At 63.1% G+C, this 50,232-nt stretch carries 76 protein-coding genes and 1 tRNA gene (2 of these 77 running past the window's edge); 24 read left to right on the forward strand and 53 right to left on the reverse strand.

The features are described 5' to 3' along the window. Nucleotides 1-1,116: the 5' portion of a cryptochrome/photolyase family protein gene (locus GGR47_RS11330; protein ID WP_147034709.1), read on the reverse strand. The gene continues 249 nt to the left of window position 1, outside the view; only the first 1,116 of its 1,365 coding nucleotides appear in the window; the start codon lies at nt 1,114-1,116; its stop codon lies beyond the left edge, outside the window. 82 nt (nt 1,117-1,198) lie between these two features. Here GGR47_RS11330 and GGR47_RS11335 point away from each other — a divergent pair, with 82 nt between their 5' ends. Then, a complete protein-coding gene (locus GGR47_RS11335; RefSeq protein ID WP_147034710.1) occupies nt 1,199-1,627 on the forward strand; it encodes a hypothetical protein in 429 nt (142 codons plus the stop codon). On the opposite strand, the gene GGR47_RS11340 is transcribed toward GGR47_RS11335, so the two are convergent. After that, nucleotides 1,611-2,489, reverse strand: a complete 879-nt coding sequence (locus GGR47_RS11340) for a diacylglycerol/lipid kinase family protein (RefSeq protein ID WP_147034711.1) — start codon at nt 2,487-2,489, stop codon at nt 1,611-1,613. The two genes, GGR47_RS11335 and GGR47_RS11340, sit on opposite strands and share 17 nt — an antisense overlap. A gap of 90 nt (nt 2,490-2,579) precedes the next feature. Here GGR47_RS11340 and hemB point away from each other — a divergent pair, with 90 nt between their 5' ends. Genes hemB through GGR47_RS11355 form a run of 3 tightly spaced genes read left to right on the forward strand, consistent with a single transcriptional unit; the run spans nt 2,580 to nt 6,315 of the window. Then, nucleotides 2,580-3,572: a porphobilinogen synthase gene (gene hemB, locus GGR47_RS11345; protein ID WP_147034712.1), complete on the forward strand. Its 993-nt coding sequence runs from the start codon at nt 2,580-2,582 to the stop codon at nt 3,570-3,572. After that, a complete protein-coding gene (locus tag GGR47_RS11350; protein ID WP_147034713.1) occupies nt 3,569-4,105 on the forward strand; it encodes a GNAT family N-acetyltransferase in 537 nt (178 codons plus the stop codon). Before hemB ends, GGR47_RS11350 begins: the two co-directional genes overlap by 4 nt. Next, nucleotides 4,102-6,315 carry a fused MFS/spermidine synthase gene (locus GGR47_RS11355; protein WP_147034714.1) on the forward strand — a complete coding sequence of 738 codons (2,214 nt, stop codon included), beginning with the start codon at nt 4,102-4,104 and terminating at the stop codon, nt 6,313-6,315. Before GGR47_RS11350 ends, GGR47_RS11355 begins: the two co-directional genes overlap by 4 nt. Here the strand turns inward: GGR47_RS11355 and GGR47_RS11360 are convergent. Further along, nucleotides 6,312-6,809 (reverse strand): hypothetical protein, encoded by a 498-nt coding sequence (locus tag GGR47_RS11360; RefSeq protein WP_147034715.1) that lies wholly within the window; start codon nt 6,807-6,809, stop codon nt 6,312-6,314. The two genes, GGR47_RS11355 and GGR47_RS11360, sit on opposite strands and share 4 nt — an antisense overlap. Nucleotides 6,810-6,893: 84 nt before the next feature. Between GGR47_RS11360 and GGR47_RS11365 the strand changes: the two genes are divergently transcribed. Further along, a tRNA-Arg gene (locus GGR47_RS11365) sits at nt 6,894-6,970 on the forward strand. A gap of 79 nt (nt 6,971-7,049) precedes the next feature. Then, nucleotides 7,050-8,042 (forward strand): bile acid:sodium symporter family protein, encoded by a 993-nt coding sequence (locus tag GGR47_RS11370; RefSeq protein WP_063689484.1) that lies wholly within the window; start codon nt 7,050-7,052, stop codon nt 8,040-8,042. Here the strand turns inward: GGR47_RS11370 and GGR47_RS11375 are convergent. The 4 genes from GGR47_RS11375 to GGR47_RS11390 form a co-directional block, all read right to left on the reverse strand. Continuing rightward, a complete protein-coding gene (locus GGR47_RS11375; RefSeq protein ID WP_147034716.1) occupies nt 8,034-8,783 on the reverse strand; it encodes a 3'(2'),5'-bisphosphate nucleotidase CysQ in 750 nt (249 codons plus the stop codon). The two genes, GGR47_RS11370 and GGR47_RS11375, sit on opposite strands and share 9 nt — an antisense overlap. Continuing rightward, nucleotides 8,780-10,693 (reverse strand): sulfate adenylyltransferase subunit CysN, encoded by a 1,914-nt coding sequence (cysN, locus tag GGR47_RS11380; protein WP_147034717.1) that lies wholly within the window; start codon nt 10,691-10,693, stop codon nt 8,780-8,782. Before cysN ends, GGR47_RS11375 begins: the two co-directional genes overlap by 4 nt. 357 nt (nt 10,694-11,050) lie before the next feature. Then, nucleotides 11,051-11,995 carry a sulfate adenylyltransferase subunit CysD gene (gene cysD, locus GGR47_RS11385; protein ID WP_276509299.1) on the reverse strand — a complete coding sequence of 315 codons (945 nt, stop codon included), beginning with the start codon at nt 11,993-11,995 and terminating at the stop codon, nt 11,051-11,053. A gap of 13 nt (nt 11,996-12,008) precedes the next feature. Then, entirely contained in the window at nt 12,009-12,242 is a 234-nt protein-coding gene (locus tag GGR47_RS11390; RefSeq protein WP_063689472.1) for a hypothetical protein, read from the reverse strand. A gap of 229 nt (nt 12,243-12,471) precedes the next feature. Between GGR47_RS11390 and GGR47_RS11395 the strand changes: the two genes are divergently transcribed. The 4 genes from GGR47_RS11395 (at nt 12,472) to GGR47_RS11410 (ending at nt 14,650) form a co-directional block, all read left to right on the forward strand. Then, nucleotides 12,472-13,050 carry a hypothetical protein gene (locus tag GGR47_RS11395; protein WP_147035186.1) on the forward strand — a complete coding sequence of 193 codons (579 nt, stop codon included), beginning with the start codon at nt 12,472-12,474 and terminating at the stop codon, nt 13,048-13,050. Between the two features lie 20 nt (nt 13,051-13,070). Continuing rightward, a complete protein-coding gene (locus GGR47_RS11400; RefSeq protein WP_208663143.1) occupies nt 13,071-13,550 on the forward strand; it encodes a DNA N-6-adenine-methyltransferase in 480 nt (159 codons plus the stop codon). A gap of 519 nt (nt 13,551-14,069) precedes the next feature. Further along, the gene (locus GGR47_RS11405) at nt 14,070-14,312 is read left to right on the forward strand and encodes a hypothetical protein (protein ID WP_147035190.1); all 243 of its coding nucleotides are present in this window, start codon (nt 14,070-14,072) and stop codon (nt 14,310-14,312) included. Next, complete coding sequence (locus GGR47_RS11410; RefSeq protein WP_147035192.1) at nt 14,309-14,650, forward strand: hypothetical protein; 342 nt, start codon at nt 14,309-14,311, stop codon at nt 14,648-14,650. Before GGR47_RS11405 ends, GGR47_RS11410 begins: the two co-directional genes overlap by 4 nt. A gap of 485 nt (nt 14,651-15,135) precedes the next feature. Here GGR47_RS11410 and GGR47_RS11415 read toward each other — a convergent pair whose 3' ends face one another. From GGR47_RS11415 to GGR47_RS19380, 14 genes are all read right to left on the reverse strand, one after another. Next, a complete protein-coding gene (locus GGR47_RS11415) occupies nt 15,136-15,498 on the reverse strand; it encodes a hypothetical protein (protein WP_147035194.1) in 363 nt (120 codons plus the stop codon). After that, nucleotides 15,495-15,719 carry a hypothetical protein gene (locus GGR47_RS11420; protein ID WP_147035196.1) on the reverse strand — a complete coding sequence of 75 codons (225 nt, stop codon included), beginning with the start codon at nt 15,717-15,719 and terminating at the stop codon, nt 15,495-15,497. The genes GGR47_RS11415 and GGR47_RS11420 overlap by 4 nt, the downstream gene beginning before the upstream one ends. Continuing rightward, nucleotides 15,716-16,336 carry a lysozyme family protein gene (locus GGR47_RS11425; protein ID WP_147035198.1) on the reverse strand — a complete coding sequence of 207 codons (621 nt, stop codon included), beginning with the start codon at nt 16,334-16,336 and terminating at the stop codon, nt 15,716-15,718. Before GGR47_RS11425 ends, GGR47_RS11420 begins: the two co-directional genes overlap by 4 nt. Further along, nucleotides 16,333-16,644, reverse strand: coding sequence for a hypothetical protein (locus GGR47_RS11430; protein ID WP_147035200.1), 312 nt, complete (start codon nt 16,642-16,644; stop codon nt 16,333-16,335). Before GGR47_RS11430 ends, GGR47_RS11425 begins: the two co-directional genes overlap by 4 nt. Next, nucleotides 16,631-17,065 (reverse strand): hypothetical protein, encoded by a 435-nt coding sequence (locus GGR47_RS11435; protein ID WP_147035202.1) that lies wholly within the window; start codon nt 17,063-17,065, stop codon nt 16,631-16,633. The genes GGR47_RS11430 and GGR47_RS11435 overlap by 14 nt, the downstream gene beginning before the upstream one ends. Continuing rightward, entirely contained in the window at nt 17,062-17,241 is a 180-nt protein-coding gene (locus tag GGR47_RS11440) for a hypothetical protein (RefSeq protein WP_147035203.1), read from the reverse strand. The genes GGR47_RS11435 and GGR47_RS11440 overlap by 4 nt, the downstream gene beginning before the upstream one ends. Then, complete coding sequence (locus GGR47_RS11445; RefSeq protein WP_167509692.1) at nt 17,238-17,378, reverse strand: hypothetical protein; 141 nt, start codon at nt 17,376-17,378, stop codon at nt 17,238-17,240. Before GGR47_RS11445 ends, GGR47_RS11440 begins: the two co-directional genes overlap by 4 nt. Continuing rightward, entirely contained in the window at nt 17,378-19,666 is a 2,289-nt protein-coding gene (locus tag GGR47_RS11450) for a hypothetical protein (RefSeq protein WP_147035205.1), read from the reverse strand. The genes GGR47_RS11445 and GGR47_RS11450 overlap by 1 nt, the downstream gene beginning before the upstream one ends. A 2-nt stretch (nt 19,667-19,668) precedes the next feature. Beyond that, a complete protein-coding gene (locus GGR47_RS11455) occupies nt 19,669-20,106 on the reverse strand; it encodes a hypothetical protein (protein ID WP_167509693.1) in 438 nt (145 codons plus the stop codon). Continuing rightward, nucleotides 20,103-20,474 (reverse strand): hypothetical protein, encoded by a 372-nt coding sequence (locus tag GGR47_RS11460; RefSeq protein WP_147035209.1) that lies wholly within the window; start codon nt 20,472-20,474, stop codon nt 20,103-20,105. Before GGR47_RS11460 ends, GGR47_RS11455 begins: the two co-directional genes overlap by 4 nt. Before the next feature lie 139 nt (nt 20,475-20,613). After that, nucleotides 20,614-21,471, reverse strand: a complete 858-nt coding sequence (locus tag GGR47_RS11465) for an ORF6N domain-containing protein (protein ID WP_147035211.1) — start codon at nt 21,469-21,471, stop codon at nt 20,614-20,616. Between the two features lie 289 nt (nt 21,472-21,760). Next, nucleotides 21,761-22,117 carry a hypothetical protein gene (locus tag GGR47_RS11470; RefSeq protein WP_147035213.1) on the reverse strand — a complete coding sequence of 119 codons (357 nt, stop codon included), beginning with the start codon at nt 22,115-22,117 and terminating at the stop codon, nt 21,761-21,763. Nucleotides 22,118-22,184: 67 nt separating this feature from the next. Continuing rightward, nucleotides 22,185-22,883, reverse strand: a complete 699-nt coding sequence (locus tag GGR47_RS11475) for a phage regulatory protein/antirepressor Ant (protein ID WP_208663144.1) — start codon at nt 22,881-22,883, stop codon at nt 22,185-22,187. A 35-nt stretch (nt 22,884-22,918) separates the two neighbouring features. Beyond that, nucleotides 22,919-23,131, reverse strand: coding sequence for an Arc family DNA-binding protein (locus GGR47_RS19380; protein WP_147035215.1), 213 nt, complete (start codon nt 23,129-23,131; stop codon nt 22,919-22,921). Between the two features lie 111 nt (nt 23,132-23,242). Here GGR47_RS19380 and GGR47_RS11485 point away from each other — a divergent pair, with 111 nt between their 5' ends. From GGR47_RS11485 to GGR47_RS11495, 3 genes are read left to right on the forward strand one after another with little or no spacing between them, the layout of a single operon-like run. After that, nucleotides 23,243-23,509 (forward strand): Arc family DNA-binding protein, encoded by a 267-nt coding sequence (locus GGR47_RS11485; protein WP_276509300.1) that lies wholly within the window; start codon nt 23,243-23,245, stop codon nt 23,507-23,509. A gap of 31 nt (nt 23,510-23,540) precedes the next feature. Continuing rightward, a complete protein-coding gene (locus GGR47_RS11490) occupies nt 23,541-23,867 on the forward strand; it encodes a hypothetical protein (RefSeq protein WP_147035219.1) in 327 nt (108 codons plus the stop codon). Continuing rightward, nucleotides 23,854-24,177, forward strand: a complete 324-nt coding sequence (locus GGR47_RS11495) for a hypothetical protein (protein ID WP_147035221.1) — start codon at nt 23,854-23,856, stop codon at nt 24,175-24,177. The genes GGR47_RS11490 and GGR47_RS11495 overlap by 14 nt, the downstream gene beginning before the upstream one ends. Here the strand turns inward: GGR47_RS11495 and GGR47_RS11500 are convergent. From GGR47_RS11500 to GGR47_RS19385, 32 genes are all read right to left on the reverse strand, one after another. Next, complete coding sequence (locus tag GGR47_RS11500) at nt 24,171-26,645, reverse strand: hypothetical protein (RefSeq protein ID WP_147035223.1); 2,475 nt, start codon at nt 26,643-26,645, stop codon at nt 24,171-24,173. The two genes, GGR47_RS11495 and GGR47_RS11500, sit on opposite strands and share 7 nt — an antisense overlap. Further along, complete coding sequence (locus GGR47_RS11505; protein WP_167509695.1) at nt 26,645-27,082, reverse strand: lytic transglycosylase domain-containing protein; 438 nt, start codon at nt 27,080-27,082, stop codon at nt 26,645-26,647. Before GGR47_RS11505 ends, GGR47_RS11500 begins: the two co-directional genes overlap by 1 nt. Next, on the reverse strand, nt 26,985-27,572 hold the full coding sequence (locus GGR47_RS11510) for a hypothetical protein (RefSeq protein WP_167509696.1): 588 nt from the start codon (nt 27,570-27,572) through the stop codon (nt 26,985-26,987). The genes GGR47_RS11505 and GGR47_RS11510 overlap by 98 nt, the downstream gene beginning before the upstream one ends. Further along, on the reverse strand, nt 27,572-28,231 hold the full coding sequence (locus GGR47_RS11515) for a hypothetical protein (RefSeq protein WP_147035227.1): 660 nt from the start codon (nt 28,229-28,231) through the stop codon (nt 27,572-27,574). The genes GGR47_RS11510 and GGR47_RS11515 overlap by 1 nt, the downstream gene beginning before the upstream one ends. Beyond that, the gene (locus tag GGR47_RS11520; RefSeq protein ID WP_147035229.1) at nt 28,228-28,947 is read right to left on the reverse strand and encodes an HNH endonuclease; all 720 of its coding nucleotides are present in this window, start codon (nt 28,945-28,947) and stop codon (nt 28,228-28,230) included. Before GGR47_RS11520 ends, GGR47_RS11515 begins: the two co-directional genes overlap by 4 nt. A gap of 554 nt (nt 28,948-29,501) precedes the next feature. Beyond that, nucleotides 29,502-30,845, reverse strand: coding sequence for a hypothetical protein (locus GGR47_RS11525; protein WP_246343018.1), 1,344 nt, complete (start codon nt 30,843-30,845; stop codon nt 29,502-29,504). A gap of 68 nt (nt 30,846-30,913) precedes the next feature. Continuing rightward, nucleotides 30,914-31,573 (reverse strand): phage adaptor protein, encoded by a 660-nt coding sequence (locus GGR47_RS11530; protein ID WP_147035232.1) that lies wholly within the window; start codon nt 31,571-31,573, stop codon nt 30,914-30,916. A 37-nt stretch (nt 31,574-31,610) separates the two neighbouring features. Beyond that, complete coding sequence (locus GGR47_RS11535; RefSeq protein ID WP_167509697.1) at nt 31,611-31,757, reverse strand: hypothetical protein; 147 nt, start codon at nt 31,755-31,757, stop codon at nt 31,611-31,613. Between the two features lie 48 nt (nt 31,758-31,805). Then, nucleotides 31,806-32,114, reverse strand: coding sequence for a hypothetical protein (locus GGR47_RS11540; RefSeq protein WP_147035234.1), 309 nt, complete (start codon nt 32,112-32,114; stop codon nt 31,806-31,808). Next, nucleotides 32,114-32,554 carry a Bbp16 family capsid cement protein gene (locus tag GGR47_RS11545; RefSeq protein WP_147035235.1) on the reverse strand — a complete coding sequence of 147 codons (441 nt, stop codon included), beginning with the start codon at nt 32,552-32,554 and terminating at the stop codon, nt 32,114-32,116. The genes GGR47_RS11540 and GGR47_RS11545 overlap by 1 nt, the downstream gene beginning before the upstream one ends. Nucleotides 32,555-32,567: 13 nt before the next feature. Then, the gene (locus GGR47_RS11550) at nt 32,568-33,602 is read right to left on the reverse strand and encodes a major capsid protein (RefSeq protein ID WP_147035237.1); all 1,035 of its coding nucleotides are present in this window, start codon (nt 33,600-33,602) and stop codon (nt 32,568-32,570) included. Between the two features lie 37 nt (nt 33,603-33,639). Then, complete coding sequence (locus GGR47_RS11555) at nt 33,640-34,593, reverse strand: hypothetical protein (RefSeq protein ID WP_147035238.1); 954 nt, start codon at nt 34,591-34,593, stop codon at nt 33,640-33,642. Between the two features lie 168 nt (nt 34,594-34,761). After that, nucleotides 34,762-35,076, reverse strand: a complete 315-nt coding sequence (locus GGR47_RS11565) for a hypothetical protein (protein ID WP_147035240.1) — start codon at nt 35,074-35,076, stop codon at nt 34,762-34,764. Further along, on the reverse strand, nt 35,073-37,280 hold the full coding sequence (locus GGR47_RS11570) for a portal protein (RefSeq protein WP_147035241.1): 2,208 nt from the start codon (nt 37,278-37,280) through the stop codon (nt 35,073-35,075). The genes GGR47_RS11565 and GGR47_RS11570 overlap by 4 nt, the downstream gene beginning before the upstream one ends. Then, nucleotides 37,280-38,605 carry a hypothetical protein gene (locus GGR47_RS11575; RefSeq protein ID WP_147035243.1) on the reverse strand — a complete coding sequence of 442 codons (1,326 nt, stop codon included), beginning with the start codon at nt 38,603-38,605 and terminating at the stop codon, nt 37,280-37,282. The genes GGR47_RS11570 and GGR47_RS11575 overlap by 1 nt, the downstream gene beginning before the upstream one ends. After that, complete coding sequence (locus GGR47_RS11580; protein ID WP_147035245.1) at nt 38,598-38,900, reverse strand: hypothetical protein; 303 nt, start codon at nt 38,898-38,900, stop codon at nt 38,598-38,600. Before GGR47_RS11580 ends, GGR47_RS11575 begins: the two co-directional genes overlap by 8 nt. A gap of 598 nt (nt 38,901-39,498) precedes the next feature. Continuing rightward, the gene (locus GGR47_RS11585; RefSeq protein ID WP_147035246.1) at nt 39,499-39,729 is read right to left on the reverse strand and encodes a hypothetical protein; all 231 of its coding nucleotides are present in this window, start codon (nt 39,727-39,729) and stop codon (nt 39,499-39,501) included. Continuing rightward, entirely contained in the window at nt 39,729-39,980 is a 252-nt protein-coding gene (locus GGR47_RS11590; RefSeq protein WP_147035248.1) for a hypothetical protein, read from the reverse strand. The genes GGR47_RS11585 and GGR47_RS11590 overlap by 1 nt, the downstream gene beginning before the upstream one ends. Nucleotides 39,981-39,982: 2 nt before the next feature. Beyond that, a complete protein-coding gene (locus GGR47_RS11595; RefSeq protein ID WP_167509698.1) occupies nt 39,983-40,132 on the reverse strand; it encodes a hypothetical protein in 150 nt (49 codons plus the stop codon). Nucleotides 40,133-40,391: 259 nt separating this feature from the next. Beyond that, nucleotides 40,392-41,651, reverse strand: coding sequence for a virulence-associated E family protein (locus GGR47_RS11600; RefSeq protein ID WP_147035250.1), 1,260 nt, complete (start codon nt 41,649-41,651; stop codon nt 40,392-40,394). Continuing rightward, nucleotides 41,632-42,000: a hypothetical protein gene (locus GGR47_RS11605; RefSeq protein ID WP_147035251.1), complete on the reverse strand. Its 369-nt coding sequence runs from the start codon at nt 41,998-42,000 to the stop codon at nt 41,632-41,634. Before GGR47_RS11605 ends, GGR47_RS11600 begins: the two co-directional genes overlap by 20 nt. Further along, nucleotides 41,993-43,393: a DEAD/DEAH box helicase gene (locus GGR47_RS11610; RefSeq protein ID WP_147035253.1), complete on the reverse strand. Its 1,401-nt coding sequence runs from the start codon at nt 43,391-43,393 to the stop codon at nt 41,993-41,995. Before GGR47_RS11610 ends, GGR47_RS11605 begins: the two co-directional genes overlap by 8 nt. Then, entirely contained in the window at nt 43,390-43,728 is a 339-nt protein-coding gene (locus GGR47_RS11615) for a hypothetical protein (protein WP_147035255.1), read from the reverse strand. The genes GGR47_RS11610 and GGR47_RS11615 overlap by 4 nt, the downstream gene beginning before the upstream one ends. Further along, nucleotides 43,725-43,892: a hypothetical protein gene (locus GGR47_RS11620; RefSeq protein ID WP_167509699.1), complete on the reverse strand. Its 168-nt coding sequence runs from the start codon at nt 43,890-43,892 to the stop codon at nt 43,725-43,727. Before GGR47_RS11620 ends, GGR47_RS11615 begins: the two co-directional genes overlap by 4 nt. After that, nucleotides 43,889-44,047 carry a hypothetical protein gene (locus tag GGR47_RS11625; protein ID WP_167509700.1) on the reverse strand — a complete coding sequence of 53 codons (159 nt, stop codon included), beginning with the start codon at nt 44,045-44,047 and terminating at the stop codon, nt 43,889-43,891. Before GGR47_RS11625 ends, GGR47_RS11620 begins: the two co-directional genes overlap by 4 nt. After that, entirely contained in the window at nt 44,044-44,322 is a 279-nt protein-coding gene (locus GGR47_RS11630) for a hypothetical protein (protein ID WP_147035257.1), read from the reverse strand. The genes GGR47_RS11625 and GGR47_RS11630 overlap by 4 nt, the downstream gene beginning before the upstream one ends. Then, a complete protein-coding gene (locus GGR47_RS11635) occupies nt 44,319-44,540 on the reverse strand; it encodes a hypothetical protein (RefSeq protein WP_147035259.1) in 222 nt (73 codons plus the stop codon). Before GGR47_RS11635 ends, GGR47_RS11630 begins: the two co-directional genes overlap by 4 nt. Then, a complete protein-coding gene (locus GGR47_RS11640; protein ID WP_167509701.1) occupies nt 44,537-44,701 on the reverse strand; it encodes a hypothetical protein in 165 nt (54 codons plus the stop codon). The genes GGR47_RS11635 and GGR47_RS11640 overlap by 4 nt, the downstream gene beginning before the upstream one ends. Next, complete coding sequence (locus GGR47_RS11645; protein WP_147035261.1) at nt 44,698-45,159, reverse strand: hypothetical protein; 462 nt, start codon at nt 45,157-45,159, stop codon at nt 44,698-44,700. The genes GGR47_RS11640 and GGR47_RS11645 overlap by 4 nt, the downstream gene beginning before the upstream one ends. A 115-nt stretch (nt 45,160-45,274) precedes the next feature. Then, on the reverse strand, nt 45,275-45,574 hold the full coding sequence (locus tag GGR47_RS11650) for a hypothetical protein (protein ID WP_147035263.1): 300 nt from the start codon (nt 45,572-45,574) through the stop codon (nt 45,275-45,277). Continuing rightward, the gene (locus GGR47_RS11655; RefSeq protein ID WP_147035265.1) at nt 45,555-45,869 is read right to left on the reverse strand and encodes a hypothetical protein; all 315 of its coding nucleotides are present in this window, start codon (nt 45,867-45,869) and stop codon (nt 45,555-45,557) included. The genes GGR47_RS11650 and GGR47_RS11655 overlap by 20 nt, the downstream gene beginning before the upstream one ends. Then, nucleotides 45,866-46,078: a helix-turn-helix domain-containing protein gene (locus tag GGR47_RS19385; RefSeq protein ID WP_147035266.1), complete on the reverse strand. Its 213-nt coding sequence runs from the start codon at nt 46,076-46,078 to the stop codon at nt 45,866-45,868. Before GGR47_RS19385 ends, GGR47_RS11655 begins: the two co-directional genes overlap by 4 nt. Nucleotides 46,079-46,170: 92 nt before the next feature. Between GGR47_RS19385 and GGR47_RS11665 the strand changes: the two genes are divergently transcribed. From GGR47_RS11665 to GGR47_RS11715, 11 genes are all read left to right on the forward strand, one after another. Continuing rightward, nucleotides 46,171-46,773: a helix-turn-helix domain-containing protein gene (locus GGR47_RS11665; RefSeq protein ID WP_167509702.1), complete on the forward strand. Its 603-nt coding sequence runs from the start codon at nt 46,171-46,173 to the stop codon at nt 46,771-46,773. 124 nt (nt 46,774-46,897) lie between these two features. Continuing rightward, nucleotides 46,898-47,176: a hypothetical protein gene (locus GGR47_RS11670; protein WP_147035270.1), complete on the forward strand. Its 279-nt coding sequence runs from the start codon at nt 46,898-46,900 to the stop codon at nt 47,174-47,176. Then, entirely contained in the window at nt 47,173-47,487 is a 315-nt protein-coding gene (locus GGR47_RS11675; RefSeq protein WP_063685006.1) for a hypothetical protein, read from the forward strand. The genes GGR47_RS11670 and GGR47_RS11675 overlap by 4 nt, the downstream gene beginning before the upstream one ends. Continuing rightward, on the forward strand, nt 47,484-47,792 hold the full coding sequence (locus GGR47_RS11680; protein WP_147035272.1) for a hypothetical protein: 309 nt from the start codon (nt 47,484-47,486) through the stop codon (nt 47,790-47,792). Before GGR47_RS11675 ends, GGR47_RS11680 begins: the two co-directional genes overlap by 4 nt. Continuing rightward, nucleotides 47,789-48,067 (forward strand): hypothetical protein, encoded by a 279-nt coding sequence (locus GGR47_RS11685; protein ID WP_147035274.1) that lies wholly within the window; start codon nt 47,789-47,791, stop codon nt 48,065-48,067. Before GGR47_RS11680 ends, GGR47_RS11685 begins: the two co-directional genes overlap by 4 nt. Beyond that, nucleotides 48,057-48,356, forward strand: a complete 300-nt coding sequence (locus GGR47_RS11690) for a hypothetical protein (protein ID WP_147035276.1) — start codon at nt 48,057-48,059, stop codon at nt 48,354-48,356. The genes GGR47_RS11685 and GGR47_RS11690 overlap by 11 nt, the downstream gene beginning before the upstream one ends. 1 nt (nt 48,357) lies before the next feature. After that, complete coding sequence (locus tag GGR47_RS11695; RefSeq protein ID WP_147035278.1) at nt 48,358-48,609, forward strand: hypothetical protein; 252 nt, start codon at nt 48,358-48,360, stop codon at nt 48,607-48,609. Continuing rightward, nucleotides 48,609-48,779 (forward strand): hypothetical protein, encoded by a 171-nt coding sequence (locus tag GGR47_RS11700; protein WP_167509703.1) that lies wholly within the window; start codon nt 48,609-48,611, stop codon nt 48,777-48,779. The genes GGR47_RS11695 and GGR47_RS11700 overlap by 1 nt, the downstream gene beginning before the upstream one ends. Continuing rightward, nucleotides 48,776-49,720, forward strand: a complete 945-nt coding sequence (locus GGR47_RS11705) for a PD-(D/E)XK nuclease-like domain-containing protein (RefSeq protein ID WP_167509704.1) — start codon at nt 48,776-48,778, stop codon at nt 49,718-49,720. The genes GGR47_RS11700 and GGR47_RS11705 overlap by 4 nt, the downstream gene beginning before the upstream one ends. Next, nucleotides 49,717-50,064, forward strand: a complete 348-nt coding sequence (locus GGR47_RS11710; protein ID WP_147035281.1) for a hypothetical protein — start codon at nt 49,717-49,719, stop codon at nt 50,062-50,064. The genes GGR47_RS11705 and GGR47_RS11710 overlap by 4 nt, the downstream gene beginning before the upstream one ends. A 12-nt stretch (nt 50,065-50,076) precedes the next feature. Beyond that, a protein-coding gene (locus GGR47_RS11715; protein WP_147035283.1) for a hypothetical protein crosses the window boundary here: on the forward strand, nt 50,077-50,232 show its start. Its footprint extends 597 nt past the window's final position; only the first 156 of its 753 coding nucleotides appear in the window; it begins with the start codon at nt 50,077-50,079; the stop codon falls past the right edge of the window.

Here is a 50,232-nt window from a genome sequence, read left to right on the forward strand (position 1 = left end):
CCAATTGACCGCGTTATTCCCGTAATCGGCGTCCACCAGACAGTCCCAATACCAGCGCTCGCCCTCACGCCAGTCGAGCAACAGGTGTTTGACGAGGAAGCTTGCCGCGATCATCCGCACGCGGTTGTGGATCCAGCCACTCGTCCACAGCTGGCGCATGCCCGCATCGACGATCGGATAGCCGGTGCGGCCCTGTTGCCACGCCTTCAGGTCGCGCTTCGCCGCCACCCCCGTCCGCCACGGCATCGCGTCATATTGCCGCCGCCCGTTGACCGTCCCGTAATCGGGCATGGCGAGCAGCACGCCCGCCGTAAAATCGCGCCATGCGATCTCGCGCAGATACGGCATCGTGTCCGCCTTGCCCCGCAGCGCATGGTACAGCGTCCGGGGCGAGACCTCACCATGATGCAGGTGCGGTGACAGGCGCGACGTACCCTCTTCCGATGGCAGGTTGCGGCGCCGGTCGTAGTCGCCGACCTCTTCGGGCCAGTGCTTCACCTTGGCCAGCGCCTCGGCTTCGCCCGGCACCCAATCCTCGCCGAACCCGCCCGACCAGTCCGGCTTCGACGGCAGAAGGGCCCAGTCGGACAGCGTATCGCTCTTCGGCCAACGGTCCGGCGCTGCGATAGTGCGCGGCATCGGCACGGGCTCAGGGGGCGGCAGATGCTCCTGCAATGCCTTCCAGAACGACGAAAAGACTTTGAACGGCGTGCCCGACCCGGTTGTCACATCCTCGACGCGCGCCAGCCGGTCGCCATCGTGCAGCACCAGGCGGTCGCCCAGCGCCGCCTCAGCGTCGCGCCACCACGGCTCGTAATGCCGCGTGGCGTGGATCTCGCCCGCGCCGGTCTCCTCGCACAATTGGCGCAACACGCTCACCGCATCACCGCGTCGCAGGACCAGCCGGCTGTGCTTTGTCTCCAGGCTTTTGGCCAACGCGGCGAGGCTGTGATGCAGCCACCACCGCTGCGCGCCGCCGATCCGCCATTCGCCCGGCGCATCGTCATCCAGGATGTAGACCGGAATGACCGGCCCCGCATGGGCAGCGGCGGCGAGAGCGGGCTGGTCGTGCAGGCGCAGGTCCTGCCGCAGCCATAACAGGGTAGGGGCGTTCATCGATCGCTCCAATCGGCGGAACACAGGTTAAGTTCCTGCGCGGACTTGCCGGGCGCGACGGCCGCCCGCAGAGTCCACGGTGATGCTCCGTCCGCTTCTTCTCGCCGTACCGCTCGCGCTCGCCGCCTGCTCGCCCTCCGCGCCGGATCCCGCGCCGCCGCGCCTGCCGGTGCCGATCCGCGATAGCGCAACGCTGACGCTGATCCGCGGGCAGGCGCTGGAACAATTGGTGCGCGGCAGCGTCCAGACGCGACCCGGCACAGGCGGCCGCCCCGGCCCGACCGAGCGCTTCGCCGCCGTCGGCGACGCCTACACGCTCGCCTACGATCGCCCCGACACGAGCGGCCGCTACCGCATCACGCCCGATCGCGTCTGCCTGCGCTTCGTCGATGAGCGCAGCATCTTCTGCCGCTTCTACCTCCGCGATGCCAAGGGCGGTATCGTGATGGCGGAGGACGACCGCGACTATCCGCTCCACACCGCGCCGGTGACGATCACGCGGGCGCCATGACCTCGATCGCCCCCGCGGCGACCCGCGCGGTGATGGGCGTATGCGCCAGCACCTCGCCGTCGATCGAGATCGGCAGTGACGGGCGCGTATCCACCTTCAGGGCGGTGCCGCTGAAGCTCACCGTATCCTGGTGCCGCGCCTTCAGCCCCAGGAAGCTTGCCGCCCAATTCTTCACCAGCGTCCGCTTGTAACGTCCCGTCACCGCCTGCACGACGATACGGCCCGACTGTACCGACGCCTCGTCCACCAGCCATGTGCCGCCATGATATGGCCCGTTGCTGATCCGCACCTCGACCACGCGCAGCCGGTGCGTCTCGACGCCGTCGTCGACCGTCAGCATGAACGGCTTGAACCGAACGAACTGCCACGCCGCCCAGCCGAGGTAGCCGATCCGTCCCAGCACCTTTTTGAGGCCATGCGGCACCGTCTCGGCGATCTGCGGGCTGATCCCCATCGCGGCGCAATTGGCGAAATAATCGTCGTCGATCATGCCCAGGTCGATGCGCTTGGGCACGCCCGTACGGATCACCTCGATCGCGCCTTCGACATCGATCGGCAGGCCCAGCGTCCGCGCGAAGCTGTTCGCCGTGCCGAGCGGCAGCACCGCCAGCGTCACGCCCTTGCCGACCAGCAGGTCGACAAGGCCGCTGACCGTCCCATCGCCCCCGCCCAGGATCACCAGGTCGGGCTTCTTCGCCAACGCGCGCTCGACCGTCGCCTCCAGGTCGTCGGGATTTTCAACGGCATGGGCGTCGACCGGAAAGTCCAGCCCATCCATCGCCGCGCATGCCCGCTGGAAAAGCTTCTGCCCTTTCCGCGACTTGGCATTGACGATCATTGCGGCGGATCGGAATTGCACCATGTCGCAAAATTCCCCAGAACTTCCATGCGGATAAGGATTACGCCTGCGTAACGCTTGCGAGGACGCCTACGATCCCGCAAAGCCGAATCCATGTCCGCATCCTATCCCGCGCTTCGCCTTCGTCGCACCCGTGCGAGCGACTGGAGCCGCCGCCTCCACGCCGAAACCGTCCTGACGCCGGCCGATCTGATCTGGCCGCTGTTCGTGGTCGAGGGGCAGGGGGTGGAGCAGCCGATCGCCAGCCTGCCCGGCGTGTCGCGCTGGTCGGTCGATGGCATCGTTGCGCGCGCCAAGGAAGCGAGGGACCTCGGCATCCCATGCGTCGCGCTCTTTCCCTACACGCCCGCGCACCTCAAGACCGAGGACGGGCGCGAGGCGCTCAACCCCGACAATCTGATGTGCCAGGCTACCCGCGCGATCAAGGATGCGGTGCCCGAGGTCGGCGTGCTGACCGACGTCGCGCTCGATCCCTATACCAGCCACGGCCATGACGGGCTGGTCGATGCGGCGGGCTATGTCGTCAACGACAGCACGGCCGACCTGCTGGTGCAGCAAGCGGTCAACCAGATGCGCGCCGGTGCGGATATCATCGCGCCGTCGGACATGATGGACGGCCGTATCGGCATGATCCGCGCGGCGCTGGAGGGCGAGGGCGCCCACAACGTCCAGATCATGAGCTATGCCGCGAAATATGCGAGCGGCTTCTACGGCCCGTTCCGCGACGCGGTCGGCAGCCGCGGCCTGCTGAAGGGCGACAAGAAGACCTACCAGATGGATCACGCCAACGCCGAGGAAGCGCTGCGCGAGGTTGCGCTGGACCTTGCCGAGGGCGCCGACACGGTGATGGTGAAGCCGGGCCTGCCCTATCTCGACATCATCGTTCGCGTGAAGCAGCGCTTCGAGGTGCCGGTCTTCGCCTATCAGGTGTCGGGCGAATATGCGATGATCGAGGCGTCGGTGGCCGCCGGCGCAGGCGATCGCGACGCACTGGTGCTGGAAACGCTGATGGCCTTCAAGCGCGCCGGCTGTTCGGGCGTCCTGACCTATCATGCGGCGCACGCCGCGCGGCTGCTCGGCGCGTGATCGAGACCGAGCGGCTGATCCTCCGGCCGTGGCGAGACGCGGATCGTGAACCGTTCGCCGCGATGGGCCGCGATCCCGATGTGATGCGTCATCTGGACGGCGTCGTCGATCGTGCTGCCAGCGACGCGGCCGTCGACCGGCAGATCGCCAATCAGGCGGAGGATGGGTGCTGCTTCTGGGCGGTCGAGCAACGCGACGATGGCGCGTTCCTCGGCTTTTGTGGCATCCGCCGCGGTGGCCACGAGAACACGCCGGTGCGTGGCGTTTGGGAGATCGGCTGGCGGTTGCGCCGGGACGCCTGGGGTCAGGGCTATGCCCGTGAGGCGGCGCGCGCCTGTATCGACTGGGCGTTCGCCACCACGCCAGCGGATCGGGTCTGCGCTTGGACCGTGCCCGCCAATCGCGCCTCATGGGGCCTGATGCTGCGGCTCGGCATGACACACCGGTCGGAGTTCGATTTCGACCATCCCCGGTTCGCGAAGGGCCATCCCCTTTGCCGGCATCTCGTCTACGCGATCGACCGTCCCGCGTGAGCGACGCCGAAAGCAATGCCATCGGCCGGCCCGGCCGCACCCTTTTCGTCGCGACGATCCTGACGGGATCGTTCCTGCTGTTCCTTGTTCAACCGATGGTGGCGCGCATGGCGTTGCCGCGGCTGGGCGGGGCGCCGGCGGTGTGGAATTCGGCGATGCTCGTCTACCAGACGCTGCTGCTCGCCGGCTATGCCTATGCCCATGCGCTGGGGCGCATCCGGCCGATGGCGCAGGCGGCGGTGCATCTCGGCGTGCTGCTCGTCGCGGGGGCGTGGCTGCCGATCGGGCTGGCGCTGGGGGCGGGGCCTGCCGGCGTGTCGCTGGCGGTCTGGGTGCCGTGGCTGCTCGGCGCATCGATCGGGCCACTGTTCTTCGCCGTTTCCGCCCAAGCGCCGCTGGTGCAACGCTGGTTCAGCATGGCGAGCCGGGGGGGCGATCCCTATGCGCTGTACGCCGCGTCGAACCTCGGCAGCTTCGCCGGCCTGATCGCCTATCCGCTCGTCGTGGAGCCGCTGTTGACGCTGCGCACGCAAAGCCTCGTCTGGAGCGCGGGCTACGTCCTGCTGATCGCGCTCGTCGTCGGCTGTGCCTGGCATCTGCCGCGCGGGGAGGGCAAGGCCGCGGCGCGCCCGACCAGCGAACCCGCAACCCACCGTCGTATCGCCCACTGGATCGCGCTCGCGCTGGTGCCCTCGGGGCTGATGCTCGCGACCTCCACCTATATCACCACCGATATCGTCGCGATGCCGCTGCTCTGGGTGCTGCCGCTCGGCCTGTATCTGCTGAGCTTTTCCGTCGCCTTCGCGACCGACCGGTTCCTCGCCGACCTGCTGACGCGGATCGCGCCGATCACCATCTTGCTGTTCGGCGGCGTGATGGTCGGCGGGTTCAACGAATCGCCGTTGGTCAATCTCGCCATCGCGCTGACCTTGCTGTTCATGGCCTCGGTCGCGCTGCACACGCAGCTCTATCGCCTGCGCCCCGCGCCCGATCGTCTGACCGGCTTCTATCTCGCCATGGCGGTGGGCGGTGCATTGGGCGGCGTGTTCGCGGCCTTGATCGCGCCGGTCGTGTTCGACTGGACGTACGAATATCCCATCCTGATCTTCGCCGCCGGGCTGCTGGTGCCGCAACGGTACCTGACGCGCGCTGTCCGGTCGCTGTGGACCACGCCGCGGCGTCGCCTCTTGGCCTATGCGGTCGTCACCGTCCTGCTCGCGATATTGGCGGGGCTGACCTTCCGCGGCCCTAGTGATCTGTTTGGCGATGGCCATCAGGGGCTGACGTTCATCGTCATCGCGCTGATCGGCGTGATCGCGATCGGCGCCCGCCCGGCCTATGCGCTCACCCTCGCCGTCGCGCTGGTGATCTTCGGCGGCTGGCGTGCGGTCGAACTATCATTGGAACAGGGCGCGCGCACCCGCAGCTATTTCGGCGTCTATACCGTCCGCGACCGTCCCGGCGTGCGCGAGCTCGACCATGGCACGACCGTCCACGGCATCCAGTTCATCGGCAACCCGATCCTCGAACGCCTGCCGACCACCTATTACGCGCCGCCCTCCGGCATCGGCCGCGCGATGAGCGCGCTCGATCCGCTGTACGGACCGCGCGCACGCATCGGTGTCGTCGGGCTCGGGACGGGCACGCTCGCCTGCTACGCGCAGCCGGGCCAGCGCTGGCGCTTCTATGAGATCGATCCCGTCGTCGTGCATATCGCGCGCGACACCGGCCAGTTCACCTATTTGCGCAACTGCCTGCCCAACCCCACGATCCGCATCGGCGACGCGCGCCTCAGTCTGGAGCAGGACGCACCCGACAGCCTCGATCTGCTCGCGCTCGACGCTTTCTCCTCGGATGCGATCCCCGCGCATTTGATGACGCGCGAAGCGTTCCGCGCATACGCCCGCGTGCTCCAGCCCAAGGGGCTGTTGCTCGTCCACATCTCGAACCGGTTCCTCGATCTCGAACCCGTGGTCGCGGCGCTGGCGCGGGACGGCGGCTGGCATGCGGCGAAGCTCTTCTATCAGCCGCCCCGCTACACCGCGATCGCTTCGGCCAGCCAGTGGATCGCGCTGTCTCGCAATCCTGCGACGCTATCCGCCCTCGCGAAACGGGGCGGCCAGTGGCAACCGCTGACACCGCGTGCCGGACTCACCCCGTGGACCGACGATTATTCGACGATCCTGCCGCTGCTGAAATGGGCGCCTTAGGCGGCGGGAAGCGACGCCTGGATGCGGTCGATCTTGGCGGCCTGCCTGGCAGCCTCCGCCGCAATGCGCTCTCGCACCGTGCCGAGCGCAGGATAGGCCGGCTCCAGCTTTGCCGCGCGATCGGCCGCGATTACGTCGATATCGCTTAACAGCGACGACGTCTGCGCCCGCCAGTCGTCGAGCTGGGCGAGCGCGGTCTGCGCATCCAGCCACGCATCGCTGCCCACGGCCTTGCCCTTGGCCTTCGCCGCGGCGGCATCCGCCTTGGCGGCGTCGCCGGCAAAGCCTTTGGCCAAGCGGTCGAGCTTTACGCCGAACTCGGCGATCTTCGCATCCAGCGCCGGATCGGGCTTGGCCTCGACCACCGGCACTTCGGGCTCGGCGAAGCCAAGCTTCTCCACCGCCCGCGGCGCCAGCGAGGGATAGCGGGTCGTGTCGCGCGAACAGGCCGACAGCGAGGCGAGGGCGACGGCGAGCGACAGAGCGACTTTCATGGGGCTCGGCTGTAGGGGGTGCAAGAAAATGGCGCAACGCACTTGCGCGTTTCGAAGCGTCTGCTATCAGCGCGCCTCCAATGCGCGCCCGTAGCTCAGCTGGATAGAGCATCAGACTACGAATCTGAGGGTCGGACGTTCGAATCGTTCCGGGCGCGCCAGGATTTCCCCCGCTCACATCTTTGATGTGGCGGGGGTTATCGTTTGTGGCGCAGCGAAACGCGCTTTAGGGCGGCCGGCATGATCCGCCGTATCCTCAGCTTCGTCGAACCGTTCATCCTTATGCTGCTCGGCACCGTCGTGCTGGCCAGCGTGTTGCCCGCGCGCGGCGAATGGGCGCGGGTGGCGGGGATCGTCGCGGATGCGGGGATCGTGCTGCTGTTCTTCCTGCACGGCGCCAAGCTGTCGCGCGAGGCGATCTGGCAGGGCGCGCGCAACTGGCGGCTGCACCTCGCCGTCCTCGCGACGACCTTCGCGGTGTTTCCGCTCCTAGGGCTGGCATTCGGGCGCTTGCCCGGTCTCGCCGCGCCGGTCGCGGCGGGCATGGTGTTCCTGACGCTGCTGCCCTCGACCGTACAATCCTCCATCGCCTTCACCGCCATTGCGCGCGGCAATGTCGCCGCGGCCGTGTGCAGCGCGTCCTTTTCCAACCTGATCGGTATCGTACTGACGCCCGCGCTGGTCGCGCTGACGATGAGCGGCGTCGGCGGACAGGCGGGCATCAGCCTTGCCGCCGTCGAATCGATCGTGCTGCAATTGCTGGTGCCGTTCGTCGCCGGGCATCTGCTGCGCCCGTGGATCGGCGGGTTCATCGGCCGGCACAAGGGGCTGGTCGGCATCGTCGATCGCGGCTCGATCCTGCTCGTCGTCTACACCGCCTTCGGTGCCGCGGTGGTCGAGGGGTTGTGGCACCGCGTTTCCGCGGCCGATCTCGCGCTGATCGCCGCCGCCTGCGTCGCGCTGCTGGCAATCGTGCTGGTCCTCACTTGGCTCGCCGGCCGCGCGCTGGGCTTCACGCGCGAAGACCAGATCGTGCTGCTGTTCTGCGGTTCGAAGAAGAGCCTCGCGTCGGGCGTGCCGATGGCGGGCGTCTTGTTCCCGGCGGCGCAGGTCGGCGCAGTGCTGCTGCCGGTGATGCTGTTCCACCAGATCCAGCTGATCGCCTGCGCGATCATCGCCCGCCGCTATGCGAATGCCGCAAGCCTCGCCGAGGCTGAAGCCGTCTCAGCGTAGCGCGGCGACCGCCGCCAGCACCTGATCGGCGAGTTCGGGCCGACAGATCAGCAGGTCGGGCAGCAGCGGGTTCTCGCAATTATAGACCAGCGGGCTGCCGTCGATCCGCGAGGCGTGCAGCCCCGCCGCCAGCGCCACCGCGGCGGGCGCGCAATTGTCCCACTCATATTGCCCGCCGTCGTGCAAATAGATGTCGGCGCGGCCATCGACCACCGCCATCGCCTTGACGCCCGCCGATCCCATGCCCACCCGCGTCGTCGCCAGCGCCACGCCGACGCGCTCGACCATGTCGGTCGCCCGCGTCCGGCTCACCACCATCCGCGGCGGCGCGCCGCAGACGATCGCGCGCGAGCATGCCTCCGCCGTCGTATAGATGCGCCCCGTCGCCGGCACCGCCACCGCGCCCACCGCCGGCCGGCCAGCGACCGCCAGGCCGATATGCACCGCCCAATCGTCCAGCCCCTCGGCATAGTCGCGCGTGCCGTCCAGCGGATCGACGATCCACACCCGCTCCGCCGCACATCGCGCCCGATCGTCGAGTGATTCTTCGGACAGGATGAAATCGTCCGGTCGCGCGGCGCGCAGCCGGTCGAGGATCAGCGCATTCGCCTCCGCATCGCCGGCATCGCCCAGCGCCTTGCCGCTCGCCCCGCCGCGCGCGCGGATGGCGAGCAGCAGCGCGCCCGCCTCTTCCGCAACGCTGCGGGCGAGATCGACGTCGGACACGGCGGGCAAGGTCACAATTCGAAGCTCCACACGCCCAGCACATGCTCGACGATCCGTTCGGCGGCACTCTCGGCGCTCTCGCGCGTCGTGTCGATACGAATATCGGGAGCGTCCGGCGCCTCATAGGGGCTCGAGATGCCGGTGAAATGGGCGATCTCCCCGCGCCGCGCCTTGGCGTACAGGCCCTTCACGTCGCGCGCCTCCGCCTCCGCCAGCGGCGTATCGACGAAAATCTCGACGAACTCGCCCGGCGGCAGCATTCCGCGCACCATCTGCCGCTCGGCACGGAACGGTGAAATGAAGGCGGTCAGCACGATCAGCCCCGCATCGGTCATCAGCTTGGCGACCTCGCCGACACGGCGGATATTCTCGATCCGGTCGGCGTCGCTGAAGCCCAGGTCGCGGTTCAGGCCATGCCGCACATTGTCGCCATCGAGCAGGAAGCTGTGCCGCCCCAGCGCGTGCAGTTTCTTTTCGACCAGATTGGCGATCGTCGACTTGCCCGATCCCGACAGGCCGGTGAACCACAGCAGCCGCGGCGACTGTCCCTTCTGCCGCGCATGCGCCTCACGCGTGATATCCACCGACTGCCAATGCACGTTCTGCGCCCGGCGGAGCGCATGGTGGATCAGCCCGGCCGCGACCGTCGCATTGGTTTCGCGATCGATCAGGATGAAGCCGCCGAGCGTCGCGCTCTGCGCATAGGGCTCGAACACGATGCCCTCGTCGGTGAACACCTCGGCGACGCCGATGTCGTTGAGTTCTAGCGTCTTCGCGGACAGATGCGCCTGCGTGTTGACGTCGACGACATATCCCGGCGCCTGTACGCTCGCGCCCACCGCCCGCGGGCCGATCTTCAGCCAATAGCCGCGGCCCGGCACCAGTGCCGTGTCGGACAACCAGACGATCGTCGCCTCGAACTGGTTCGCCGCTTCGGGCGGTGCATCGGCAGCCGCGATCACGTCGCCGCGCGAGCAATCCACCTCGTCGGCCAGCACCAAAGTTACCGCTTCGCCGGCCTGTGCCGTCTGACGGTCGCCATCGAACGTCACGATCCGCGCGACCTGCGTCGTCTTGCCCGAGGGGACGATCCGCACCGCATCGCCCACCGCGACGCGACCGCCGGCGATCGTCCCGGCAAAGCCGCGAAAATCGAGGTCGGGCCGGTTGACCCATTGCACCGGCAGCCGGAACGGGCCCGCCGCGGCGCGATCGCTATCGACGGGAATCGCCTCCAGATGCGGCAACAGCGCCGGGCCGCTATACCACGGCATGGCATCCGACCGGGTCGTGATATTGGCGCCGGTCAGCCCCGACAGCGGAATGGCGGTGAACGCGTCGATCCCGATCCCGCGTGCGAAGTCGGCATAGTCCGCCACGATCGCGTCGAACGTCGCCTGATCATGGCCGACCAGATCCATCTTGTTCACCGCGAGCACGATCTGACGGATGCCGATCAGGTGCGCCAGGAACGAATGCCGCCGCGTCTGCGTCAGCACGCCCTTGCGCGCATCGATCAGGATCACCGCGCAATCCGCGGTCGACGCACCCGTCACCATGTTGCGCGTATATTGTTCGTGCCCCGGCGTATCGGCGACGATGAACTTGCGCTTCTCGGTCGCGAAGAAGCGATAGGCGACGTCGATCGTGATGCCCTGCTCGCGCTCGGCGGCGAGGCCGTCGACCAGCAGCGCGAAGTCGATATTCTGCCCCTGCGTGCCGACGCGTTTGCTGTCCGCCTCCAGCTGACTGAGCTGATCCTCGAAGATCGTCTTCGAATCGTACAGCAGCCGCCCGATCAGCGTCGACTTGCCGTCATCCACCGACCCGCAGGTGATGAAGCGCAGCATCGACTTGGTCTGATGCGTGTCGAGATAGGCGTGGATATCCGCCGCAATCAGGGCATCCGGTGTGTAAGCAGTCATGCGAACACATCCTCCCTCGCGCAGCGGGGGAGGGGGACCGCCCGCCACAGGCGGGTGGTGGAGGGGGCGTCGCCGCACACGTAAGCCTTGCCGTATCCTCCCCCTCCGTCACGGCTCCGCCGCGCCACCTCCCCCTGGCGGGGGAGGACCGGGTAGAGTGCGAGCATCGGGAAAATCCTGTCTGTAGACATGGTCACGCCGCAACGTCCTCCCTCGCGTCAGCGGGGGAGGGGGACCGCCGCGAAGCGGTGGTGGAGGGGGCGCTTCCGCGTACGCCGAAGCCACCGCTGTCCTCCCCCTCCGTCCGCTTCGCTGCCACCTCCGCCTTGCGGAGGAGGAATGTCGTGATGGCAGCCATCAGAAATACCCCTCGCGCTTCTTCTTCTCCATGCTCGCGGCCTGATCGTGGTCGATCGCGCGGCCCTGGCGTTCGCTGGTCGTGGTCAGCAGCATCTCCTGGATCACCTGCGGCAGCGTCGCCGCCTCGCTCTCCACCGCCCCGGTCAGCGGATAGCAGCCCAAGGTGCGGAAACGGATCGATCGTTCGACCGGGATTTCGCCGGGCGCCAGGCGAAAGCGATCGTCGTCCACCATCAGCAGCATGCCGTCGCGCTCCACCGTCGGACGCGGTGCGGCAAAATAGAGCGGTACGATCTCGATCCCCTCGCGCAGGATATATTGCCAGATGTCGAGCTCGGTCCAGTTGGATAGCGGGAAGACGCGGATGCTCTCGCCGCGATGAATGCGGGCATTGTACAAATTCCACAGCTCGGGCCGCTGCGCCTTGGGATCCCAGCCCTGGCTCGCCGAGCGGAAGGAAAAGATGCGCTCCTTCGCGCGTGACTTTTCCTCGTCGCGGCGGGCCCCGCCGAAGGCGACGTCATAGCCGCCCGCCTTCAGCGCCTGCTTCAACCCTTCGGTCTTCCACAAATCGGTATGCCGGCTGCCATGGTCGAACGGGTTGATCCCCGCGGCCTCCGCCTCCGGGTTCTTGTGGACGATCAGCTCCATGCCCGCATCCGCGGCCGCCTTGTCGCGCAGCGCGTACATCGCGCGGAACTTCCATGTCGTATCGACATGCAGCAGTGGGAAGGGCGGTCGCGCCGGAAAAAACGCCTTCTTGGCGAGATGGAGCATTACCGCCGAATCCTTGCCGACCGAATACAACATCACCGGCCGCTCCGCCTCGGCGACGACCTCGCGCATGATGTGGATGCTCTCGGCTTCCAGCCGCTGCAAATGGGTAAGCCCGCTCATGGGGCTTTCAGATAAGCCCCCGCTCGCGCGATGCGACCAACTTATCCTTGGGGCGCCCCTATTCCGGCTGGCCCCACTCCTCACGCCGCCGCTCGACCGAATCGATCAGCACCCCGCCGACCATGAACACCGCGATCGGGCAGCAGCAGAACAGCATCCACCCCTGCCAGCCGGGATATTGCTGCAGGTAATGCATGCCGCGCTCTACCGCCCCCATGGCGAGGCCATAGATGATGACGAACGCCTCGAACTTGGTCTTGATGGTGAAGAGGCGTCTGATGCGGGTCCACATGTCGAAAGGTTAAGCAAGCCGCGCGCCAACGGCAGATTTCCGTCGGTCGCGGGTTAAGAGGCGTGGTTAACCGTCAATTATTCCGACGCCGCAGAAATGCGTGGGGTTGCCGTTCCGTTCGCGGAAAACCGGCGCAATTTCCGCCTCCTGCGCGCGACTGAATGGAAAACCGGAAGGTTGCCCGCCCCGCGCCAACGGGACGGGCTGCCACAGACCGTAGGAGGGTCGAATGGCTGCAATGATACCTAATGTTTCCGTTCCAGAAGGCCAGTCCGGCATTTGGCGGATTGAGCACTTTACCGTCACTGAAGAACAAGCCCGCATAGATCAGATGCGCTCGGCTTTTCGGCCCGGTGCGCGAGGGGTGCTGGCAGGCAACTATACCCGCCTGATGCGGGGCGGCACTGTCGTCATGTCAGACACGCAGGCTGAGAAGCGCGATCACCTATGGTTCGTCCGACAGGCTCAGGGGCACGTCCTCATCAACGGGCTTGGCATCGGAATGGTGCTTGGCGCCGTTCTTCTAAAGCCTGAGGTGACTGCCGTTACTGTCGTGGAGCAGTCTGCGGATGTGATCGCCTTGGTTGGTCCGTCTTACAGGGACCAGCGCGTAACGATCGTGCATGCGGACGCCTTCACCTACCAGCCGCCAGTTGGCATTCGGTATGGCGCTGTCTGGCACGACATCTGGGATGACATTTGCGCTGACAATTTGCCCGAGATGCACAAGCTGCATCGCCGCTACGGTCGCCGAGCTGACTGGCAGGGCTCGTGGGGACGCGAGCTTTGCGAACGGTACGCAGCATGAGTGCTTGGGAAGCCGCTGGCGTGACCGACGAATGGTACACCCCGCCCGCCGTATTTGAGGCGCTGGGCGAACGCTTTGACATGGATGTCGCTGCCCCCTTCGATGTGACCGCAATCCATGTGCCCGCCAAATCCTTCATCTGCGCGAATAGCCTTAGCGGGCCGTGGGACGGTTTCGTCTGGATGAACCCGCCTTTTGGTGGCCGGAATGCTGTCGTGCCGTGGTTGGACCGGTTCTTCGCGCATGGTGATGGCATTGCGCTGGTGCCAGATCGCACGTCCGCGCCGTGGTTCTGGGACGCCTTCCGTAAGTGCGATGCGGTGCTGTTCACCCGCAAAATCCGGTTTCTGCGCCCTGACGGCAGCGAGGGTAAGTCGCCCTCGTGTGGGACGGCGCTGATGGCCGCGGGTGAACGCGGTGTAGCGGCATTGGAGCGGGCCGCGGTGCAAGGCTTCGGCATCCTCGCCACCCCCCGCCACCCCGACATAGGAGAGGGATAGATGGGCGTAGGATATCCACATCGGGTTGCCGCTAACTGCGCCAACTTCCGCCCCTACCCGCCGTCATTCAGCAAGACGCGGGGCCAATGCTTTGTCTGCGGCGTGCAGTGGCAGGATGCCGAGGTCGGCTGTCTCTATCGCTGCCCGCAGTTCACCCCCACCACCAAACCCAGGAGCGCAGAATGAGCGAGGTATATCGAGGGTGGACATTGGATTTCGAGGCGCCTGCTAGATCGCGCATACTTGGTCGTGACTACATGTGGGTCACTGTCGACTGGAACGAGGGCACCCTTTGGTGGGACCATTCCGCCCGCGAATGGATCACCGACGAGGTTCGCCGTGAACGTCGAACGTGTTGCTCTAGCAGCGCTCCATGCCGGTCCTACAAGGCGTTCAAGAGGCATCTGGGGCGCCATGAGAAAACGTTACGGGGCCGGACTGTCTTCTTGCCTTCGCGATGGGTGGGGCATGAGATCACCGCTCGCCCAATTTCCGTCCCCGCCCGCAAAGGAGAGTGAGATGATCGGATCGCCGCTCAATCTCGAAATGCTGCTGCACGCCTACTACAGCGCTGCGCCATATCCCGGCTGCTCGAAGCCAATCAGCGAAGGGCGGGCCATGCTTTTCAGGCACGGGCTTATCGATTGCGAGGACGCCATGTGCCGGGCCACTGAAAAAGGCCGCTTCTTCGTCGGCCACCTGCTCGCCGTCCCGTTCCCCGTAGAGACCTATCGTATTCCCGATGCAGGAGACCCCGCATGACCGACCTCACGCGCGAAGGGCTGGTGGAGCAGATTGCCAGCTTGGAAAAGCAGCTACGGGATGCACGGCGCACGTCGACTGACAGGCTGTACATGATCGGGGCTCTGGTTCCGATGCTTGGGCCAAAAGGTCGTCAAGTCTGGGAGCAGTGGCAGGCAAAAGGCGTGCAGCGCATTCATACGGCATGGGCCGACGACGTTATGGCACTGGCTGGGGAGGAAGTGGCTGAGCGCCATTTGCAGATCAACAAGGCATGCGAAGAAGCTGTGCCCATCGATAATATGGACAGCCGTGACCCTTCTGCCCGCGCCCGAGCGATGGAGGCGGGTCGTGGATAAGGGCAGTCCAGATGCCATCCCCAATTCACGGGCTTTGGGCAAGCCGTACCGAAGCCATAAGGCATCGGGTAACTGTGACTGGCGCTCTGCCAACTGAGCTAAACCGGGGCCGAACCGTCGGTTGCTGGACTTGAACCAGCGGCCTCCAATCACAGCCCCACCGCCATACCTCTTGACCGACTCCGGATCAAGCTGTTACGGCCTGTTTCGTAGCTGCGGCAAGGCCAGCAACCAATCCCATGCCAAGGCGGTGGGTACATGGTAGGCGGGTTTACCGCTCAAGATGGTGACGCCGCAGCTACTTCCCCACCTTCGGGCAACTCACCGCGACGCCCTGCGCTGCCAGTGACCGGCATACCCGGCCCCACGCCAGCGATATCCCTTCACCCCATAGCTCAAGATCAACGCTGTACCGAGCCGACGTAGCATCGTCCGTAATCGCTGCATCCGGCATGACGGGCTTTGGCTTCGACGCTGCGGCGGCATCAGCCACAGACACGCTGATAGGCTGGGGAGGCGGTACGTCCGGCCTGCCGCAGCCTTGCGCAGCCCACAGCAACGGTAGCAGGGCCGGGAGCAGTGCCTTTCGGGGCATTATCGATCGCATGGGTTAGGTCATCCTTCACCTGGTCGAGGTGGCTTTCGTCCATCATCCGTTCGGCTTCCGCCTGCCGCATGACCATCTCGCGCTTCTCGGCCGCATCGGCACGCGCCGTTTGGACGCGGACCTGCTTGGACAGGTCGTCAGCGCGATTGTCGGCGTTCGTCCATCCGACCCACAGCCACGCGATGAGCGCGATCAGGGCGATCGGGGCGCCGATGTAGCGGAGGGCGGTGAGGGGCGTCATGCCGACGGCCCCTGATTGACCGTCTCTGCCTTCTCGACGTTCGCTACGGCGCTCTTAGGGCGAAAGGTGCCCAGCACGCCGACAAGCCCCGTCGTCAGACCACCAAATCCCAGCGCCTCCGCATACTTGCCGTAGAAGGCGAGGATGGCTGCGATCGTGGCGAGGTAGCAGATGGCGCCGATCAGGACCGAAAAAGCGATCAGGTTGTGGCGTTCGGTCATGACACACCTCCATCCCGCAAAGCACGCTCAAACGCCTGCGCATAGCCCTCGATCAGATCGGCCTTGTCGAGGATGTTGATGATCCGCCGGGCCTGAACGTACTGCGGCTTCGTCGCGACGCCCTGCGCTGGCAGATAGTCAGCCAGCTTCTTGCCGCTGAACCAGCCCTCGACCATGCCGCGCACCATGATAAACGCCGCGATGTCGGGACGCATGGCGAGGTCCGGGTTGGCGATCAGGTCGCCTACTTTGATGATCCCAGCCTGCGCCAGCTCGCGATCTGCGCGCGCGTAATTCGCCTTCCACGTCAGCATGACATAGCCGCGCCCGCAGTATTTGGGGCCGTCGCCAGCGCAGGTGTTGCCGTAGGCGATGCAGGTCTTCGGCCGATCCCCCGCCACGTCATAGAGGCGCGTGAAATAGGCATCCCCGCCGCGCTCCTTGATCGGCTGCATGGTCTGCGCCGTCTCGTGCCATGCGGTGGCCAGCATGTAGGCCTGCCACGAAAGCGGCTGACCGTCGATCACATTCAGGATCGTCTCGATGCCGTCGACTTGGGATTGGTTGAGCGGGCCTAGGCGCAGGCGGACGGTCTTGTAGAATGCAGCGCGGTTCACTGCTTGCCCTCCTTCATGCGAGCAACAGCAGCCCGGACAATCTCGTCCTCGTGCATGCGCTCATTGATCTTTTCGACGTGGCCGTTAAGCGTTACGACATTGCCGTTCAGCGCTGCGACCGCCTCAATCAGGCGCTCCAACAGGCGCTTGTCGACAAAACTGGCGGCAACGACCTCCGCAGCGCCATCGCTCACTGGTACGGCCTTAGCCTTACGTCGCTCGTTCCACGTCAGCGCAACCGCAGTGGCCAGCGTCAGGATCAACCCGCCGAGCTGCTGCGCCCATACCGGCAGGCTACCGAGTTCCATTAGCGGCTGCCTTGGCGAGGTTGCGGGCAGCGTCCCGACCAGCATAGGAGAACATGATGGCTTCCAACGCGAACAGGCCGAGGTAGTTGAAGACAGCCGGCGAGCGCCACTCCGCCGTCATCGCGCCCATGGTCAACATCGCCCAGATGAACATGCTGACGAGGCTGCATGCCTGCCGTACCACCGGAGTTTCCTGACGCGACCCATTGATGTACAGCGCCGCAAGCCGGATCATACCGGCTACTGCCACGACCGTGCCCCACGTCATTTCCGACGCGATGGCAGCAAGTGGGCGAAAGAACGGCCGGTCAAACGTGTCGCCGGGCAGCAGCAGGGTGGCGCCCCATCCGGTTTGAATGAAGGCCAGCACCCACTCCGGCGCGCGCTCGCGGAATGTACTGGCGAAGCGGACGAGGATCATGGCCGGGGATCGTCACTCATGGTCTTCTCCTTGGTTGAAGGGGCTAGGCTGCGTGTCAGTAAGATGGTGGGATGCTCGCCGATCAGACGGGCAAGGCGCGCGTCTCGATGCTTTGACCACAGCAGCCAGATTGCGTTGACCGATAAGCCGGTCAGCAGGATGGCGAACGAGGTCATGGGGTTGACCGATCCGGGCCGGAAGGCGCCGGCTGCGCATTCTCCTGCTGCTGCTTCAACAGCGCTTGCATCTCACGCTTTTTGCGGCCCTTCGGCATGGCTGCAATGTTTGCCGCCAGCAGATCGTCATCAGGCATCACACGACCTCCGTGATTGCGTTGGTTGTCGTCAGGCGATACCATTCGCCCGGCCCGAGGCCGGCAGCGCGCGCGTCGCCATTGCTTGGAAACGACGGATTTTGCTTGACCAGCGTGCCACCGAATGGGTTCAAAAAGAGAGGCCGGGGTTGAGTGCCGCCCGCCTGCCCCGCCTGCACCCATGCGCTGGTTTCATCTGCGCCCATCGATACAACATTGCCCGCTGGCGATCGTCCCGCCGGGTCGCTGGGTCCGACAAAACTTGGAGATACCGCGCCGATGTCGGATGCGGCGGTAACACCATGAACAGGGCGATCCACGCCAGCAGCCAAGCGAGGGGCATAGGCTAAAGCCCGATCCCCGGCAGCTTGTCGGTCAATGACCAGCCGACCAGACGCAACCCGCGATCCATTCACAGCGCCAAGAACGCCACATCCGCTGCTCGACGGGTCGAACATAATGCCCGCGCAGGGCTGCCCGTTTGCCTCTCCGAAGCCGCTCGACGGATGCACGGTGTTAACCACATCGGTGATTGTGCCCGTGCCTACCCTGATGTCGCGACAGTTGTTTGCGGTTCGAATGCCGCCCAAGTTGGACCTGCTGAGATTGAACAGATCAATCGCGGCATTGATGGTGCGGTCGTTGAAAAACACGCTATAAGTACCAGAGCCAACGCACTGGATATTGACCATATTGATTGCGGCGCAGAGCCGGTCAAAAAGAATGTTGTTGCCCGCGGTTCCGCCATCGGGGTCTTGGCCAAAAAGGTACTGGTGGATATTGACGTTGGCAATATTGATGCCAAGTACATTGTCGAAAAATGTCAGAGCCTCGTCGCTCTTTAGGTCGCTCGCGGTAAAATCCTGAATGTTGATGCGCTTTGCCGATCGAAAACCAAGGCCGGTCGCCACCACGTTGCGAATGGTCAAATCAGGCGAAGAAAAGCCGATCGTGTTTTCAATGGATGCTCCAATGTAGCGCACATCCTCTAGGATCGTCTTGCGCAGTCGGATATTGCGGGCTAGGTTGAACCGAAGACCACCGCCGCCACCACCAGCGTTGACGTTCGAGATGCGCGCGTAACCGTCGAACAAGACGGTCTCAACCGGCGCATACACCTTATAGATGCGGATATTCGCAGCCGTTGGCATATCGACGTTAATCATATCGCGCACAGTGATGAGCGAGGCGGTCGTCACCTGAACTTCCTGCGGCTCCAGCACCAAAGCAGAAGGGTTGGATACGTCCACGATTTGGATCATGTCGCCAGAAGCGAGCGTTTCTCCGCTCGTATTGGTGAACTGGATTTCGCGTTGCCCCCGCACGATAGGGGCGTTTACGGTGCCGATATTGCCAGTCGTCAACCCCAATCCGAACAGCGCGTAGTCGTTCACGTCAGCCGTGATGCCTGACCCGCGATCGAAGTTGTGCCGCTGGTTGGATTTCAATGCGATCTGCTGTTCAAGAAGCACCTCAAAGCCCTGCGGATAGTCAATCTGCGCAGGATTGAGATTGATCATCTCCTGGTAGTTTTCGGCGTCGTTGCTGCCGGCATTGTTGCAATAATCTGTGACCTTTACGGTTTCGCCGTTGCGATCACGCAACAGCCGGCGGATGGCCGGGCCTCCGAGCGGATTTTGGAACGTAATGCCTTCATCGCCCTGCCGCACTAGCGCGCCCGTCGTCAGCGGTACGGCGTCGAGTTTGATGATGTTGACGCCATCGGCAGTGTAGGGGGAGCCTGCGGTTTGGTACAGGAACGTGCCGGCCGTCGTACTGCCCTCTACGCCACCCGGAGGCGCGAAGATGTAGCTGGCGTTGGTGACCGGGGCGGCCTTCAGCGATGCGAGGCTGGTGTAGGTGCTGTTGGCGGGGCCGGTGTTGCCCGCGAAGCTGTTGGGCACCAACGCAGTCGGCGAACCCGTTGAGGAATCAAACCCTAGCAAAAGCCCCTTGCGCTGCCCTGCGGCCGGCAAAGTACCAGCGTCTTCGTTCTGCGGAACGAGGAGCGCTCGATCTTTGAGGGTCAGGGTGTCGACCATCGTGATGTTGGTGCGGCTGATTTCAACCACGCCAGTCATCACTCGGATGTCGTACTTACCGTCACCGATGTAGAACGCGAAGTACCCGAGCTGGTCCGTCAAAACAGGCTGGCTCAGCAGCGTCGTGCCGGCCTCGTCCGAATACAACGTGGCAAGAGAGCCGTCAGCGCTATAAACGCTGACCTGCGCACCATAGATGGGTTTGCCGTCGACCTGGCTGCTGACGGTATTGTCGTACTTCAGCACGCTCAGTTCTCCCGAACGATGGTCACGTCGACCGAGATTGAGGAAGTGAGGCCGTTGGCATCCGTCACGTAATCGGTCGCAACACCGTCGATCTCGCCCGCGAACGACGATGGGTTGCCGACGAAAGATGTTGACGACGAACTGGCGGCGGTCGCTGAAAAGCCGCCAGTCGTAACCCAGGAATGGGTGTATGGGGCAGAGCCGCCTGTCACGCTCACCGCGACGGTGTTCGTGTAGACCGGCCCGACCTTGGCGCTCGAATAGCCGTACGCTTCCGTCGGACTCACGTTGAGGCGGATGCCGCGCTGGTAAAAAATGCCAGTGCCCGCTTCAGTGCGCACATACAGGCGCTCGACCGGCTTTGTGACGCCATTACCGTCGCGGAAGCGGACTTCCACAGCCGTGCGCGCAGTGGCCGTGTCTCGTACCCTCAGGGTCACGAAAGCTGGATCCAGATATCGCCGGGCTGGCTGGTGGGGTCAGATGCGCCCGCGCCAGTAACGAACACGCGGCCCGAACTGTATCCCCCCGCAACATGATACAAATGCGCTCCGGCTCCCTGACGGATCAGAGTGCCCGTCATCTGGTCATTGCCTTCCGTGCCGACGGCCTTCAGCGCGGTACGGGCATCAGCGATCGAGTTGGACGCGAAAAAGGTGCCGAGCGCACGAGAAAAGGCGGCGCGAAGCTGCGCCATGATCTCGCGGCCCATGTTGTTGAGGTTGCCCGGCGGGCAATTCTCGCCGATGAAGACCGCGCCGACGGTCGTGTTCTCGGATGCTGTCGGGGACCAGTCGCTGAATGCCATTCTCACCACCTGATTGCTGGATCAGATCGGTGAGGACGTGCCTCCGACTATGCGGCCACGTTAGCATTGTTGGGCAAGCGATACAAGAAGGGCGCCGGGGTTAGCCGGCGCCCAAGGCAGTCGCTTGAAGTGGGCGCCCTTACGCCGCAATCGGCGCCGGTTCGTTATCGCGCAGATAATCGATGATGCTGCTCGACCAGCGCAACTGGCGGACAGGTGTGCCGCTGCTATGCTTTTTGCCTGTGTCTTGCATCACGCCACCCACGGCGACACCGTCATCGGTGGGCTCGTAATACTTGTGCCCCTTGGCGTCGGTGAAGCACAGTTGCAATCCGAGACGGCATAGCAACAGATTCACTGCCCGAGCCGATCCCAGACCAGCCCGACTGCCGATCTCTGTGGGGGTGAGCAGTGCTGTGTTCTGCGGCGCCGGCATATGCGACACGCCCAGCAAGCCCAAGGTGTCGATGCCAGTCAAAGCGACCGTCGCCCGGTTCGCCGCAAGCAGCGCCTGATTGCCTTCGAGCCCGGCCATTTTCGCCCACCGGACGTTCTGCTGCATGGTGAGCCGGTATTCGCGACTGACGTCGGCATGGGCAACGGTCGGCACCGGCGCTGGCTTGGCGAAATATGCCTTAACCAACTGTCGCTGAACCTGCCACGCCAGATCATCGGTAAACGACTTAACCAGCATAAGGTAGCCGGTTTCCGTCAGGACAATCACGTCGTTACGGCGGGTTGCCGCAGAAATTGCCGCAGGGTTGATCCGACGAATTTCGTCGGAGCTAAGCTGGCCGTAGTCCTCGCCTTCGATGAACCGTGCACGGTTTTCTCGAAAGTTTCGGCTGGCCGTGCCGTCTGGTCGGCCGTGGACGCGATCGATCATCGACAGGGTAATGACGCGATCGCCACCTACCTCGATCACCGCCAAGTCGGTGTTGTTGATTTTCACGCTTTGAAGAACCCCGCCGTTAGGGGTATGGCTACGTCCGGGCATGAATAGATGCCTTTCCACAGTGTGTGGGCGGCTGTTTGCGACCAGCCGCCGCCCTTCGCTGGGGAGAGCGGTCGGAAGGGCTTAGCTTCCTAGGGCGGATGCCCTTCCGACCGTCTACGGCGCTGGAGATCCCTGCACCGATTCCCGCAGCCCAAAAGGTGCGGTGGAAGCTCGATAATCCCGCGGACCCCGAGGTCGGAGATTGTCTGAAACGTATTATGCTCCGAGTCGTGGGGTCGGAGCAAGCACTCCGACCCTTCCGGTTAACGGCAGGCCGGTTTTACCGCCGTCACAGCATGAACCTCGACATGTCCGCGACGATCGCGTGGCTATCGTCACTGTCAAAGACCGTGCCGAAGTCATTCAGGTCCATCATGAAGCGCATCTTGGCACGTGCGTCGGCTAACGAGGCGCAGGGCTTGTGGATCATCTGATGCTCGATCTCGCCGAGACGGCCGCACAGGGCCAGAAAAACGGGATGCTCGTCGTCATAGCCGCGATTGGCGCGCGCCTGAACGTCGAGGTATTCCAGTCGCAGCGTCTCGAACTGGCTGGATGATGCAGCCGCGGCCGGTGCCGCGATCACGATCGGCGCGATTGCCATTGCGGACAGGATGCCGCGGCGGGTAGAGGTGTGGGTAGCCATGACGGGGACCTTTCCCGTTGAGGGTTAGGAACGGCGCGTGAGGACCAGTCACGCGCCGTTCTGCTGTTCAGGCGGCCTTGGCGGGCGCCGGAAACTCCTGCGCGAGACGGGCGAGGCCCTTGGCTGTCACGCGAGCCTGCGTCACCACTTTCTCCGACCCATCCGACCGGTGAACGGTTGTCGTCTTGTGCTCCATCAGGCCCTGCTGGAGCTTGGCGGCGTAGGCGATGTAGCCGCGACCGCCCGGTGGGGTGTAAATCCAGCCATGTGAACGCATGAAGTCGATCAGGTCCTTGGGGCGGACCCCGAGAGATTTGGCGGCATCAGTCAGACAGAGTGACCCGTCAGCGGTCACAAGCCTGTCCAGCGCATCGGCCTTTGGCTGAAGTTCGATCACCTTCTCGCTGTATACCAGCAGCAAACCCCGCATCGTCGCAGGATCGCTTAGCGCGGCTATCGGATCAGCGGCAGAGCGTTGCTCAAGCTCATTAAGCCGGGTGATGATGCGATGGCGGAGCTGGACGTTATAGCCGGAAACCAGCGTCATCGTCAGATCACGGGGCAGCATGAATTCGAGCGTGTAGCCGCGGGAATCCTTGCGTTCTTCGACATGGCCCAAATCTGGGCCATCCCCCAGCGCATCAATCATAACGCGTATATCGCGGATCACGTGCTTGTGATCCTTCTCGCAAAGCGAGGCGATTTCCTTGCTGCTCATCCGGGCTGGCGACGTATCGCCAAACCGACTATGTGCGATAGCATTCATGGGTGTTCTCCTGTGAAGGCGTTCGCTCCCGGTTCCTACGCCGAGGGAGCGGACGCCGCTTTCTCGCGATCAATGTCGCGACGCAGCCGAGCGACGATCTCGGCGTTCATTGAGCGATAGCCAGCGTGGGCAAGGCTCTTCAGCTCATCCCGCATACCTGGCGGAAGGCGGATAAGAGCCTTATCGTCAGTCGCGCTTGTACCAGTCACTTTGCCTCCATTCTGTCGCGCATGATAGCGACTCGCCATACATCGCTAGTATGGACGGCTTCGTCAAGCGGTTTTAAGCGAGTCGCCAAACTTTGATATCACGAGGGCGGAATGGCAGGTCCGAAACCACCGAGCGACTTGGCAGAAAAGATGCTCATTAGGATGCCGCCGGGCATGCGCGAGAGGATCGCGGAAGCGTCGACACAATCGGGTCGGAGCATGAACGCGGAGGTTATAGCGCGGCTTGAGGCGTCATTTGCCGAAGTGCAGGCGCCATTCACTGAGGCGCAGGAAGAGGCTGTCAGGCAGATGATGCTAGATCACTTGGAGGACGTGCGCTTGGACACCGAGCGCAGACTGAAGGATCTGGAAGAGCGCTACGCGGGATGGATGCCGCCCGACGACACCCCTCGTTGAAAAGCGGCGGGGAAGGGGGTAGGGTGGCTATGTGAGCGAGCACAAATCCTTAACTCTTATGGTTGTGGCGGCGAGCGTTCTCTTATCCTCCTGCGGACCGTCTACGCGACCATCTGCTCAGGATCAGCTGACAGATGCCGCAGACGACGCAGCGGCAGAAGCTGTCGCAGAAAGCCCTAAGATAGCGGATCTCGAACGTCGCGTTGCGGACTTGGAGCAGCGTGACGAGAAAATTGTTGCTTACGTCAATGCTGTTGACCGCGTCTCAGCAGCCCGAGACCGGGATAGAAAGACAAACATCGACAGCATCGTCAATTATCTGTCGAACACCACAGAGCCTCACAGTGGCCAGCCCTGATCTTTGGAAGATACTGATCGCCTGTATCGGTTTTGGTGCGGGCGGCGAGGCGCTGAGGCATTATCGAAGTTTTAAAAGCCGGCGTCGTTCTGTGCCGCGCCACCTGCGCAACGCCGGGTTCTGGACGGATAAGCGCTTATTCCAAGCAGAGGGCCTATTTGCAGCAGCCGCGCTATGCGGACCATGGACGCTGGGGCTGCTGCTCATATCGGCTGATCGCCCGCTATGGGCGGGTATGCTGGTCATGTTCGCATACCCGCTTGCCATCTACCTGCTCATGCGGGGCATGAACATGGATGAGCCTCAATAGTCGGAGGTTACGGCAATCGGGCTGTAGGCGAGCGCCAATGGGCGCCCGAACATGCCACCAAGACGACGGCGCTGCGCTACCTGTTCCCCGATAGCGACCAAGGCGTCAGGACGATCCAGTAGCAGGCGGTTGATCGCTGGTTGCGTCGATTCTGCGTAGAGTGGAGCCAGCGCCGTATTGCGGGCCGCAGCTCCGAGCCTCGTCATCAGACCGCCGCCTGCCTCAATACGCCCAGCGGTGCCGCTATCGGGCACGCGGCTCGGCAAAACTTCCTGCGCCGCTCGCTGAAGGTCGAAAAACGGCCGGTCAGTCGTTGCCGCTGACATACGCCCGGTGAAGCGGCGAGCGTTCGCCCGTGCGGCCTGCCCCAACTGAGCACCGGTGAACACACCGCCCGTGTTCATGGCCGCAGCGGTGGCATCAGCCAAGACAGACGTGTTGCGGTAGGCTGCGTTCGCATCGAGGTAAGCCGGCAGGGCGCCTGGTGCCTGGCGATCAAGCAGGTTTTCCAAGGCCCCACGCGCACCACGCGTCACGTTGCCGAAATCGTTGCCATACGGGGCGTTTCGGACTGCACGAGCATCCTGCTCAAGCCCGCGAACCGCCTGCTGGAAGTTGTTGCCCGTCATCACCCCGTTGGGGTCGAAGCTGTTACCCACGCGCTCGTTCAGGGTGTAGCGTGCATTCGCCCCCATTTCACCGGGGAGGCGGTTGGCCGCAGTCGCGGGACCCTGCATATCGATACCGAACGGCCGATCGCGCTGTAACCGCACACTGCCAAGGGCCTGCTGATATGCTTGTCCAACAGCGTCGTCAGCCTGTTCGACAGCTGCCTCGCCAAGCTGATTGTTGGCCTGACGCCCAATGGGCGCAAGCGCTTGGTCCCATGCTGCCCGGTTCATGGCTTGAACGCCTTCCATGCGCCTTGCGCCGATCGCGTCGCCGATGCCGCCGAAGCCAGCAAGACGATCCTCACGGGCCTTAAAGCGCCCCCCGAGCGCCTGACCGGGCGTCAGAGGAACGCCGACAGAGCGAAGGTACTGCTGCGCCTCGTCTCGGACGCCTGTAAGTGCTCGCCCGAACATGCCAGTCAGGCGCCGCCCTGCGACACCGCCCACGACGCCCGTTAGTGCGCCCTGCGCTGCACCACCGAGGCGGCTACCCTCGTCGGCGCTACCAGCGCCATAGGCGGCACCATAAAGCGCATCAGCGGCAAGAGGGGCGAACCGGCCCAGCGCCATCCCGCCAAGACCGGCTTCGGCCCCAGCGCCGGCAAGGGCGCCCCCAGAAAGGGTGCCGAGAAGAGCTGCGGTCGGATTTCGCTCCGCCAGCGTCGACATCGCCGCTCTGGTCAGGGCGGGGTTGTCTGTCATGTTGTCAATTGTGCCAGCGCTGAGGGCGTCCAATGCTTGACCGACGTAAGCGCCGGCCGCCCCCTGGCCATACTGATTGATGGTCTGCCTCAGCCCACTCATCGGGACACTGCGGTTCTCCACCGACACGGCATATTGCGACAGCGGGACACGCGGATTCTGCGCGCGGAACCGCACTGCGGCGCCCACATCGCCCGCGCGCTGGTCGCCGAGACCGGGCTGCACGCTGTTCATGTACGCGACGATGTCGGCCTGCGACTTACCGGCGCCGATCATGCCGCGAATGTGGCTATTGACGCCCGCTAAGGCCGGATCAGCCTCGGTTCGCGTGTCGCCAGTGGCAAATGCCAGCTGCTCACCCTGACTGCCACCCTGCGGCGCGACGGCAATGCCGTACTTCTCGGCCACCTTGGGATCGCGATAATCCTCACCCTTCGAAAGGGCCATGAAGTTGCGATAGTGGCGCTCAACCGCAGCGAGATTTTCACGAAGTTGGTCAGGGCTCTGCGTCTGACCGAGGCCAGCGACGCTATCACGCAGTAGCGCACCCTCCTTTTCGGTAAGCAAACCGAGACCAGATGCGCCGGTAGGCGATGCCGTCTTGAGCTGAGCGAGCTTGTCCAGCGTCAGACGCGAAGCAATCGTGTTGAGCGAGCCTGCGAGGTCGATGGTGGACTGAGGCTGAAGCAACTCGGGCAGGCGCGCGGCAAAGCCGGCTGCACCAGTTCGGTTTAGGTTATCACGCGCCTTTGCAATCGCAGACAGGATTTCGTCGTTGCCAAGTGCCGCCATGGCCTGCTGTTGTTGAGGCGTCGCAGTTGCCTGCTGGGCGGCCAGATCGCGACGCGCCTTCTCTGCATCGACTTCAGCTTTCGTGGCGTTTGCAGCGGCCTGTCGATTCTCATAGGGAGCGCGCGACAGGTCCCCCTTCAGCTTATCAAGCTGAGCGGCGCCCATGGCCTGCTTCGTCGGGTCCTGCGGCAACGAGAACACACCACCCTGCGGCGCAGCTGGTGCATCGGCATATCCCACGACGCGGACCTGGCCGTCGCCGGTTTCCTCGTAAACCACGCCATCATGCGTAAAGCGCTGCATCAGCTTCCCATCCTTCCCAGCACATCGCGGGCGTATTGCTGTGTCTTAGGGCCCCAAAGGCGCCGATTTGGGCCACCGTGGTAATAGCGCAGTGCGTCCGGCAGGTTGCCGGTCCGCGCCAGTCCCTCATTGAAATACGCCTCGCCGAGGGTGCGTTGATAATCTGCCGCAAGGGGCGTTTTGGCGGTCAGCAGGTCTTCCCGGTACGGCAGACCCAGCTTGTCAGCCATGCTGCGGGCAGTGGCGGGGAGAAGCTGAGCAACACCTAGCGCACGCCCGTATGGCGTCTGCGGCCCCACTACGCCGGCTCGCCCGCCGCTTTCCTGCTGAATTACGGCGTCAAAAGCGGTTTGGGGCGCGAAAGCTGGACTGACCGGAGCCAGTACCTCCCTTCCGCGGATCGGCGACGACGCTGCCGATCGCCGGGCGCGGCACACCAGCCGAGCCTTGGATTGCTGCTCCAAGACCCGATCGAGGGCCGGCGTAGATGCGGTCCTGCCCGAGCGGCACCGTCACGGTCGGGTCGCCAAGGTTGCGCAGATACTGGTTCGCCGCGTCAGGCCCGAGCTTATCCGCGATGAAGTTGTAGTCGTTGACGGTATCGTTGTTGACGGGGGCAGGGTGAGCGCGTTTCCACTGCTCCTGCGCAAGCCATTGCGCGGACTCGGCGTCCTGCTTCATCCGCCAGTCGGACAGCATCTGTTGCCGCTGCCGGTACTGCTGCTGAACCGGCGCGAACGTCGGCGCGGCGCCGTATGCCGAGGCGACGGCATCCGCAATGCCCCCCAGCAGGTTGAGGCCCATGCCGCCGCGATCGAAGAAACCGGGCTTGGGCCGGGCTAGCTGTGGAGTAGCCATGCCGGTTTGGGTGCTGGCCATAGCCGGTAGCGTCTCGTCGCCAGCGAAGCCGCGGAACATCATGCCCATCAGCCGAACTTTCCTGCGGCAGCCGCATTGCCCGCAATCTGGGCGAGAATGGCGCCGAGCGACGGGGAGGTTTTCTGCGTCGTGGTGGTAGAATTCCCCCACAAGCTACCGATGCTGCTGGCATAGTTGTTCGCGGCGTTCTGAGGCAGTTCCGACATGCCTGTCAGGTACGCAAGCAGCGCTGCAATGCCTTGGTTGCCGGCACCAGCAAGCGAGGTGGCATTGCCCACCGCATTATCCATCCGGCTGCGCTCGTTGTTGTAATCGGTGTAACGCAGGTTCGTCTCGTTCTTCGCCAGCTCGCGCGCGAGGATCTGGGACTGAGCTGACCCACCTGCCAGACCGCGGCTTCCGATTGCGCCGTTGACCCCGTTGGTCACGTCGGCGTTCGTCGTGGCGATCTGCTTATCCAGCTGGGGGTTGCCCGTCAGGAACTTGCCGCCCAGCACCGCCTGAGTGTAATCGTTTGCCGCGCCAAGCGTGGGGTTGTTGATGGTCGAGGCGACGACGCCCGGCAGCTGCTGCTGCAAGATCGTCGTGCTGATGTTCGCTAGATCAGACGCCCTATTATAGCCGCTCTGGGCAGCGTTTGTCGCCGACTGGATGTAGGGCAGGGCAGCCTTGCTTGGCCCCGTTGTCGTTGTCGATTTGCCGCTCATGCCGCACCCGCCTTCGCTCGGCCGTGGTTTGGATGGTAGCCATGCTCGGCTTCCATGCGGGCGCGAAAGGCGACAGCATCATCAAAGCTGGCGCTGTAATGAGTGCGTTTTTTGCCCGTATCGGTCTTTAACATTGCGACCCATTTTTTATAATGAGTGTCCCAAGAGACACCTGTGACACCGCTAGTGTTGTTGCCAGAAATGCAACGATTTCGGTTGTTATCTGCGCGACTTACCCGGCGCAGATTTGCGAGGCGATTGTCGCTCCTGTCGCCATTCTCATGGTCGATGAATTCAGGAATTTCACCATATGCCAAAAGCCAAATCAGTCTGTGAGCAGCGACACGCTGACCAAGCAGCGTACCCGATGGATATCCCTTGCTGTGAGCGGTAAATGCCTCTTTCCCCGCGAGCTTGGCGTTCCAGGCGGCGCATGCGCGGGCAGGCGAATACGCTCCACCAGCAAACATGGCTTGGTCGCGCTCGCGCCAATACAACTTTCCGGTATCTGCATCGTATGATAGAACTGATGCGACGTATTGTTGAGTGATCTCAGCACGCTCTGTCATGACAAGCACTCTAGCACAGTTGATGACCGCCTGAATCCGTTTTCCGACAAAACGCGTTCCCAGCCAGATCGGCCAAAGACGCGAACGCCAATCATATTTGATGATTGCGCAGCCTTCTGTATCATAGCCATTGCTTCTGAAGCCCACTCTCTCATCCGAGAGCCGCCGCAAGCATATATCTCTAGTATTTCGCCTCGCTTGGTCATGGCGGATCGGGTCAGGGCATAAGATACCGGATCACCTCCTTTCAGCGCGACGATGAGCTGCATGTGATCGGACGCTAGAGCCGCCTCGACTTCGGGCCATGCTTCATCGGCGAGTTCAATAGCCGGGTTGAGGGCGGCGCGCGCACGCTGCCACCCCTCCCACTCAAGTGGCTGTCTGATATACCCGATCTGCAATGAAGTCGTGCTCATGCCATCCTTTCGAAGTGGACGGCTGCGCGTGATCGCGCTGGGCACGGGCGAACCTTACTATAAGCGGCAAGCCAAGTCTACAGGCTCAAGTTACTCGCCACGCGGTAGAGCCGTCTGGCTTGCGATATAGCGCCCCGACAGCAATCCCGCCGTCGGCTGCGGCAGCATCATCGGCATAGGGACCAGTCTCCAGCGCATCGGATGCCGCCGACAGCTGATTAATCGCCGTTGCTGCCCGACGCACCCACTCCGCTATATTCGTAGCGACGACGGGGACGCGGAGGATCATCGCCCGCCACCCATCGCATAGGCAGGCTCAAAGCCCTGAACAAATGTCCAATCAGCTGCCGCCGCGACGGTCAGCTTCGTTGAGATATATCGGCCGGACGCGCGCACAGGCATGTCGCCGCTTTCCATAAGCGTACCGCGCGACACCAGTCCGGTGATGTCGCCCAGACGCTGCCGGCAATCGAAGGCGACAGTCATCCCGCTGGTGGCGTCAGTCAGCGGGCGGATCGACCGCACCCGGCTACCCCTGCCGTCACTCCACTCCATGTATGGCGTCGTGAAGCTGGCAGCGAGGTTATCGCCGCTCAGCGCGCCGATCTGATTGGAAGCATTGGCCAGCAGCAGCAGAGGGTCGCCACCTGAAAAGCGCGTGCTGTCGAGGCTAAAAGGAATGGTATCGAGGCCGTCCGGATACAGCGCATTGAGCTGCTCCAGCGTGATCGAGGATGTAAAACCGGAGAACACCCCGACCGCATCCAGCATGATGATGCTCCAGCGATCCAGCGTCCAATTGTAGACCCACAACTTGCCAGGTGCACCGGGAACCAGCCACGCTACCGTCGTACGCCGCGGGTCAATGGCCGCGTACATGGTGTCGAGCTGCGCACGGGAATAGCTGGCGAAAAACGTCTGGTCGACACGCTCCACGCCAATCGGCTGAACATCGGTGCCGTCACAGAACATGAACCCGCGATCGGACAGGAAGTACACTCGCCGGCCGCTCTGTGCGATCGAGCCCTTGGAGATGGCACCCACCTCAGGTGCGATCACGTCAAACTGCCAGACGTATTGGTCGCCCGTGTAGGTCATGCGGCGAACTGCCGACCGCTGAATGATCAGGCCGTATTCGCCGCCAGCGATGCCCTGCACATCGCCCCCATCCAGCATCGGCTGGAACCCTGCCTGGTCCTCGCCGGGCGTGTTCTTTCGGTAATCATTGAAGCCGGACCACTGCACAAGAGCTGCGTTCCCGGCCGCGCCTCCGTAGACCACGAAGTCGCGAACCGTTGCCACGCTGGTCGCGGATGGCGCCCCCGGCACGGTGCCTGCGGTGTTGGCGATGAGGTCAACGGCTTGCGTAGAGGCGCCATTGACAGCGATCACCACGTCACCGAACTGCGTGAATTGCCAGCGGTTGGTCAGCGCGAGGCTGTCTACGATGCTTACCCAGCCAGCGGCATAGCGGTACAGGTTCGATGTCGTGCCGGCGAACAGCGTGCCGCTTTCGTTGCTATCTACGAATGCCGCGCCGCCATTGAACTTGGCAGGAAGCGGGTCCGTGATCGGTTCGAATGCCCCGACAGGCTTATAGCCGTTCGCCGCAGGATAGGCGTTCGCCATATCCTTCAGGCCGTCGGTAAGATGCTGCGCCTTGTCGGGCTCATATGCCCCATAGACGATACGCTGCCTTACCATCGCAGCCCAATCCGCTCACGCGTCGGCGGCTTCATCGTCAACGGGCCAGATCCATAGCGCTGACGCGTTCCCGATTGCATGATGCTCTGCATGGCCTCGTCCAATGCGGCCTTCAGCATCGGCAGGCGCTCGTCGTTCCAGTTGAACGCTTCTGCCTGGATGATCGTGGCATAAAGGTATGCGTCAGGGTGTTTGGCCAAGAGCCAATTCGTATCGACTGCGGCGCTGAGCGAAGGCAGGTTCGCGCGATATGTTAGGACGGCGCCATATGCCTTGTCAGGCACGGGCCAGAATTGGACCGTGTTCGCAACGATCGTGAATTTCTCGGGTGTGGCGCTGATCAGGTTGGCGCGCGGCAGCATACCGAAGTCAGCGGGTGACAGCTGATCCATGGGCGGCTGGCCGGGGATGCCAAGCGCACGAATGCTATCGAAGTCAACGGGAAGCGCGACAGACGCTGCTGGTGTCAGGGCAACCTGCACCTCCATGTCCGGCATGACCAGCTCGCGCCGAAAGCGCGCCTCAGCCAGGCGGATGAAGTCCGGAACATCATCCTGAAGGTCGGTGCGGTTCAGCCAGCGCTGCACGCTCGTGACGAGACCGGTGTAATTGGTCAGGTTGGAGAGTTGCTGTGCCTCAACAAAGATGGTCACCCAAGCACCTCTTCAGTTTGTGCAACGATGGACGCCATCAGGACACCTTGTAGATGGCGAGGGGGACGGCCACGACGGCACCGATACCTAGCGCAGGAACCAGCAGCCCGACGTTCACAGTATTGGCAAGCAATGCGTTCTCGCGAACGCTGCCATCACTGAACTGCTGATCGGCGTATGCCATTATGCCACCTCAAAACAGGAGGGGCCAGTTTCCCAGCCCCTCACATGGTCAGAGCGTCGGCTCGTCAGCCGCCTTAATGGCGGTGATGAGCTCCTTCTTAGACAGCGCTTTGCCATCCACGACGCTGGGCACGTTCTTGGTCGCCGCCAGAGCCTTCAGCGCGGGAAGCTCCAAGTCCTCCAGAGCCGGCTGCACGTTCAGCGTCTTGTCCGACGCTTCCATTGCGGCCTTCTCCACCGGCTTGACCCGCTCCCAATTGTCGTTGGGCTCAGCCGCCGTGGTGAACGGCGTGTTGGCGTTGTGGTAGATGCCATCGACATAGACGGCTTCAGGCGAGGTGTAGGTCTTTACCGTCATCAGTACCTCCCGGAGTTGGTCTGACGCGACATGACGACGCCAGCCGTGATGCGACCGGTCGTCGGCGCAGTGCCGGTGACCGTGTAGAACATGCGGACGAACTCCTTGCTCGCCCCAACCGGGAACCAGTCCGGCTGGATATGCTTCTGTCCGGGCACCAGATCGGCCGCGACGTAGGTCGCCGAGAACACCGTGTCGGGAGCCGAAAAGGCTGCCGTGGTGTCGGTCTGGATCGCGATCGTCAGCGAGGTGAGGTTGTTAAAGGCCTCAGTCACACCCACGAAGAACGGCACGGGCTCGCCGCGTCCGATATCGCGCTTGAGGGGCGTCGACGCGCCGTACGGCGTGCCGGGATTGCCCAGATCGATGACGTTGGTCGAAGCCGCCGTCGCGGTGATGGCCTGGTTCTCGGAGAGCAGGCCGGTACGGTCGAGAATCATTGCTCAGCCCTCCTTAGATGACGCGCTGTTCGGCGTTGATGAGCGCATCGGTTTCGCGGATCGGCATCTCGCGGTAGCCTTTGATCTCCTTGCCCGCGATTTCCTCAGGCATGAGCCGGATCTTGTTGTCCGACGCACCCGAGTTCGTGGACAACGCATCGAGCGCTTCCAGCAGATCGCGGTTCATGTAGATCACCGGCTTGATGCCCGTGACGTTGCCGTCCGTGTTCTCGATGAGCGTGTCGCGGCGGTTCTGCATCTTGTAGTAACCGCGCCGCAGCAGGGCGAAGAGGTCGACGGTGCCGGCCTTCACGGCGTTGATGTCGATGTTCGCGATGCGGACGTTCTGACGCCAGTCAGCCACCTTCACGCCGATATCCTGGCGGAAGTATTCCTCCTTGGCGAAGTACGGACGATTCTGTTCGTCATAAACGCGCTGAACGCCCATGTCCTTGCGCTGCACGCCAGCCGTCGATCCTTCCGGCGTGATGAGGCTGGTGCCGCTCGGACCCCAACCCAAGATCCAGATGGACGTGTTGCTCGAACCCGTGCCCCCACCGTCGATGATCTGCGTGGCCGCAGCACCGCCGTTGGTAATCGAGTTGTAGCGCGCCGCGACGCCCTTAAAACGCTCAGGCGTGGTGGCGGTGTCGGCATAGAAGAAGTTGACCTGCACATCCTGCGCGATGGCTTCCAAGGCGACATTCGCCTCGTCAGCCCGCTCGGCTGCGGGGTTCTTGACCTTCTCCAGATAGCGCGTGTCGATCGTGGCCAGCCGCTCGACAAAGCCCGTCGTGTCGCGCACCTGCATGGAGGTGCCCTTCGACTGGATGATGCCCTTGTAGAGCTGGCCCCAGGCGACATCGCCAAGGCCGGTGCGGATGCGGCTGATGTGGCCGGACCCGTCGTTGCAGTCGATGACGTGAGCGTCCTGCATCAGCGGGTTGAGGCGATGCAGCGCTTCGATTGCGGGGATGACATCCCCGTTGCGATTGGTCGAGGCATAGTGGTCGATGATGCCTCGGAAGCTGTTTCCGATGGTAGCCATGCGGCCTCCGTTGAAGCGATGGGAGGCCTAGCCTCCCTCAGTTGCGGGGAACGTCGTCAGGATAGAGCGTCGCCAAGGTGCCGCGGGGCTTGGACTGGCCAGGCTGGGCGCCGGGGCGCGCTGCGGGCGGAAGTGGCTGTTTGGCTGCCCTCACGGGCTCCATCCGCTTCTTCATCAGCTGGTCGTATTTGTCGGCCTTGGCCTTCAAATCTCCGATGCGACGAAGCGCGATGATGTCGGCCGCACGTGCCTCTGCCATCACTTCCTTGGGATATCCGAATTCCGCCGCAATGGGCTCCAGATCAGAAAGGAGCTTTGCGCGCGAGGATGGATCGGACCATTCATCCCCAAATGCGTCTTCCAAAACAGCATGTTCGGCCTGAATTTCGGCTTGCAGCTGCTGCTGGTAAATAGCCTGCGCGTGGTTTCGCGCCTGCTCAAGCTGCTGCGAAACGCTGTCTCGCTGGGCAACAGCGTATTTGTACGCCGCTTCCTGCTGAAAGTAAATATCCCTGTGTTCGGGACTGGCAAGCAGGCGCGGGTCCGGCATCGGCGGCAATTCGGGCAGAAACTGCTCCAGTGCCTGCTGGTGATTCTGCATGATCGTCGTCAGGGCTTGGCGCGCTTCGGACTCCACAGCTTGGCGGGTGTTCGCCGCCTCTCGCGATTTGGTCTGCACGAATTTTTCGCGATCGGCTTCACGCTTAGCGATGATTTCTTGCGCCTCACGCGGCAGAGACGCAAAGACATCCTTCGCGTCCTTAGCCCAAGACGTCGGCGTATCAATCGTCGGAAGGTCTACGTCAGCGGGCTCTCCGTCGTCACCAGCATCCGTGGTATCTTGACTGGCTTCGGCCCGGGCGTCCTGCTGCGGCTGACCGTCGGTCGGCTCGATTTGCGCTTCATCGCCATACATGTCGGTGAGACTGGGGGCCGCGGGCTGTGCGGCGGGCGTCTGCTCACTCGGTGCGACCTCGGTCTGAATATCCATGTCCATGCTCCTCAAAATGGCTTCCACAGGCGGCGCTTCAGGCGGCGCCGGTCACTTGCGTGTTCGATGGCCTTGTCGCGGGCGGCGCGCTCAGCTGGGTCCATCGCCGAAACTTGACGGCGCTCTTCCAACAGACGCTCGTAGGCCTCAGCGATGGGTGCGGGGGTGTCAGTAATTGACATAGCGACGCTGCTCGGTGTTCAACCGGGCCATCTGGTCTGCGCGAGCCGCCTCAAACTTCGCTGCGTCGCCATCGGCGATCAGAGCGCGCATCTGAATTTCGATTTGGTCAACTATCTTGAGCGCCGTGCCCAGCTTCTCGACCATGGCAAGCGGCTCGCCGCGCATTGGATGCTTGGCGACAATCTCCATTAGCTTCTCTGCGTACTCGCTGCGAATCGTCGCCAGCGCCGGGCCGACGAACTCTTGCATGGCGGCATCGGCGCGCTCTGCACGGGCGAGGCGGGCGGTTTCGTCGCTCACTTGTCCAAATCTCCACCTGGGCGCAGGGTAGGAAGGTCAGGCGACTCGCCCTCCGCGCTATCCTCAGCGGAATCCGCCTTCTTCCGCTGCATCTCCTGATCGAACTGGAACCGCTCGACGGCTAGGCGCATGTCGAAAGCCTGCTTTTCCTGCGCCAAGCCTGCCTCGAACGTCGCGCGATCACGCTCCAGCTCGGACCGCAGCGCTTCCTTTTCGCGAGCCGCTGCAAGGTCGAATTCCTGCTGCTGCGACGCGAGCGCGTTCTTGGCTTCGTTTTCCTGCTGCTGGATCGTCAGGCGCCCCATCGCCAACTCGTGGGCATGCTGGTCCTTCGCCTGCTGGGTAGCGGCGTCGGCTTGTGCCTTGGCGACCTCGGGGTCCTGCTTCTCGGGCGCGGGGCCAAGATCGGCAGGGTTCAGCACGTAATCCGACGGCGATCCCAGTCCGCTATCCTGCACGAAGCCGCGGACGTTCTGATATACCTGCTCTTCGCTGACGATCCGACCGCCGGCCATGACGATGCCCTGCTGGATCTGGAACAGCTGCTGGCGAAGCGCTATCTTCTGATCCTTGTTGCCCGTGCCGATGCCGACATTGATGTTCATGTCGATCTCTTCGGGCCACTTGCGCGGGTCGATCGTGCGGTACTTGCCCTCGATCTTCATGCGGAACGGCTGGCCGAATTTGCGCATAAGGCGGTATCGCTTGGCGAAAATGCTGGCGACGATGCCCTCGGCAAAGTTCCGAGTGATATACAGCTCGATCTGCTGCGACTGGGCCATGAGCATGCCCATGCCGGTCGCCGTCTTGTTCATCGTGTCGGGGTTCAGACCCTGCGACTGACGCGTAACACCGGTGCGACTTTCCCGCTCGGCGCTCATCATTTCCATGCCCTGGAAGGCGATGGCGCTGGTGTCGGTTTGCGTGAACGGCTGCGGGGGCAGATTGCCCTTGTAGCGGATCAGGCCGCCTGGCCGGACGGTCAGCAGGTCATCGATCGTGTCGACCGTCATAGCCTCTTCAGCAACCGCGACACGTGGCGCCGTGGCCAAGTACTGGCTATCCAGCCCCGATCGCAGCAGCACCGATCGAATGCGCTGGATGTCCATCGTCTTGTCGGCCGTGCTGTCGCCAACGAGGCGGTGCGAGGCGGGGAAGGGTGACCAGATGGAGTACGGCTGCTCATCCACCTCCATAACATTCAGGATGACGTTGCCGACGCGGTGGACGAACAGACGCTCAGCGATGCCATCACCGTTCAGGTCGTAGAGGGGGTATTCCTCTTCCAGCCAGAACATGCGGTTGGCGCCGGTGCGACGGCCGACGCTGTTGGTATCGTTGCTGCGATCGGCATCACGTGCCTTCTCGACCTGTTCGCCGCCCCCACCATTGCTAGGCAATGCGTCGAGAACATCGGGGTCGTAGCCCAGCTTGACCAAATCGCTGTACGACTTGCGCATGCGCTCGCCGACATAGGCTGCCTCATCCAGATCATCGGCATCCGGCGAGACGCGAAAATACTCGTTCGGCACGGCGCGGTCACGAAACAGCGGTGGCTGCGGGATGGCCAAGGTCACATCCCACAGCGGAGACTGCATGGTCGCTTCCCAACCCGGCTCGACGCCAGTCATTTCCACGACTTCCATGCCGCTGACGAAGTATCCCTCCGGCCGCTCCTCAATCTCTTCTGCCGTGACCCGGCGCTGCTCATGCAAAGACGGCTGGGGCTCAGCAAACGTCTTGACGATGCCGGTTTTCTCCAGCTTACCGGCCTTCAGCGCATCGTGCAGGATGCGATAGCCCTTCTGCTTGCGCAGGAAGTGGTAGCGGACCGCTGCGGTGGCTTCTTCACCATAGTCCACCATAACCGGCGCACCTTGCGTCGGCTCGCCGTTCTCGTCGGGCGGGCCGGGCTTGGTGACAGGCTCACCATCGTCACCGATCTGCGGCTCTGGCTCGCTCTCGAACTCAACGGCCTTGCCGCTGGCCAGAATGGTGTTGAGGATGCCGACTAGCGACGTGTCGACCACTTCGGCGACATCACGCGTCACAGCTTGGCTGCGGCCCTCGACTTCGTCACCGTAGGGCTTGCCCTGATAGAACGCGAGCGAGGTTGCACGAGCGTCTTCCAGCGCCGTGTCATAGCCGCGCTGTTGCTCGCTGCGGAGGAATTGCAGGAACTCTTCGGGCACCTCAATCGCCATCAGACGATCCCCCTCGATAGCTGTGAATAGTCGATGGTGCGGGCAGGCTCGCGGTCACGGGGCTTGCCAATGGCGAAGGTGCGGAAGGCGTCGGCTGGGTCGCTTGCCCAATCGTGCAGCGGTGTGTCGCGATAGGCGCGCAGCTTCTCGTCCCAGATGCGGCGATAGGCCCGTAGAGCATCAACGCCCTTCTCAGTCTTCGCTTTATCGAAGTAGCAGAGTGGCAGGATCTGCCGGACCTCGTTGATGTCGTTGGCGACACTGGCCGTACGCGGAACAATTCGAATGCCGGTCAGACCCATGGACCCGGCAGTGTCGGCGATCGAGCCGGTAGCGCTGACCAGATGCTCGTTCTCGGCATCGTGGGGCATCAGATGCTCGCCATAGTTGTACGGTTTGGCGCGCAGTTCCTTCACATACCAGTCGATGCCGACGCTCGTGTTGACGAGGTAGTCGATGATCGCCCAGCCGGTGCCATAGCGCTGCACAAACCAAATCGCCGTCTGGTCGTTTCGGCCCAGGTCCCACGCAGTGTGGACTTGGGCCTGCGGGTTGTATGGCACGGCGGTAATGCGCCCGTCCGCTTCAAGCCGATCAATGATCTTAGCGTAGTAGGCACCAGGCAGACCGGCGCTGAAGCTGGTCATGTACTCCTGCTGGTAGATGGCGTCGCCGTCGTCTTCGCCGCGCTCCTGAATGATTTCGGCCCGCTCGTTCGCGAGCGCATCTGTGTCAAAAACGGTCGTATCGTTAGCCGTTAGCCGCTCGGCAAACCAATCATCGGATGCCTTGCCCATCTCGTACATGCGATAAGCATGGTTGCGCCCACGCGGGGTGGTGATGAACATCGCCCAGCCGCCGTTCTCCAGCAGAATAGGGCGGATTAGTGACCATGCCTGTGGATTGGAGAGAGCCCATTCTGAAAACACGACGCCGATCGGCGGTGTGCCGACCAGCGCATCGTAGTTGTCCGATCCGATGACCTGCCACGTCGAGCCCGACTTGAACTCTATGAACATCTCATCATCACGAGTGCGTTTTCGAACGGCTGCCGGGAATGCGTCGTCAATCCGCCTGCGGCCGGTATGCGGGTTCACCGCGTTCCAGATCGCTTTCCGAGCTTGGTTCTGCTGTGGAAGCAGGTGCCAATATACACCGACGCGCTCATGGGCGGCGCAGGCAGTGTAATGCAGCGCGACATCGTCCTTGCCGTGCCTGCGGGGCCAAATAGCAATGGCCCGCTTGCCACCCGCGTGCATGTACCGCCACAGCTTGTGCTGGTACTCTCGTGGCGACCATTGATGCGGGAGGCTTACCTCAGGCATCAGGCTTCACAATCTTGATGACCAACGGCTCGCCGTCATCACCGGCAAGCTGCATTGGAAGAACCTTGCCCAGAAGCGGCAGGAAGCCTTTTGGATAATCGGTAGCCTGCTTGACCAGATATCCGACTAGGCCGCCTTCCTCGCCATCGCCGCCAGCTTTGATAGCGGCCTGAATGATCGCATCCTTAAGCAGCGCAGTAGTCTTATTCGGCGCGCCTTTCGGGCGACCTTTACCCTTCTGCTCCTCGAAGGCCTCGCTCCGTATTCCATCCGTATTTTGCGGGGCGCCATCCATAGCACCCGACCAATTACACCCGAGCGCAGGCGCTTTTTAGTGACGAAAGTCGATTGCCCAGCACATAGTTGCGGCGTCGGGTACGCAGGCGCTCGCGACCAGTCTGATCTGCCCACTGTGCAATTTTGCGCGGATTCGTTCCGTAGTGGTCGGCACACTCCCAGCCCATGACCTCGAAAACCTCTTCGAAGTCGTCAGGCCGGGGGCGTGGAGGGCGACCGAGCATGCCCATGGCCTACTCTCCCCGATCGTTGGTGTGGGTGGGGTGGGCGACCGGATGGATCGCGAAATAAGGCGCAAGGAAAGCCGAAACCGGCGCTAGGCTATACGCATATGGTCCGCGCGCCACTTCGCGCTGTACGGTGCCTTTTCGGCAGGATTTGACCACCTTCGTCTGTTGGGTCGTCATGCTGCGTCTCCCGAATGTGTGTGGCTGGTCATAGGGGGCGCCTCCATGACTGCATGCGCGCATCCCGGCCGAAGAACGGATTGGTGATCTGGTAAAAGTCGATGCCGGTTTCGCCCCTGTCCTCAGCGAAAGCCCAGACCCGCTCAGGCCGTTGATCCAGCCGGCGGACGCGGACGTAAGCGTTCTTCCTCATGCGCCTTCCCCCTCTCCCGCGGGCTTCGTATCGGTGGGGGTCAGAGTTCCCTCATGCGCACCGATTTCGATCGCGTCGGCAATCTCATAGTAGGCCCGCCAGTCAGTGCCGTGCTTCTTGCTGTCTCCAGTAGCGCGCAGCCAAGCGACAACGGTTTCGCGCTCGGTCTGCTCGCCCATGAAGCGTGCCAGCTTTTGCAGCACGTCGCCCGTATGCTTCTCTCCCATCACTTCCTCCCGGTGTCAGGGTTGGCAGACCGGCTATTGGCTTGTTGAAGGCGCGCACGAACGGCGAGGCCGAACGCCGTCATCCTCCACCGCTTAGGCTTGCTAGGTTCGCGCTCCACAATTCCGAAGAGCGGCCACGAAAATGCCTGCTCTGGCGTCAGGTTCTTTGTCGGCATAACCAACAGCCGATCGACGTGCTTAGCCTGAGATGCGGCCAGAGCCACGTCGCCAAGCGAAAAGTCTTCCGCCATCTTCACTTCCTCCCGATATGCAAATGGATGAACCCGGCCGCGGTAGGGGCGGGGATGTCGTACTTGCCCGCGAGCTTGGCGGTGTCGGCGCGGGCAATCGCTGCCGGGTCCGCCTTCAGCATGGCGACGATGAAGGGGGTGAGGCCGGTCATGGATGGGGCCTCACAGACCCTACCCCGAAACTTCCCACAGCCTTTTTATGGATATGGCAGAAACGGCGGAAATCAGCCGTTTTTACCTTTTCCATATGATAGTTATACCCTAGGTGTGTGAGGAGGGTATAAAAGGGGACTGAAACCCACAGGAAACGGCCATTTTTGGCCACACACACACCGTCTGTAATGGACGTGTGAGGACGCGTGAGCGTGTGAGGAATGACAGACCTCACCGGCATATGTGTGTGAGGCAGGATCACTTGCCCTGCTCCTGTCGCCGCCAAGCCCGAACACTCTTCCCGAGGTTCGCGTCCCACGCCGATTTATTCTCAAACCCGATCTCCCGCAGGCACCGGCAGACACGATCGCGCGTTTCCTTATTACGCTTCTCGTTCGGTATCCCTATCTCGCCCATGGCGATCATCGGGTCAGTGGTCGGCATGTCCCTCAGACGGTGCCGCAGGATTTCGGACCATGGATCGATGACGTTGCGCGTCTCACGGGCTTCGACAGCAAGCTTTTCCTGCTCCCGATCAAGCCACCAAGGCTCCTGCGCCTGGTATCGGACTACAGCCTCGGCCCATAGCTGATCGCGATGCTTTACGATCTCGTCGAGCCGGATCGCGGTGGCGAATACCGGCCAATACCGGCGGTTGCCGGTGCGATCCTTAAGGTATCCGCTCTCGTCAGGATTAAGCGTACCGATGAATATGCATTGGCGGTCGTGATTGGTTGACGACCGGGCATAGGGCAGCACGACGCTATCGGTACGGGTCGTGATGAGGCCCTTCACCGTGCTTTCGTCGGCGCGCAGAACTGCCGAAAATTCGGCAAGCTCGATCGCCCAGGCGCCCGTCATAAGCAGCACCATCTTATTGTGCTGCCGAAACAGATCGGTCGCATCGCGGGTATGCTCAGGCCCGAATAGCGCCTTGATCGCGGACGACTTGAGCAGGCCCTGATCGCCCTCGATCACCAGCACGGTGTCGAGTTGGCAGCCCGGATCGAAAATGCGCGCCACAGCCCCGATCAACACCTTGGGCGCGATAAGCTTGGTATAGGGATCGGATTGCACCCCAAGCAGCTCAGTCAGCCAGTGTTCGAGACGATCGGTGCCGTCCCATTTGAGCCCGCTCAGGTAATCATGGATCGGATGATAGCTGTGCTGGCGCGCGGCAAGGACGAGCGCTTCGCGTGCTTCTTGCTGCGTGGGCTTAAGGCCGTGACGCTGCATCCATTCGCGGACGTGCGTGTAATCCTCGTCGCGGATCGGGCGCGGCGTCGAGCTGTTGCGCCACGGGACGTTCCCAACCTCAATATTGAGCGAAAAGTCATTGTAGCGGATGTGGCCAGCGAGTTCGTCGTGATGCGTCAGCATCAGCCGAAAGTTGCCGATGTCCTTGTCGACGAGCTTCAGCCCATCGTCCTTGTAGACGAGGTGCGTCCGCCATTTCTCGGCCGGGTCATACGACCGGCCTGTCCGTATTTCACGGATTTTAGGCTGCAATGCGGTCACAGATCATTCCCAAAAGTTCGTCGACCGACCGGAACACGACGTAGATCCCGCCGCGCTTTTCCCATGCCGCCTGAAAGTTTTGCTGGTTCCGGCGCTGACGCCCGGTGCCGGTTTTCGCTTCGGCCGCGAGTGGCTTTCCGCCCACAAGCACCCCGATGATGTCCGCGCTGCCCGGCAGGCCAAACGATATGGGTCGAGCGCTGTCTAGGATCGTGCGGCCTGTCGCAGTGCGCGTGACGAACTTGCCAACCCAGCCCGCGCCGGTCTGATTATCCCAGGCGAGGTGACCCTGCTGCGACAAAGCGACGAGCGCCGATCGAACGAGTGTGGTGTGCGCGTTATTAGCCATGGGCACGTGCCCCGCCTTGCTGACGCGATGACCAACGGTGATATGCCCAGCCCGGTTTGTAGCCGGCGATGCGGGCAATCTTTTGAAAGTCGCTCAGCGACTGCGCGTCCCGCATCATCCGGCCAACCTCGAATTTGCGGGCCAGATCATTCAGCACGGCATCGCGGCTGATCTCGGCAAGCTCGCCATCAGCATATTCAGGCTGACGGTTCTTCACCTCGTAGATGTGTCCGCATGACGGGCAGTTAGGTAAGATCGGGTGGACAGCGAAGCATTCGGGGCATGTCTTGACCCGCAGTTCGTCATCGGACACCGCGCCCTTTTTCTTCTTCTTGACGCCTTCCAGGCTCCATTCCCGGTCATCGTCTGGAAAGCCGTGCATGGCCGTGCCGCTGACGTGATCCAGGATGATCGCGTGATCCTTACCCGGTGAAGGGCGCAGCACTCGGCCGATCTGCTGGATCCAAAGCGAGAGGCTTTTCGTCGGGCGCAGGCAGATGCAGGCCTCGATCGCGGGAAGGTCGAATCCCTCAGACACAAGGTCGACGCTGGCAAGGATCAGCGTTTCGCCGCGCTCGAACCGGCCCAGAGCCGCGGCACGCTCGGCCTGACCCATCTTGCCGTCGACGCGCTCCGCGGTAACATTGGCGGCGCGGAACTGCTCAACGACATGCTCGGCATGCGCCAGGCTGACGCAGAACACGACGGCGCGCTTGCCAGCCGCCAGTTTGTGCCAGTGGAGTATCGCGTCACCGACGACTTTGGGCTTGTCGACCAGTTCCTCAATATCGTGCTTGTTGTAATCGCCGGACACGGTGCGCGCGCTGGTCACGTCAACCGTTGTCGGCGCGAAAATCTTGAACTTCGACAGGAAGCCCCGGTCGATCAGCTCGGCGACGCGCGGGCCATTGACAATCGTGTCGAACTGCTCGGACAGACCTTTGCCATCGAGGCGGCAGGGTGTGGCCGAAAGACCGACAGTCCACCGCGGCCGGATGAAATTGAGGACGTCGGCAAACGTCTTGCTGACCGCGTGATGTGCCTCGTCGACGACAGCCATGTCATATGTCTTGAGGGCATCCAGCCGGCGAGCTACGGTTTGGATCGACGCGACATGCACCTGATGGTGCGGGTTGAATGGCTGGCCCGCTTGGATCGTGCCATGATCGATCCCGAGTTTGTCGAACGCGCCGCAGGTTTGCCGCAGCAGCTCGACGCGGTGCGTCAGGAAAATAATCCGCCGGCCCTTGTTCGCGGCGCCGCCCACCATGGACGCGGAAAGCAGCGTCTTACCGGCTCCTGTCGGCGCTTGGATCAGCGCTCGCGGATGCTTGGCCAGCGCATGGCCGGCGCGTTCGATAAGATCGCGCTGATAATCACGAAGCTCGATCATGCCTGCGACCTCCGCATCATGTCAGCGGCGAAGATCAGAGATTCGACCGCAACGCGCATGAAGGCGAGCTGGCGGGTGTCTACGCCGGCAAGTGCAGCGAGGGTGGAGATGCGAGCAGCTTCGGCCAGGATGGGTTCGGCCTCCGGGCCACAGCGACGAAGCGCCGAACAGGCGCGATCCCGCAGCGCCATCAGCTCGACGCGCGTGTTGATCGTGAACTCGTCACTGTTCGGGTAATGGATGGTGATGGAACGACGATAGGCATCCGCAAGCGCCGGGTCGGGGCGGATCGGAATGACCTTTGCCGTTTCGGTTGTCTTGCGGAGCGCGGTCACATCGCACCCCCATGCAGGATAACCCGCGTCTCGGCCGGCAACCGCGCGATCGATACCGCAACGTCACTGACAGACCAGCCATCGCGGTATCGCTTCCAAGCGATCAGCTGTTCGGCCAGCAGCACGGGTTGCCGTGCGCGATAGGAGGGTGTCCCGCTGCTCATCGGATCTTCCTCGCAAATGCCGCCAGCGTTTCGTCATCCGCGATCGTCAGCGTCATCAGCGCCGTCATGACGCGCGGGTTGGTCGTGAGGCCGGCGATGGCCTTGGCCGCGTCGCGGACGATCTTCGCCTGAGCTTCGGTGGTGTGGGCGCTCATGACGACACCGCGCCAGCAGCAAGGCGTCCCCACTTTCCGAGGGCTGCCGAACGCGACTTGCCGAGTCTGCGGCCCGCCTCGCTGATCGAGACGCCCGACTTGACCATCGTCATCAGATGGCGCTCTTCGCGTGCGGTCCACCGGTCACGCACTTGCGGAGGGCGCTTGGCATCGACGTTCTTGATCGCCTCTTCCAGCTTCAGGCTTTCGGGAAGCGTAAGCGCGCGCGTGCGGCTGATTGCGTCAAGCTCGTCATGAATGCTTTGCCAGCTCATGCGGCAACCTCACCATGGTACAGGTAGCCCTTGGACGCCGGACCGCTCAGGTCGCTCTCAATCAGGTGTTCGGGATGCTCTTCACGCAGATAGTGAATCTGCACGATCACATTCCGGTGGCTGCCCTTGCCGCCAATCGCCTCATTGATCTGGCGCGACGTTATCCAACCGCGCGCTTGCTTCATGGCGCGGATGATCTCGTATTGCTGGCGCGTCATGCCCGGCTCTCCCGGCCACGCTTGGCAGCTTCACGGTGCTTGACGTAGGAGATGATTCCCGCGCTGTTGCGGCGGGCTTCGACCATTGCGGCCAGTGCGCGCCGGGCGGCTTCACGACGACGGCGCTGCGCCATCTCGTCCAGCATGGTGAAAATGCTCATGCGGCACCTCGCAGCATATCCGCCTCGTGGACGATCGCCTGAACCGCCGGCAGATGCGGGCGCAGCAGGGTTGCGATGGCCAACGTCTCGTTGTGATCGCGCACGCCGTCAGACAGCGCTTCGACCAGCTCCCCCATGGCACCGATGACGCCGGCCGCGGTGGCCAGATCATTTGCGGCCTTGCTATGCAGCGGACATAGCCGGAAGCCGTAACCCGCCAACAATTCGTCCAAGGCAGTTGGATCGACCGAGAGGCTGTTCAGCGCGGTATGCAGTTCCGGCGTCGTGCGCTGCGCCAAAGCATTGCCGATGGTGTTTTCAGACACGTCAAGCGCATCGGCCAGCACACCCTTACCGTGCGTGGCGATGATGCGTGCCCAGCCTGCCGACAGTAGGGCCGCAACGCGACCTTTCGGCAGAACAGGTTTTTGTCCCAAGATGTTTGCGCGGGTGGCCATTATTCGACACTCCCATGAGATTGAACGTCACCCCGGACCCGCTCCCCCTCGCCGTGCTGGCGGTCGTCGGTCGTGGGCGGGATGACGGCGCACCAGGCGGCGATGGTAAGGGCGATCATGCTGCCTGCTCCCCGAACAAGGAGCGCTTGCGCGGCAACTGCTCAGCGCTACCGTCTGGCGCGCAATGGCTTGGCTGGAGAATCGCGTGCAAGACGACTGGAAAACCGAAATGGCTGGCGCAGTCCTGGCTTTCCGCATGGTGCTTTCGCAGCTTATCGCCAATCGGCTCATCACCGATCCGGCGCCGCGATTTGCCGCCGATGCCGCGCACAAAGGCATCGTTCGTCAGATGCGCACACACGTTCCGACGCCGACCGCCGAAATGGAAGACGTGGTCAACCGTGCTGAGGTGCATCTTGCCCTCCTATTTGAACAAATTCAGCAGCTTCTGCCCGCAGCCGGAGCAGACCAGCCGCGCCCGAACTAGCTTCGCTTGGCGAGGGAAGCGGCCAATGGAACGGGTTGCCGGGCTCGTCGTAATCCGCGCGAAAGGCCGGCTCGAAGTCGATTTCCTCAACCGTTCCGGGATACATCCAGATACCGGCGAACGACTTGAAGGCCTTTGCGACCGTGTAAGGTTTACCGTCGCGCTCGTCGCAAACGAACATCACCTCGTTCACGCGCGCATCGGCGATGGCTTGCCATCTCATGCCCGGACCCCCTCGGTGGGGCGGGCGCGGCGGGTGGCCATTGCGGCGCGAAGCTCCAGCGCTTCAAGCGACAGCTCGTACCGTTTGTCGGAACGATCCTCGTTCTCAGCGCGGGATACCGCAGCTTGACTGATCCCCAGTTTGCCGGCGAGGTCTGTCTGCGACAGGCCAAGGTCGCGGCGCCGGTCCGCAAGAGAGCGATGTGCCATGCGACGGATATATACGTATGCGTATAGATACGCAAGCAGTAATATGCGCGGGCGGATTGGAGTTTGCGCCTAGTCGGACATATGCGCGCGGCATGACGACTCCCCTTGCCGATCGCATTAAGCTCCTGCGTCAAAGCCGCGGCGAAACGCAGACCGAATTTGGATTTGTAATCGGCGCTACCCAAGCCACCGTGGCGAGGTGGGAAGGCGGATCTGCGCCGAAGCATGATGCGCTGGTGCGGCTCGCGCAGTTGGCGAACGTCACCGTCGAAGAGTTCCTAAGCACGGCGATGCGGGCGGATGGAACGGGAGACGTTCAAATCGTTGGATATGTTGGCGCCGGTGCTGCTATATATCCCTTCGATGATATGGCGCATGGCGATGGTTTCGGCACCGTCGAGCGGCCCCCGTTTGTACGTGGGAAGGCCGTTGCGGTGGAGGTGAGAGGGGATAGCCTCATTCCGGTGGCCGAGGACGGCTGGCGGCTCATCTACGCAGGCGAGCAGACCGTCCTGGAGGATGAGGTCCTGAATTGCCTATGCGTTGTCAAACTGGTCGACGGTCGGACGCTTGTTAAACGAGTGATCCGTGGATCGAAGCCCCGCCGTTACCACCTGGTCAGCACCAATGCTCCGCTGATCGAAGACGCCGAAATCGAGTGGGCTGCGAAGGTAAAGGCGATTATCCCGGCCTGACGGCTATCGAATAATCGCGAATAAAAAATACGCGAGCGGATAAAAACCGCTTGCAGCTATACGCATACGTATATATAACGTCCCCAACGCCGCGGCTTTCCGCTTGCGGCATTGGAGCGACGACATGGCACAGGCCAGTTTTGAGGAATACCTCGACAAGGTTGCAGCAGATAACGATCTGACCAGCATCGCGCTCGGCCGCATGCAGGTTGGCGACCGCATCGTCCGTACCGCGACCGTTCACTATGCAGGCCACGCCCGAGACGGCATCGGTTGCTCGTCGGGAAGCAGCGACACCAGCGTCCGCGAGGCGCTTGCACGGGCCATCGAGAAAGCTGCCGAGAACCGCACGCCGATCGCATACTTGCCGTGCGCCGTGCCCGCGCTGGAGCAGGCAGCATGATCTCGTTCGAGACAGCTCGCGACTTGGCCTACGCGTATCGCGAGGTCGAGACTGCCGATAAGCTGCTGGCAGAGCTGGCAGAGGCCAAGACGCGCTACAAGGCGCCTGACATTCGCGACGCGTTCGGTCGTCAGCAGGACGGCCTACAGCTGGGCGTGCCAAGCGGCGACAGCAGCCGGCGCATGTACAATGTGGCCTGGGAGCTGGCCGTTCCAATCGTTGAGGCCCATCGCGCCGCATCGAACGCCAAGATCGCCGCGCTGTGCCAGAAGGCGATGGCCGAAATGCACACTCCGCAGGTGTCCGCATGACCCCCCGCACCCCCATCACCGGGGAAGAGGTGGGCAAGTACCAGCCGCTCGTCTGGCAGCTCGTCACCGACGAGCTGGGTTACGGCAGCATTCACGAGACGGATGAAGACGGCAAGCCGGGTGATCTGGTAGCCGATGTGTTCGGCGAGCATGTCAACCTGCTTGTGTCGGCGCCTCGCCTGCTGAAGGCACTGACTGCGCTCTTGTCGGTCGCCGGTACGCCGATCACGGCAAGCCAAGCTGCGATCTTCGCTGAGGCCCGCTCAGCCGCCACAGCCGCCCGTCAGCAGGGGGAAGGGAAGTGAGGGTAACTCGCACCATCCAGATCAATGATCTGACGCCGGGTGAACTCGCTGACCTGTTCACCGAGTTTGACGAGTACGGACAGGCTCAGTTTTTCGAGCGCGTGTGGGAGATTGCGAAGGCATGGCCGGGCGCCGGGTGGTGTCAGCAATCGTTCTCGATAGCCCGGCAGGCCAGCCCTGCGGCTCGTGAGGCAATCCGTGTCCTCGCGTCTCACCTGCCCCCGGAAGACTTCGCGTACATCGCGGCCGCTCAGGAGCAATCCCATGAAGCATGACGCGAACCTACAGCGCATTGCGACCGAACGCGCCATTGAGGGCAGCGTCAAGTCGCTGTCCGTGACGCGCCAGATCGGCCTGATCCAGCGTATCGTTGAGGCGAAGGACTTCGCCAACTTTGACCAGGACGCGCTCGACAAGCTGGACAACGTTCTGTGCGAGCTGATGCGCCAGTCGATCAGCGACGACCACGCCGAGGATAACGCCCTTCACGGCGCCGAAGTGTCAGCCCTGTCCGGCCCTTACGGCATGGCGACCCGCATTTACCACACCGCAGGAGGCCGCTGAGATGGGCGTCGCCTTTCCGACCGCTGACATTCTGCGAGCCGCTCGTGACGCCTACCGGGCGCCGGATGCACCTGCGAACGAGTTCAGCACGATCGAGGAATACTGGCGCGATCCGGCTCCGTTCGAAGCCGCCAAGGTGGCTGGGCAGGCACAGGTCAACGCGCTGTTCGCAGATCACGAGGCGAAGTGCCGGGCTGAGCGTGAAGCGCGCTGGGCCGCCGAGGAAGCCGTCGCAAACCAAGGAGTAAACTGATGCTCTACCAAGCCAATCACTTCGAAGGCGTCCGCCATGCGACGCGGCAGGATCATCTGCTGCCCGTTGAGCGCGTCGAATACCCCGTCGCGCCCTACGAGCTGTGGGCATTGGCAGCGATCTTCCTCGTCGCGGTGCCGACGATCGTTGGCCTGTGGTGGCTGTCGTGAACGCGCCTCTCATCACCACGGCCGGTGCGTACCAGGATATCAGCAACGAGGACTATCACGGCCGGGAAATCTGCCCATCGCCGTCGATCAGCTCGACCGGGCTGAAGAAGCTGGTGGGCGGCGCGTTCCAGGCCAAAGGCTGCACCCCGCGGCACTATTGGGAGGGTTCGCCGCTCAACCCGAACCGCAAGCCACAGGAGCAGACCGACGCGCTACGGCTGGGGTCGGCTTTTCATGACGCGCTGCTACTGCCTGAGCGGTGGCAGGACCGGAACTGCTATCACGTCACACCGGAAGGCTTCAGCCGCGCCAAGAGCAAGGCAATGGCCGGCGAGATCGCCGATGCCGATGCGGCGGAAGCAGCAGGATGCACGATAGTTAGCGCGGAAGAGCGTGACCAGATCGACGCCATGGTGAAGGCCATGCGCGATCACCCGACGTGCGATGCGCTGATGTCCGACGGACGACCCGAGGTGACGCTGGCATGGCAGGATGCCGAAACGGGTGTGTGGCTGCGCTGCCGTCCGGATTGGCTGCGCGACAACCTGTCGTGTGGGATCAACGTCAAGACAGCGGCCGATGCGTCGCAGACGGGCTTTCAGGCCGACGTGACCAAGTACCGCTACTTCATGTCGGCCGCGTTGGAATTGGACGGCATCGAAGCAGTGCTTGGCAAGCGCCCGCCACTCTACGTTCACCCAGTGGTCGAGAAGCCCGGCAAAGGCTGGGAGCAGGGCGATTATCTGCCCGTGGCGCTGTGGACGCTGAGCGACGAGGATCTGGAATACGGGCGGGCACTCAACCGCCGCGCGATCCGCACCTTCGCAGACTGCCTGAGCGCCGACCGCTGGCCCGGCTACGCTGACGAGCCAGCCGTGTGCGGTGTTAGCGGCTGGGCCCGCCGTGAAATCGATCAACTCATTGAGAAGGAAGCCGCATGATCGACATGCAAGACGCACGGGACAAGCTAGCCGATGCGCTGTGGTGGATGCGTGGTTTTGCCGCAGCCGCTGAGGGGCGCGGCACTGAGCGCGACATCGCCGCCAAGTTATCAGATGTTCATGCGTATCTTGGGGATGTTCAGAACGGGCGGCTTCGTAGGCTAGGCGAAGAGACGGCCATCGTCCTCACGTTCGCTGAGTTTGAAAGGCTGGTTGACGCCGCGCGCGTCCCAGATGCTCGCGAAATCACCAGCGCCAAACAGACCATCGAAGCTGTCTTGGCGGAATACCGACGCGAGGATGAGCAAGCGCGCCGCAGCCGCAACGATCAAATCCCTTTTTAAGGATAGCAGACCATGGCCACCGCAATCACCGCCGCAGAACAGCCCGCCCCCCGCAAGGTCGTCGTCGCCTCCGGGCAGAAACTCGCCGCCTTCGTGCCGACGACGCTGGAGGAAGCGTGGAAGCTGTCGGGCGCACTCGCGGCATCCGGCATGACGCCTAAGGCCTAC

This window comes from Sphingomonas aquatilis (assembly GCF_014196115.1).
GTDB lineage: Bacteria > Pseudomonadota > Alphaproteobacteria > Sphingomonadales > Sphingomonadaceae > Sphingomonas > Sphingomonas aquatilis.

What these genes read in the sequence shown, in the direction of transcription:
- GGR47_RS11585 (WP_147035246.1), bottom strand. Translation starts at nt 39,729, where the DNA reads ATGGGAGAGAAGCATACGGGCGACGTGCTGCAAAAGCTGGCACGCTTC.
- GGR47_RS11460 (WP_147035209.1), bottom strand. Translation starts at nt 20,474, where the DNA reads ATGGCATTCAGCGACTGGTCCCCGACAGCATCCGAGAACACGACCGTC.
- cysN (WP_147034717.1), bottom strand. Translation starts at nt 10,693, where the DNA reads ATGACTGCTTACACACCGGATGCCCTGATTGCGGCGGATATCCACGCC.
- GGR47_RS11510 (WP_167509696.1), bottom strand. Translation starts at nt 27,572, where the DNA reads ATGGGCATGATGTTCCGCGGCTTCGCTGGCGACGAGACGCTACCGGCT.
- GGR47_RS11500 (WP_147035223.1), bottom strand. Translation starts at nt 26,645, where the DNA reads ATGCAGCGCTTTACGCATGATGGCGTGGTTTACGAGGAAACCGGCGAC.
- GGR47_RS11620 (WP_167509699.1), bottom strand. Translation starts at nt 43,892, where the DNA reads ATGAGCAGCGGGACACCCTCCTATCGCGCACGGCAACCCGTGCTGCTG.
- GGR47_RS11665 (WP_167509702.1), top strand. Translation starts at nt 46,171, where the DNA reads ATGACGACTCCCCTTGCCGATCGCATTAAGCTCCTGCGTCAAAGCCGC.
- GGR47_RS11335 (WP_147034710.1), top strand. Translation starts at nt 1,199, where the DNA reads ATGCTCCGTCCGCTTCTTCTCGCCGTACCGCTCGCGCTCGCCGCCTGC.
- GGR47_RS11595 (WP_167509698.1), bottom strand. Translation starts at nt 40,132, where the DNA reads ATGACCGGCCTCACCCCCTTCATCGTCGCCATGCTGAAGGCGGACCCG.
- GGR47_RS11575 (WP_147035243.1), bottom strand. Translation starts at nt 38,605, where the DNA reads ATGCCTGAGGTAAGCCTCCCGCATCAATGGTCGCCACGAGAGTACCAG.
- GGR47_RS11430 (WP_147035200.1), bottom strand. Translation starts at nt 16,644, where the DNA reads ATGGAACTCGGTAGCCTGCCGGTATGGGCGCAGCAGCTCGGCGGGTTG.
- GGR47_RS11700 (WP_167509703.1), top strand. Translation starts at nt 48,609, where the DNA reads ATGCTCTACCAAGCCAATCACTTCGAAGGCGTCCGCCATGCGACGCGG.
- GGR47_RS11485 (WP_276509300.1), top strand. Translation starts at nt 23,243, where the DNA reads ATGCTCATTAGGATGCCGCCGGGCATGCGCGAGAGGATCGCGGAAGCG.
- hemB (WP_147034712.1), top strand. Translation starts at nt 2,580, where the DNA reads ATGTCCGCATCCTATCCCGCGCTTCGCCTTCGTCGCACCCGTGCGAGC.
- GGR47_RS11610 (WP_147035253.1), bottom strand. Translation starts at nt 43,393, where the DNA reads ATGATCGAGCTTCGTGATTATCAGCGCGATCTTATCGAACGCGCCGGC.
- GGR47_RS11445 (WP_167509692.1), bottom strand. Translation starts at nt 17,378, where the DNA reads ATGCCTGATGACGATCTGCTGGCGGCAAACATTGCAGCCATGCCGAAG.
- GGR47_RS11590 (WP_147035248.1), bottom strand. Translation starts at nt 39,980, where the DNA reads ATGGCGGAAGACTTTTCGCTTGGCGACGTGGCTCTGGCCGCATCTCAG.
- GGR47_RS11540 (WP_147035234.1), bottom strand. Translation starts at nt 32,114, where the DNA reads ATGACGGTAAAGACCTACACCTCGCCTGAAGCCGTCTATGTCGATGGC.
- GGR47_RS11470 (WP_147035213.1), bottom strand. Translation starts at nt 22,117, where the DNA reads ATGGCTACCCACACCTCTACCCGCCGCGGCATCCTGTCCGCAATGGCA.
- GGR47_RS11570 (WP_147035241.1), bottom strand. Translation starts at nt 37,280, where the DNA reads ATGGCGATTGAGGTGCCCGAAGAGTTCCTGCAATTCCTCCGCAGCGAG.
- GGR47_RS11680 (WP_147035272.1), top strand. Translation starts at nt 47,484, where the DNA reads ATGACCCCCCGCACCCCCATCACCGGGGAAGAGGTGGGCAAGTACCAG.
- GGR47_RS11405 (WP_147035190.1), top strand. Translation starts at nt 14,070, where the DNA reads ATGATCGGATCGCCGCTCAATCTCGAAATGCTGCTGCACGCCTACTAC.
- GGR47_RS11515 (WP_147035227.1), bottom strand. Translation starts at nt 28,231, where the DNA reads ATGAGCGGCAAATCGACAACGACAACGGGGCCAAGCAAGGCTGCCCTG.
- GGR47_RS19385 (WP_147035266.1), bottom strand. Translation starts at nt 46,078, where the DNA reads ATGGCACATCGCTCTCTTGCGGACCGGCGCCGCGACCTTGGCCTGTCG.
- GGR47_RS11650 (WP_147035263.1), bottom strand. Translation starts at nt 45,574, where the DNA reads ATGCACCTCAGCACGGTTGACCACGTCTTCCATTTCGGCGGTCGGCGT.
- GGR47_RS11670 (WP_147035270.1), top strand. Translation starts at nt 46,898, where the DNA reads ATGGCACAGGCCAGTTTTGAGGAATACCTCGACAAGGTTGCAGCAGAT.
- GGR47_RS11625 (WP_167509700.1), bottom strand. Translation starts at nt 44,047, where the DNA reads ATGAGCGCCCACACCACCGAAGCTCAGGCGAAGATCGTCCGCGACGCG.
- GGR47_RS11690 (WP_147035276.1), top strand. Translation starts at nt 48,057, where the DNA reads ATGAAGCATGACGCGAACCTACAGCGCATTGCGACCGAACGCGCCATT.
- GGR47_RS11390 (WP_063689472.1), bottom strand. Translation starts at nt 12,242, where the DNA reads ATGTGGACCCGCATCAGACGCCTCTTCACCATCAAGACCAAGTTCGAG.
- GGR47_RS11415 (WP_147035194.1), bottom strand. Translation starts at nt 15,498, where the DNA reads ATGACGCCCCTCACCGCCCTCCGCTACATCGGCGCCCCGATCGCCCTG.
- GGR47_RS11580 (WP_147035245.1), bottom strand. Translation starts at nt 38,900, where the DNA reads ATGGATGGCGCCCCGCAAAATACGGATGGAATACGGAGCGAGGCCTTC.
- GGR47_RS11420 (WP_147035196.1), bottom strand. Translation starts at nt 15,719, where the DNA reads ATGACCGAACGCCACAACCTGATCGCTTTTTCGGTCCTGATCGGCGCC.
- GGR47_RS11535 (WP_167509697.1), bottom strand. Translation starts at nt 31,757, where the DNA reads ATGGCATACGCCGATCAGCAGTTCAGTGATGGCAGCGTTCGCGAGAAC.
- GGR47_RS11440 (WP_147035203.1), bottom strand. Translation starts at nt 17,241, where the DNA reads ATGACCTCGTTCGCCATCCTGCTGACCGGCTTATCGGTCAACGCAATC.
- GGR47_RS11675 (WP_063685006.1), top strand. Translation starts at nt 47,173, where the DNA reads ATGATCTCGTTCGAGACAGCTCGCGACTTGGCCTACGCGTATCGCGAG.
- GGR47_RS11645 (WP_147035261.1), bottom strand. Translation starts at nt 45,159, where the DNA reads ATGGCCACCCGCGCAAACATCTTGGGACAAAAACCTGTTCTGCCGAAA.
- GGR47_RS11395 (WP_147035186.1), top strand. Translation starts at nt 12,472, where the DNA reads ATGGCTGCAATGATACCTAATGTTTCCGTTCCAGAAGGCCAGTCCGGC.
- GGR47_RS11695 (WP_147035278.1), top strand. Translation starts at nt 48,358, where the DNA reads ATGGGCGTCGCCTTTCCGACCGCTGACATTCTGCGAGCCGCTCGTGAC.
- GGR47_RS11635 (WP_147035259.1), bottom strand. Translation starts at nt 44,540, where the DNA reads ATGACGCGCCAGCAATACGAGATCATCCGCGCCATGAAGCAAGCGCGC.
- GGR47_RS11475 (WP_208663144.1), bottom strand. Translation starts at nt 22,883, where the DNA reads ATGAATGCTATCGCACATAGTCGGTTTGGCGATACGTCGCCAGCCCGG.
- GGR47_RS11630 (WP_147035257.1), bottom strand. Translation starts at nt 44,322, where the DNA reads ATGAGCTGGCAAAGCATTCATGACGAGCTTGACGCAATCAGCCGCACG.
- GGR47_RS19380 (WP_147035215.1), bottom strand. Translation starts at nt 23,131, where the DNA reads ATGGCGAGTCGCTATCATGCGCGACAGAATGGAGGCAAAGTGACTGGT.
- GGR47_RS11655 (WP_147035265.1), bottom strand. Translation starts at nt 45,869, where the DNA reads ATGAGATGGCAAGCCATCGCCGATGCGCGCGTGAACGAGGTGATGTTC.
- GGR47_RS11340 (WP_147034711.1), bottom strand. Translation starts at nt 2,489, where the DNA reads ATGGTGCAATTCCGATCCGCCGCAATGATCGTCAATGCCAAGTCGCGG.
- GGR47_RS11525 (WP_246343018.1), bottom strand. Translation starts at nt 30,845, where the DNA reads ATGGCGAACGCCTATCCTGCGGCGAACGGCTATAAGCCTGTCGGGGCA.
- GGR47_RS11550 (WP_147035237.1), bottom strand. Translation starts at nt 33,602, where the DNA reads ATGGCTACCATCGGAAACAGCTTCCGAGGCATCATCGACCACTATGCC.
- GGR47_RS11555 (WP_147035238.1), bottom strand. Translation starts at nt 34,593, where the DNA reads ATGGATATTCAGACCGAGGTCGCACCGAGTGAGCAGACGCCCGCCGCA.
- GGR47_RS11640 (WP_167509701.1), bottom strand. Translation starts at nt 44,701, where the DNA reads ATGAGCATTTTCACCATGCTGGACGAGATGGCGCAGCGCCGTCGTCGT.
- GGR47_RS11370 (WP_063689484.1), top strand. Translation starts at nt 7,050, where the DNA reads ATGATCCGCCGTATCCTCAGCTTCGTCGAACCGTTCATCCTTATGCTG.
- GGR47_RS11545 (WP_147035235.1), bottom strand. Translation starts at nt 32,554, where the DNA reads ATGATTCTCGACCGTACCGGCCTGCTCTCCGAGAACCAGGCCATCACC.
- GGR47_RS11360 (WP_147034715.1), bottom strand. Translation starts at nt 6,809, where the DNA reads ATGAAAGTCGCTCTGTCGCTCGCCGTCGCCCTCGCCTCGCTGTCGGCC.
- GGR47_RS11710 (WP_147035281.1), top strand. Translation starts at nt 49,717, where the DNA reads ATGATCGACATGCAAGACGCACGGGACAAGCTAGCCGATGCGCTGTGG.
- GGR47_RS11465 (WP_147035211.1), bottom strand. Translation starts at nt 21,471, where the DNA reads ATGCCCGGACGTAGCCATACCCCTAACGGCGGGGTTCTTCAAAGCGTG.
- GGR47_RS11435 (WP_147035202.1), bottom strand. Translation starts at nt 17,065, where the DNA reads ATGATCCTCGTCCGCTTCGCCAGTACATTCCGCGAGCGCGCGCCGGAG.
- GGR47_RS11605 (WP_147035251.1), bottom strand. Translation starts at nt 42,000, where the DNA reads ATGGCTAATAACGCGCACACCACACTCGTTCGATCGGCGCTCGTCGCT.
- GGR47_RS11410 (WP_147035192.1), top strand. Translation starts at nt 14,309, where the DNA reads ATGACCGACCTCACGCGCGAAGGGCTGGTGGAGCAGATTGCCAGCTTG.